51 protein-coding genes are annotated in these 54,038 nt (G+C 50.6%); 25 read left to right on the top strand and 26 right to left on the bottom strand.

Annotation, left to right across the window (positions count from 1 at the left end; genetic code table 11):
• Positions 1–52: 52 nt before the first annotated feature.
• From NP589_RS11635 to NP589_RS11620, 4 genes are read right to left on the bottom strand one after another with little or no spacing between them, the layout of a single operon-like run.
• On the bottom strand, positions 53–1,792 hold the full coding sequence (locus NP589_RS11635) for an Hsp70 family protein (RefSeq protein ID WP_256607142.1): 1,740 nt from the start codon (positions 1,790–1,792) through the stop codon (positions 53–55).
• Positions 1,793–1,808: 16 nt separating this feature from the next.
• Entirely contained in the window at positions 1,809–2,459 is a 651-nt protein-coding gene (locus NP589_RS11630) for a nucleotide exchange factor GrpE (RefSeq protein ID WP_256607141.1), read from the bottom strand.
• Entirely contained in the window at positions 2,456–2,788 is a 333-nt protein-coding gene (locus tag NP589_RS11625; protein WP_256607140.1) for a DnaJ domain-containing protein, read from the bottom strand. The genes NP589_RS11630 and NP589_RS11625 overlap by 4 nt, the downstream gene beginning before the upstream one ends.
• 6 nt (positions 2,789–2,794) lie before the next feature.
• Positions 2,795–5,287 (bottom strand): hypothetical protein, encoded by a 2,493-nt coding sequence (locus NP589_RS11620; RefSeq protein ID WP_256607139.1) that lies wholly within the window; start codon positions 5,285–5,287, stop codon positions 2,795–2,797.
• A 750-nt stretch (positions 5,288–6,037) separates the two neighbouring features.
• Between NP589_RS11620 and NP589_RS11615 the strand changes: the two genes are divergently transcribed.
• From NP589_RS11615 to NP589_RS11595, 5 genes are all read left to right on the top strand, one after another.
• Entirely contained in the window at positions 6,038–6,979 is a 942-nt protein-coding gene (locus NP589_RS11615; RefSeq protein WP_256607138.1) for a hypothetical protein, read from the top strand.
• A 426-nt stretch (positions 6,980–7,405) separates the two neighbouring features.
• Positions 7,406–8,254: an aldo/keto reductase family protein gene (locus tag NP589_RS11610; RefSeq protein ID WP_256607137.1), complete on the top strand. Its 849-nt coding sequence runs from the start codon at positions 7,406–7,408 to the stop codon at positions 8,252–8,254.
• 179 nt (positions 8,255–8,433) lie between these two features.
• On the top strand, positions 8,434–10,461 hold the full coding sequence (locus tag NP589_RS11605; RefSeq protein ID WP_256607136.1) for a TonB-dependent receptor plug domain-containing protein: 2,028 nt from the start codon (positions 8,434–8,436) through the stop codon (positions 10,459–10,461).
• Between the two features lie 17 nt (positions 10,462–10,478).
• On the top strand, positions 10,479–10,988 hold the full coding sequence (locus NP589_RS11600) for a YfiR family protein (protein ID WP_256607135.1): 510 nt from the start codon (positions 10,479–10,481) through the stop codon (positions 10,986–10,988).
• Positions 10,985–12,913, top strand: a complete 1,929-nt coding sequence (locus NP589_RS11595) for an ATP-binding protein (protein ID WP_256607134.1) — start codon at positions 10,985–10,987, stop codon at positions 12,911–12,913. Before NP589_RS11600 ends, NP589_RS11595 begins: the two co-directional genes overlap by 4 nt.
• Positions 12,914–12,929: 16 nt before the next feature.
• Here NP589_RS11595 and NP589_RS11590 read toward each other — a convergent pair whose 3' ends face one another.
• The 5 genes from NP589_RS11590 to NP589_RS11570 all read right to left on the bottom strand — a co-directional run bounded on the left by NP589_RS11590 (position 12,930) and on the right by NP589_RS11570 (position 16,279).
• A complete protein-coding gene (locus NP589_RS11590) occupies positions 12,930–13,406 on the bottom strand; it encodes a CreA family protein (protein ID WP_256607133.1) in 477 nt (158 codons plus the stop codon).
• 40 nt (positions 13,407–13,446) lie between these two features.
• A complete protein-coding gene (locus NP589_RS11585) occupies positions 13,447–13,923 on the bottom strand; it encodes an MEKHLA domain-containing protein (RefSeq protein ID WP_256607132.1) in 477 nt (158 codons plus the stop codon).
• A gap of 9 nt (positions 13,924–13,932) precedes the next feature.
• A complete protein-coding gene (locus NP589_RS11580) occupies positions 13,933–14,646 on the bottom strand; it encodes an RES family NAD+ phosphorylase (protein WP_256607131.1) in 714 nt (237 codons plus the stop codon).
• Entirely contained in the window at positions 14,631–15,035 is a 405-nt protein-coding gene (locus NP589_RS11575; RefSeq protein ID WP_256607130.1) for an MbcA/ParS/Xre antitoxin family protein, read from the bottom strand. Before NP589_RS11575 ends, NP589_RS11580 begins: the two co-directional genes overlap by 16 nt.
• Positions 15,036–15,118: 83 nt before the next feature.
• Positions 15,119–16,279 (bottom strand): aminotransferase-like domain-containing protein, encoded by a 1,161-nt coding sequence (locus NP589_RS11570; RefSeq protein ID WP_256607129.1) that lies wholly within the window; start codon positions 16,277–16,279, stop codon positions 15,119–15,121.
• A 71-nt stretch (positions 16,280–16,350) separates the two neighbouring features.
• Here NP589_RS11570 and NP589_RS11565 point away from each other — a divergent pair, with 71 nt between their 5' ends.
• Positions 16,351–16,833 (top strand): MarR family winged helix-turn-helix transcriptional regulator, encoded by a 483-nt coding sequence (locus NP589_RS11565; RefSeq protein ID WP_256607128.1) that lies wholly within the window; start codon positions 16,351–16,353, stop codon positions 16,831–16,833.
• Positions 16,834–16,841: 8 nt separating this feature from the next.
• The gene (locus NP589_RS11560) at positions 16,842–18,083 is read left to right on the top strand and encodes an RNA polymerase sigma factor (RefSeq protein WP_256607127.1); all 1,242 of its coding nucleotides are present in this window, start codon (positions 16,842–16,844) and stop codon (positions 18,081–18,083) included.
• A gap of 378 nt (positions 18,084–18,461) precedes the next feature.
• Here NP589_RS11560 and NP589_RS11555 read toward each other — a convergent pair whose 3' ends face one another.
• The 5 genes from NP589_RS11555 to NP589_RS11535 form a co-directional block, all read right to left on the bottom strand.
• Positions 18,462–19,154, bottom strand: a complete 693-nt coding sequence (locus NP589_RS11555; RefSeq protein ID WP_256607126.1) for a peptide arginase family protein — start codon at positions 19,152–19,154, stop codon at positions 18,462–18,464.
• Between the two features lie 378 nt (positions 19,155–19,532).
• Positions 19,533–20,279, bottom strand: coding sequence for a hypothetical protein (locus NP589_RS11550; RefSeq protein WP_256607125.1), 747 nt, complete (start codon positions 20,277–20,279; stop codon positions 19,533–19,535).
• Positions 20,280–20,650: 371 nt separating this feature from the next.
• Entirely contained in the window at positions 20,651–21,169 is a 519-nt protein-coding gene (locus NP589_RS11545; RefSeq protein WP_256607124.1) for a hypothetical protein, read from the bottom strand.
• Between the two features lie 398 nt (positions 21,170–21,567).
• Positions 21,568–22,332: a YkgJ family cysteine cluster protein gene (locus NP589_RS11540; protein ID WP_256607123.1), complete on the bottom strand. Its 765-nt coding sequence runs from the start codon at positions 22,330–22,332 to the stop codon at positions 21,568–21,570.
• A complete protein-coding gene (locus NP589_RS11535) occupies positions 22,329–22,823 on the bottom strand; it encodes a YchJ family protein (protein ID WP_256607122.1) in 495 nt (164 codons plus the stop codon). The genes NP589_RS11540 and NP589_RS11535 overlap by 4 nt, the downstream gene beginning before the upstream one ends.
• A gap of 313 nt (positions 22,824–23,136) precedes the next feature.
• Between NP589_RS11535 and NP589_RS11530 the strand changes: the two genes are divergently transcribed.
• The 5 genes from NP589_RS11530 to blaOXA all read left to right on the top strand — a co-directional run bounded on the left by NP589_RS11530 (position 23,137) and on the right by blaOXA (position 26,027).
• The gene (locus NP589_RS11530) at positions 23,137–23,628 is read left to right on the top strand and encodes a VOC family protein (RefSeq protein ID WP_256607121.1); all 492 of its coding nucleotides are present in this window, start codon (positions 23,137–23,139) and stop codon (positions 23,626–23,628) included.
• Positions 23,629–23,675: 47 nt separating this feature from the next.
• Positions 23,676–24,032: a YciI family protein gene (locus NP589_RS11525; protein WP_256607120.1), complete on the top strand. Its 357-nt coding sequence runs from the start codon at positions 23,676–23,678 to the stop codon at positions 24,030–24,032.
• Between the two features lie 25 nt (positions 24,033–24,057).
• On the top strand, positions 24,058–24,534 hold the full coding sequence (locus NP589_RS11520) for an SRPBCC family protein (protein ID WP_256607119.1): 477 nt from the start codon (positions 24,058–24,060) through the stop codon (positions 24,532–24,534).
• A gap of 237 nt (positions 24,535–24,771) precedes the next feature.
• Positions 24,772–25,221, top strand: a complete 450-nt coding sequence (locus NP589_RS11515; protein ID WP_256607118.1) for a VOC family protein — start codon at positions 24,772–24,774, stop codon at positions 25,219–25,221.
• Positions 25,222–25,244: 23 nt separating this feature from the next.
• Positions 25,245–26,027 (top strand): class D beta-lactamase, encoded by a 783-nt coding sequence (blaOXA, locus tag NP589_RS11510; protein ID WP_256607117.1) that lies wholly within the window; start codon positions 25,245–25,247, stop codon positions 26,025–26,027.
• 13 nt (positions 26,028–26,040) lie between these two features.
• Here blaOXA and wrbA read toward each other — a convergent pair whose 3' ends face one another.
• Positions 26,041–26,628 (bottom strand): NAD(P)H:quinone oxidoreductase, encoded by a 588-nt coding sequence (gene wrbA, locus NP589_RS11505; RefSeq protein ID WP_256607116.1) that lies wholly within the window; start codon positions 26,626–26,628, stop codon positions 26,041–26,043.
• Entirely contained in the window at positions 26,628–26,975 is a 348-nt protein-coding gene (gene arsC, locus NP589_RS11500; RefSeq protein WP_256607115.1) for an arsenate reductase (glutaredoxin), read from the bottom strand. The genes wrbA and arsC overlap by 1 nt, the downstream gene beginning before the upstream one ends.
• 72 nt (positions 26,976–27,047) lie before the next feature.
• Here arsC and hldE point away from each other — a divergent pair, with 72 nt between their 5' ends.
• The 7 genes from hldE to NP589_RS11465 all read left to right on the top strand — a co-directional run bounded on the left by hldE (position 27,048) and on the right by NP589_RS11465 (position 33,346).
• Positions 27,048–28,478 carry a bifunctional D-glycero-beta-D-manno-heptose-7-phosphate kinase/D-glycero-beta-D-manno-heptose 1-phosphate adenylyltransferase HldE gene (gene hldE, locus NP589_RS11495; RefSeq protein WP_256607114.1) on the top strand — a complete coding sequence of 477 codons (1,431 nt, stop codon included), beginning with the start codon at positions 27,048–27,050 and terminating at the stop codon, positions 28,476–28,478.
• Positions 28,479–28,620: 142 nt separating this feature from the next.
• Entirely contained in the window at positions 28,621–29,730 is a 1,110-nt protein-coding gene (locus NP589_RS11490) for an AAA family ATPase (protein WP_256607113.1), read from the top strand.
• Entirely contained in the window at positions 29,724–30,323 is a 600-nt protein-coding gene (locus tag NP589_RS11485) for a DUF4276 family protein (protein ID WP_256607112.1), read from the top strand. Before NP589_RS11490 ends, NP589_RS11485 begins: the two co-directional genes overlap by 7 nt.
• Positions 30,324–30,388: 65 nt before the next feature.
• The gene (ubiA, locus tag NP589_RS11480; protein ID WP_256607111.1) at positions 30,389–31,252 is read left to right on the top strand and encodes a 4-hydroxybenzoate octaprenyltransferase; all 864 of its coding nucleotides are present in this window, start codon (positions 30,389–30,391) and stop codon (positions 31,250–31,252) included.
• Between the two features lie 15 nt (positions 31,253–31,267).
• Positions 31,268–31,717 (top strand): nucleoside deaminase, encoded by a 450-nt coding sequence (locus NP589_RS11475; protein WP_256607110.1) that lies wholly within the window; start codon positions 31,268–31,270, stop codon positions 31,715–31,717.
• A gap of 489 nt (positions 31,718–32,206) precedes the next feature.
• Entirely contained in the window at positions 32,207–32,854 is a 648-nt protein-coding gene (locus NP589_RS11470) for a glutathione S-transferase family protein (protein ID WP_256607109.1), read from the top strand.
• 102 nt (positions 32,855–32,956) lie between these two features.
• The gene (locus tag NP589_RS11465; protein ID WP_256607108.1) at positions 32,957–33,346 is read left to right on the top strand and encodes a lipocalin family protein; all 390 of its coding nucleotides are present in this window, start codon (positions 32,957–32,959) and stop codon (positions 33,344–33,346) included.
• Positions 33,347–33,504: 158 nt separating this feature from the next.
• Here NP589_RS11465 and NP589_RS11460 read toward each other — a convergent pair whose 3' ends face one another.
• The 10 genes from NP589_RS11460 to gmk all read right to left on the bottom strand — a co-directional run bounded on the left by NP589_RS11460 (position 33,505) and on the right by gmk (position 45,148).
• Positions 33,505–36,621, bottom strand: coding sequence for an efflux RND transporter permease subunit (locus tag NP589_RS11460; RefSeq protein WP_256607107.1), 3,117 nt, complete (start codon positions 36,619–36,621; stop codon positions 33,505–33,507).
• On the bottom strand, positions 36,618–37,685 hold the full coding sequence (locus tag NP589_RS11455) for an efflux RND transporter periplasmic adaptor subunit (RefSeq protein WP_256607106.1): 1,068 nt from the start codon (positions 37,683–37,685) through the stop codon (positions 36,618–36,620). The genes NP589_RS11460 and NP589_RS11455 overlap by 4 nt, the downstream gene beginning before the upstream one ends.
• 39 nt (positions 37,686–37,724) lie before the next feature.
• Complete coding sequence (locus NP589_RS11450) at positions 37,725–38,651, bottom strand: hypothetical protein (RefSeq protein WP_256607105.1); 927 nt, start codon at positions 38,649–38,651, stop codon at positions 37,725–37,727.
• Positions 38,652–39,137: 486 nt separating this feature from the next.
• Positions 39,138–40,478: a DNA recombination protein RmuC gene (locus NP589_RS11445; RefSeq protein WP_256607104.1), complete on the bottom strand. Its 1,341-nt coding sequence runs from the start codon at positions 40,476–40,478 to the stop codon at positions 39,138–39,140.
• 30 nt (positions 40,479–40,508) lie between these two features.
• Positions 40,509–41,165 carry a hypothetical protein gene (locus NP589_RS11440; RefSeq protein ID WP_256607103.1) on the bottom strand — a complete coding sequence of 219 codons (657 nt, stop codon included), beginning with the start codon at positions 41,163–41,165 and terminating at the stop codon, positions 40,509–40,511.
• Between the two features lie 116 nt (positions 41,166–41,281).
• A complete protein-coding gene (locus tag NP589_RS11435; protein ID WP_256607102.1) occupies positions 41,282–41,551 on the bottom strand; it encodes a Txe/YoeB family addiction module toxin in 270 nt (89 codons plus the stop codon).
• The gene (locus tag NP589_RS11430) at positions 41,532–41,804 is read right to left on the bottom strand and encodes a type II toxin-antitoxin system Phd/YefM family antitoxin (protein WP_256607101.1); all 273 of its coding nucleotides are present in this window, start codon (positions 41,802–41,804) and stop codon (positions 41,532–41,534) included. The genes NP589_RS11435 and NP589_RS11430 overlap by 20 nt, the downstream gene beginning before the upstream one ends.
• Positions 41,805–42,666: 862 nt before the next feature.
• The gene (gene hemL, locus NP589_RS11425; RefSeq protein ID WP_256607100.1) at positions 42,667–43,947 is read right to left on the bottom strand and encodes a glutamate-1-semialdehyde 2,1-aminomutase; all 1,281 of its coding nucleotides are present in this window, start codon (positions 43,945–43,947) and stop codon (positions 42,667–42,669) included.
• A gap of 130 nt (positions 43,948–44,077) precedes the next feature.
• Entirely contained in the window at positions 44,078–44,515 is a 438-nt protein-coding gene (locus NP589_RS11420; protein WP_256607099.1) for a hypothetical protein, read from the bottom strand.
• Between the two features lie 18 nt (positions 44,516–44,533).
• Positions 44,534–45,148, bottom strand: a complete 615-nt coding sequence (gmk, locus tag NP589_RS11415; protein WP_256607098.1) for a guanylate kinase — start codon at positions 45,146–45,148, stop codon at positions 44,534–44,536.
• Between the two features lie 121 nt (positions 45,149–45,269).
• Here gmk and dnaA point away from each other — a divergent pair, with 121 nt between their 5' ends.
• From dnaA to NP589_RS11385, 6 genes are all read left to right on the top strand, one after another.
• Positions 45,270–46,586, top strand: coding sequence for a chromosomal replication initiator protein DnaA (gene dnaA / locus NP589_RS11410; RefSeq protein WP_256607097.1), 1,317 nt, complete (start codon positions 45,270–45,272; stop codon positions 46,584–46,586).
• 189 nt (positions 46,587–46,775) lie between these two features.
• The gene (gene dnaN / locus NP589_RS11405) at positions 46,776–47,879 is read left to right on the top strand and encodes a DNA polymerase III subunit beta (RefSeq protein WP_256607096.1); all 1,104 of its coding nucleotides are present in this window, start codon (positions 46,776–46,778) and stop codon (positions 47,877–47,879) included.
• Between the two features lie 14 nt (positions 47,880–47,893).
• Positions 47,894–48,967, top strand: a complete 1,074-nt coding sequence (gene recF / locus NP589_RS11400) for a DNA replication/repair protein RecF (protein WP_256607095.1) — start codon at positions 47,894–47,896, stop codon at positions 48,965–48,967.
• Between the two features lie 120 nt (positions 48,968–49,087).
• Positions 49,088–51,493, top strand: a complete 2,406-nt coding sequence (gene gyrB, locus NP589_RS11395; protein ID WP_256607094.1) for a DNA topoisomerase (ATP-hydrolyzing) subunit B — start codon at positions 49,088–49,090, stop codon at positions 51,491–51,493.
• Between the two features lie 27 nt (positions 51,494–51,520).
• Positions 51,521–52,336 carry a DNA adenine methylase gene (locus NP589_RS11390; RefSeq protein ID WP_256607093.1) on the top strand — a complete coding sequence of 272 codons (816 nt, stop codon included), beginning with the start codon at positions 51,521–51,523 and terminating at the stop codon, positions 52,334–52,336.
• The coding region (locus NP589_RS11385) for a helicase HerA domain-containing protein (RefSeq protein ID WP_256607092.1) at positions 52,336–54,038 on the top strand (1,703 nt) is incomplete at its 3' end. The genes NP589_RS11390 and NP589_RS11385, both read left to right, overlap by 1 nt.

The raw sequence follows: 54,038 nt of genomic DNA, 5'->3' as shown, positions 1-54,038 counted from the left end.
GGGCAGAGCGTGGCTGCGCCGAGCCGGGCATTGCAGGCCGGGCAGCGCTGCATTACGACTCCAGGTAGTAGATGATGTCGTTCAGGCGTTCGACCGGCTCGCGCAGCCCGGTCTCATCACCGTTTTCCAGACAATTGGCGATGGTTTCGATTAAATCGACCATGTCTTCCTTGTCTTCGGCGGAAACGGTTTCGAACAGCGCTTCGGCTTTCTTGATTGCATTGCGCGCGGCGGCGACAGCGGGACTTTCCGGTCCTGAACCCGCCTCGCCAACGGCAGTTTCGCCGAACAAGCCGTCGATACGCTGTTTGGCGTCACTTAGTTCGCCGCTATCGAAACGAGAAATCGCGTTATTAATGGTGATGGCTTTTTCCTTGCCGGAGGCTTTCTCCCGCGCCGAAACGTGCAAGATGCCGTTCAAATCCAGGTCCAGCGTCAAGGTGATGACATTGCCGGCCGGCACGTCCAATAAACCCTCGACCAAAAATTCGCCGATTTCGACGTTGTTCAGCGCATCCGGGTCCTCACCTTGAAAAATCCGCACGTTCACTTCGCGTTGATTGTCGTGAAAGGTCTCGAAAGCTTCGGCCTTGCGCACCGGCAACACGCTGTTTTTATGAATGATGGGTATGTACTGATAGGGATAGGGCATACCGTCCAGATAGCCTACCGCGCAGGTGCCGAAGGTATACGGCGTCACGTCGACCAAGACCGTGCCTATATCTTCACCGTTGATCATTGCCGCCTGCATGGCTGCGCCCATCGCCACGCACAGATCTGGATCGACTTCGCCATGCGGTTCGAAACCGAATTCGTCGAACAGCCGCTCGCGGATGCACGGCGTGCGCGTCGAGCCGCCGACCAGAATGATTTCGTCGATGTCGGACGCGGTCAGTTTGGCACCCTTCAGCGCGATGTGGGTGGCGTCCATCGTCGCATTGATATGGTCCGCGATCAGGTCTTCGTAGTCCGAACGCGCCAATTCCAGCGTCAAATGCAGCGGTGTGCCTTGGCGTTCCAGCAAATATTCTTCCTCTATCATCGCGTAGGGCTCGTCGGACAAGCGTAGTTTCGCCTGCTCCGCCGCCCGGGTGATGCGCGCCATCGCCTTGCCGTGCGGCTCGACTTCGATGCCGAATTTTTCGCGAATATGCGCCAGAATGCGATCAACGATCAACTGGTCGAAATCGTCGCCGCCCAGATGATTGTCGCCATGGCTGGCCAGCACTTCGACGACGCCGCTCTGCACGTTGACCACCGACACGTCGAAGGTACCGCCGCCCAAGTCGTAGACCAGCATGCGCTTGGCGTCGAGCTGGCCGGCACCGTAAACCAGGGCTGCGGCGGTCGGCTCGTTGATCATCCGCACCACCTCCAGCCCGGCGATTTCGCCAGCTTCGCGGGTGGCCTGGCGTTGGGCGTCGGAAAAATAGGCCGGCACGGTAATCACCGCCTTGACAATAGGCCGGCCTGTGTAGGCTTCGGCAATCGCCTTCAAACGCTTCAGGATGATCGCGGAAATTTCCTGCGGCGAGTAGGACTGACCGGCCATCGCCACCTGCGCGTCCTGCCCCATCAAGCGTTTGATCGACTTGACGGTGCGCTCCGGATAAATCAGGTATTGATTGCGCGCGGTTTCGCCGACTAGGATGTCGCCGTTATCGTCGATGCCGACGAACGACGGCAAAATCTTCTTGCCGGCGTCGGCGATCACGGTGACTTTGCCGTTTTCGACGATGGCCACTTCCGAATTCGTGGTCCCAAGATCTATGCCGATGATGATGTCGCTCATGAGTTTTTCTGTATGGTTAGAGTTTATTGACCTTGACTTCCGCCAAGCGCAGTACCTGATCGTCGATTAAAAAGCCCTTGCGCAATTCTTCTAGCACGACAGCGTTTTCCAGCGTGGGATCGTTGCCGATGGCGATGGTCGTCATCGTCCGGGCATCGAAGGGCTGGCCGACACAATCAATGGCAAACACCCGCCGGCGTTGCAGCATGTGTTCCAGGCGTTTCAAGGTGATTTCCTGACCTTCGCCAACGCTGGCGATGAAGCGCACGTCCTGAGGTTTGGAATGCCTGAACAAACCGTCGACCGGCCGATAGTTTTGCAAGGCCCGATAGCCTGCGCTGAGCCGGTCGTAAATATCGATCCATTCCAGCAACATCGTGCGTTCGACCTCCCGCTGTTGTTGTTGCAGACGTTCGCCGGCTTTCGCCAGTTCCTCCGCCAGAGCTTGATTGTCGGCTTTCAAGGTTTCGACGGCATCGCTTAAGCTGTCCAGCGTGGCCTTGAATTGCCGCGACTCGGCCTTGACTTCGGTTTTCAGACCGGCTAAATCGCTGAATAAGGCACTCAAATCCGGTTGCTCAAACGCGGTCAAATGAGCAAAATCGGTTTCCTGTAGATAGTGCTGCAAGGCTGCCAGCAATTCGTCTTGCGGGGTTTCTGTGTTCATGTTGGTTTAGTGAATTTGGCGAGCGATTTTTCGATGGCAACCGTGCTCAACAGTTTTAGGAAGTCGTCCGCAGCCATCGGGCCGCCGGCGCCTTGTTGATTAAAAGCTTGCGCCAGCAACGCGTCGAATTCGACACGCGGCACATGAAACAAAGCGTGGCGCAGGCGGCAGTCTTCGTCCTTGATCGCAGCGTAAGCATCTTGAATTTGCCGAAAGCGCACGGAATCGCGGTCAGGCGGATTGTCCTTGACCCCTTGCAAATAGGCTTGTTTGATGTCGGCGTCGGCGGCCTGTTCGGATACACCCAGAATACGGTACGGTGAAATCATCGGTACTCAATTGAAAGGCAGTGAATATTGCGGGGAGTTATGCTCGAAACGCGCGAGGATGTCGTCGAAACGAACGCCGATCTCGATCTTAAGTTCCTCCGCGCCGGCGAGTATAGCCACCGACCAGAGGAAATCCTGGTTCATAAACAAAATCGCCAGTCGTTGCTGGCCAAGCTGCTCGCCGTATTGACGCATAATTTGGGCAGCGAAATAATCGGGTCCGCGCTTGCGCATGATCTCCTCGATTTTCTTTTCAATGCGCTTGAACACCGCGTCCGGAATGGGCCCGAACAAATCTTCGATTGGATCATCGCTAATGGCTGACTGCTCGAATTCATCCGCTTCATCCGCAAATGGCAAATACTCGGGGGCGCCGCTGGCCCGCTCGAGCAGGCGCGCGATCAACCCGGCGGTCTTATTGTCGTTATCCGCCCGCGCATCTTCCAAGGCAATTTTCAAGCGGTATAAGCTCATGAAGTCCAAGTGGCTGGCATCGCCTTGGCATTCGGCCAGCGTCCGGTAATACATCCAGGCCGGCGTATGCCGGCGAGTCTGAGCCGCTTTGGCGCAGTGCTTCAATAACTCGTAATGACCGATATTCTCCAAAGCCTGGCACCAGGATAACAATAATGCTTCGTGCTCCAGCAGCCATTCCACCGACTTTTTCAGCGGCACTTTGACCTTATCCAAGGCTTTGAACAACAAGCTTCTATCGTCCAATTGCTCGTCGTAATAATCGAGAGACGCGATCAGCCGCTGCAATTGCGGGGCCGACAGCAGAAAGTCCTTAAACGCCGGCAGCGCGCGGCTAAGCCCCTGTGTCGGCAGCTCCAACAAACCGGCTTCGATCTGCGCCTGAAAATGCATATTGATTGGATCGTCATGCAGCGTGGCCAGGGTATCGACGATGCGTTGCAGGCCCTGAGATTTGTCCTCCGCCTGCCACAGATAAAAACCGCGCAACAGATCGGCCTGGCGGCGCAGACTTTTATCGACGGTCAATTGTTCGGCCGCTTGAATTTCCTTTTCCACCAAATGAAACTTTTCGGCTTTCACCAAGCGGCGGGCATGAGCCATGTGATTGGCGAACAACAAGTGCTTGGCCAAGGTATTGACCGGATCGATCTTCAACAAGGCTTTGGCATAAGCCGCGGCTTTTTTAAAGGCTTTTCTGGCGGCGGCCGATTTGGCCGCGCGCACCAGCAAATCGGTATCGGCGGGGAAACGTTGCAGGCCGAGTTCCAACCAGTGTGCATACTGAACGGAGTTCGGCCGCTGTTCCTGATAAATCGTTAATAGCTTCAGATAGCTTTGCAGATCACTCGGATCGTATTCCAGGCTATCGGCCAGCATCGCTGCCACTTCCGCAGAATGGGCCTTGTCGGCCATATGTCTGAGGATAAACGCGATTTTTCGATCGTTCGCCGGCCGGTCTTTTTTCAGAATATCGATGCAGCGTTCCCAGAAAAACCGGGCGTCGTAGCCGTTTTCCGCTTGCTCGTGCAACAAGGCTTGCAAGCGGTTTTCCTCAAACGGGTCCTTACTAGCGAAGTGTTTGAAGTAGTCTTTTTCTCCGCCCGGATACTCGGCCAGCGCTCCCAGGCAATAGGCTTGCGCGGCATCGCCGCCGAACACATCGCGATATTGCAGCGCCAGATTGAAGCGAGTCTTTTCGTCCGGCTCGCCAGGCTTGATCAGCGTTTCCAGCAACTGGCTCTGGCGGGCGTTGAGACCTTTGGCTAGCGCAACGATCCGGCGTTGATTATGCTCCAGGCGCGACAAGCTGGCGACGAAGTCCGCGCCGGATTGCCGATACGCCAAACAGGCCTTAGCCAGCGGTTGATAGGGCGATTCGTCGGGGATTTTGGCTAACAGAGCCGGCGCTTGCTCGCTGTCCGCACCATCCAGCAGTTGCGCTTTCAGCAAGGTGCGCAAATCGCGAAACGCCGAACGGAACGGCAGTTGTTTCACAGCCTGTTCACACCGCTCGGGCTCGCCGTTACGATACGCCGCGAGCGCCGCGACTACCCATTCCCAATGTTTGAGCAGTGCGGAATCCTGGGGTAAATGCGGCAACAGGTCGGAGGCCCCCGATACCAATAGCGCCCCCAGATAAGCCGCCAGCGCCGGAAACTCTTCGTCCAGCTGCCGCGCGTTTAAGCCATCCAGCACCGCATGGGCTTTGCGCTCGTTTTTGCCGGCCAACAGCCACAGCACGTAAACATCTTGCGCTTGCAGCGGCGGTTGCGCGTTAGCCGCGTAATTTTCCCAAAGTACGCAGGCTTCCTTCAGCATGCCCTTGCCGGCCATCGCCCAGGCTCTTTGCAGATAGCAATCGGCCAAGCACCGTTTGGTTTCGGCGTCGGCTGATTGTTTTAATAATTCCTTGAATAAATCGCTCGCCTCCTTATAGCGCCCGGCGGCATAGTGTGCCCGCGCCTTATCCGACAACGTCGATTCCGATAACCCTGCTGAAATTTTCTGGATGATTTTTTTCATGGCTGTGCAGGCAATAGCCCATGCTTCAAAAAGCCATTATAAAACAGTACCAGCATATACGGTCTGTTATGCTTTCGTGCCTAATTTTCGATCCGAGTTCCTAAATGGTTACTCATGAACCAAGAATGGTCAGCGGTTTTTGGATGTTAAAGGGGATGCCTTGCAAGTCGGCTGTTGGTAAAGCTTACTTCTGTCGGGACCGAATGGGCAAAATCGACCCCTTCCTGACGGTCGTGTTTCTCAAAACCGGCCAGTCAGCCAATACAGATCCTGCAACCTGGGGAGCTACAAAGCCGACGTTGGCGACCCTTACCAATCGGCCAGAAAGCGGACGACTGCATTCCGACCATCAGTAACAGTAGCTGAATGCTTATCTGCCTTTCAGTTAGCTATTGATGCTTGATGACAAGACTTGATCCTGCCTTTTCTTGTTCCACAACGTTGCGCGGCTTTAGTCTGTTGGGTGCATACGCTTATTGTGCCACACGCGGGCTAAATCTATTACCTCTAACCGGTTGGCAGAAATGCATTGCCCACCATAGTGAGTGGCAGCTTTCTAAATATTTGACCCAGTTCAAATATGGGTGGAAAATTTGGCTTTAGATATTCGTACCTTCAGTATTCATTTGGCTATGGCGAGATACTTAGGCTGTTTAATTGGATAATTCTATAGACGAGTTAGTTTGATATCAGTGCTAGGCGATATTCATTTTACCTTTATTTAGGCACCATTTTGGGAGAAGCCTTTCTATGCAAACTAACAAATTACAAAAACCGCAAAAGCAATTCTTTTTAGATCAAAATATTAGTAGATTTAACAAATTCATACCCTTAGCTGCAATTTCTTTGTTGGCATTTGCCAGCCACGCATCGGCGAGCGTTGTTTACAGTGCAAATAGCAACACTCAAGTTCGCAAAGTACAAAACGGTACTTTTATCATAGCTGAACAACATGAAGACCCTAAATCCACTAATGATGGTTCCGCCGTCACTACGTCATCGTCTAGTTCACAAGGACGTTCGAGTGCTAACATTACGAACGGCACAATCAAAGTCTTCGCTGAAGCTGCTAACGCTGGCCCGCAAAATCAACCCGCTTCTGCCAATGGCAATGCGAGCATCAAAGACAACATAACAATTCATTCGTTGCAACTTATCGATGGTAGCCAAGGCATAGCTAGAGGGCATATCTACATAGATCTTCCACTCAGTGGTACTACGGCTGCCGCTACCAGTCATGTAGGCAATGCCGATGCTTCGGCGAACGCGGCGTTGAGTTTACTGGGGCCAAACGGATCAGTAACTTTGTTTAATTACACTGAGCAAAGCTCTCTTTTTGCCAACTTTACAGATGTCTACACCAATACGAGTCTTGCAGGCGCCAAAGGACATTACACTGTGGACATACCTATAATCTTGGGCCAAGCCTTCACCCTTGAGATGAGAGCGGTTGCTAGTGTAACTGCTCGTGCCGTAAACAGCTCCGGCGTGGCTGATCTGGCAAACTCATTTTACTGGGGCGGCCTTGAGTCCATCACAGTTGGTAACCTAAACATCACCGATTTCAATGCGCTCGGTAGTAGCAGAGTAGACTGGAAAGCGAGTTACGCTCCAGTCCCATTACCAACCAGCGCCTTGTTTTTATTAACTGGATTAGTTGGGTTGACCCGAATAGTGATCAGAAAACCCTAGTAGATCCGATTAGCAATATCTCAATCGGAGGCTCGTTGGCGTCGAAAAGTGCAATTGAGTAAGCTAATCGCACCTAAACTTTGAATGACACGACAAGCAGAAGCTTCAAACGACTGCAAACTGAATATTCCAGTTTGCAGTCGCCATCAACTGAAATTTTTTAACGTCACAAAATCCCCGCAGTGACTCTCTGATATCAATTTGTTCGCTGAATATAGGACAGTCAAGCAGGTCTCAGGGTGTGTTTACTATTGAAATTGGAAAGTCGCCCCGACCGGCCGGTATTGGCCGAACTCAACCGACAAAATCAAGCACCCAACCCAAATCCCCACAATAACGTCCCTCGGCAATCCCGGATTTTAGTAGCCCCTACAATTGACGCTCAGGCGGAGATCACCGAAGATCAAGGCTTTTTCGGGAGCCGTGATGAGCACTAAAGACTTTATTCTCTCCGCAGCCGGGGTGCGCATGCCTGGCATTATTTACGGGACGGCCTGGAAGCAGGAGCGGACAGCCGCATTGGTGGAACAGGCAATAACACTGGGGTTTCGCGGCATCGACACGGCTTGCCAGCCCAAACATTATCAAGAGGCAGGGGTTGGCGAAGGTGTGCTGGCGGCTTGCAGTGCATTGGGCTTGCAGCGCTCCGATCTATATTTGCAAACCAAATTCACGCCTTTAAACGGCCACGATCCACTGCGTATCCCTTACGACCCCAAGGCCAGCTTGCCCGAGCAAGTCGCGCAGTCCTTCCAGCTGTCGTTAAAAAATCTGCATACCGATTATCTGGATGGCTTGGTGTTGCATTCGCCGCTGGCGGATCGCGAACAATTAATGGAGGTTTGGCAAGCGTTGGAAGTTATCCAGCAAAGTGGCGCTGCCAAGCAACTGGGCATCAGCAATTGCTACGATCCGGCCTTGTTCGAGTTTTTGTACGAAAACGCGACAGTGAAACCCGCCGTATTGCAGAACCGGTTTTATGCCGATACCGGCTACGATAAACAGCTGCGGGCGTTTTGCCGGCAGCAGCAGGTCGTCTATCAAAGCTTTTGGACGCTGACGGCCAACCCCAAAATCTTGGCGGACTCCGCTGTGAAAGCGTTGGCGGAAAAATACCAGCGCGGCTCGGCGCAGATATTCTTCCGCTATTTAACTCAGATTGGCATCGTGCCTTTAACCGGCACCACATCCGCCGAACATATCCGCGAGGACTTGGCTATTTTCGAGTTTGAGTTGAGTAGCGCGGAATGCGCGTTGGTGGCAGCATTACTTTAAAGTCAAGCCGATCATGGTCCGACAGCCCTGAGAATCAATGGCCAATTTCCCGCTCCGGGCAAGCTAGGGAAATAGCAATGCCTCTCTATTCATCCAGCCCATCATCAACTGATTTGCCCGGTTAATGGTCTAGGCTTTTATAATAGCGACAATCTTGCCTCTCCAAGCCTCTAAATGTCATGCTGATTAACCGTTATCTGCGTAAATTCGCCTACTTATGCAGCGGGCTTTGCCTGGTGCATACGAACGCGCTTGCTCAAGGCAACCCGGCGGACATCGAAGCAACCAACGAATTGCTGCCCCTCAGCTGGGAAGAGCTAACCGAGCTGGAAGTATCCAGCCTGGCGCGGCAGGAACAAACGGTCAAGGACAGCCCGGCCGCCGCATTCGTGATCACCTCGGAAGACATCCGCCGCTCCGGGGCCACCAGCTTGCCGGAAGTTTTACGCATGGTGCCCGGCATGAACGTCGCTAAAATCAATTCCTGGAATTGGGCAGTGAGCGCGCGCGGTTTTAACGATCTGTATGCCAACAAGCTGCAAGTGATGATAGACGGCCGCAGCATCTACGATCCATTAATCAGCGGCGTCTATTGGGGCCAGCAAAACCCGTCGCTGCCGGATATTGAGCGCATTGAAGTGCTGCGCGGCCCCAGCGGCAGCTTGTGGGGCGCCAATGCCGTGAACGGCACCATCAACATCATCACCCGTTCGGCTCGTGATACTCAAGGCGGTTTGCTCAATGCCGGCGGCGGCACCGAGGAACGCGGTTTCGGCGGGATTCGTTACGGCCAAAAGTTGTCGGAATCCACCTTTCTGCGCGGCACGATCAGTACGATGGTGCGCGACGCCAGCATCGACTTGGCCGGCCGACAAGACACCCACGACACCGGCGATACCGAAACCGCCAATTTTCGCTTGGATAGTCAACTCAACGCCCAGGACAAACTGATGGTGGAAGCCAACGTCTCCCGCTACCGGCTGGGCGGCTACTACATCGGCAAAACCTCGACGACCGCGCCGCTGTGGCAAAACGACGATTTCGGCAGGGACGGCGTGACCGGCAGCTTGCAGGGCAACTGGTCACATCGTACCGACAGCGGCCACGATTGGCGGCTGAATATGGCGTTTACCCAAACCGAATGGCAACTGGCGGTGAATCGGATGAGCCGCTCGCATTACGATCTGGATTTTCAGCACACCTTGCCGGCCATTGATAACCATAAGCTGATGTGGGGTTTGAATTACCAAAACATAGATGATAGTTTCGACAACACTTTGACGCTGGGTTTCGAGCCGAATCAATTCACTCAGCATAATGTCGGCGTGTTTCTGCAGGATCAAATCGATTTGTCCAACGATCTGACCCTGACGCTGGGCAACCGGGTCGAACATTTCACCTTTACCGGCTGGGAAACCGAACCGAATGCCCGGCTGCTGTGGACGCCAAACAAACAGCACAGCGTGTGGGCTGCTGTCTCGCGGGCCGTGGTGTTGCCGAATCGGGCCCAACACAGCATTCGTTTGTTCAAACAAATCCCCGATACCAACCGTTTTTTCGAAGCTAAAGCCAACCCGGATATGCTGACCGAAAATCTGCTGGCCTACGAATTGGGTTGGCGCTGGCAAATATCCAATAGCCTGGATCTCGATAGCGCCTTGTTTTACAACATCTACGACCGGATGCAAGGCACCAAGTTTACCGGCGTCACCTATAACGACCCGACATACGGCACCATCAAACAGGCCACCGTGGCCAATTACCGGCAAGTGGACAGTTACGGCCTGGAATTGGCCGTTAATTACCGGGTAAACCACGATTGGCGGCTGCAAGCCTCTTACAGCGCCAACCAGTTCTCGGTCAATTACGATAAAAACCAGCCCTGGTTTCGCGATCCGCTCACCGAAGAACATTTCAATCCGCAACACAATGTCTCGCTACGCTCTTTGTATAACCTGACCAGCGAAATCGAACTGGACGCCTGGGCTCGGTATGTCGATGAAGTGTATATTGATAGACGCAGCATTCCGGCCTATATCTCGCTGGACTTGCGGCTGGGCTGGCACCCGCACAAAAATCTGGAGTTATCGATAAGCGGGCAAAATCTGCTGGATGATCAACATCCTGAATTCAGCGACGTGCTTTACATACCGGTCGCCAGCCAGATTCAACGCGGCTATCTGGCGCAAATATCCTGGCATTTTTAAGACGGTTGATTGCGCCAATGCGTCTGCACACCCTTTTGCTACTCAGCGTCTGCGTTTGGTTCGCCGGTTTTGCGCGCGCGGAGGAAAATAGCCAAAGCCGCGAGTTTCAATTAAAGACTGCCTATCTGTTTCATTTCGCCGAGTTGGCACAATGGCCCAGTCCGGCGCCGGTGACGATTTGTTTGCAAGGTCGCAGTCTGTTACGCGCCTATCTGCCGGTTTTGGAAGGCCAGCAAATCAACGGTAATGCGGTTCATGTCAATCTGGCCGACGCCCCCGATGTCGCCCAATGCAGCATCTTATTTCTAAGCGACCTGGCCGGATTAACGCCGGTATTGGCCGAGCAAGCCCGACAACACCATGTATTGTTGGTTGGCGATGTGGAAAATTTCGCTAACCACGGGGGTATGGTGCAATTTACGCTACGCGACAACAGGTTAAAACTGGTGGTAAATTTAGCCGCGGTGAAATCAGCCGATTTAAAGCTGAGTTCGAAATTACTGCGGATGGCCGAAATAATAGAATGACAGCGTCAACAGATCCTCGCATTTCCATCAGCCGCAAGCTGGGTAAAATCCTGCGAGTGATGGTGATGTTAAGCCTGATGGTGGCGACGGTATCGTTGTCGATTCGGGAATATTCGGCTTTGCAGCAGACCATCGGCCAGAAACTGACCTTGACCGCCAATATGATCGGCCAAAACAGCAGTTTTGCCTTGTTGTTCGACGATAATCAAACCGCCCAGGAAGTACTGGATGCGCTGGCCCACGATCCGGACATCATCACAGGGCAAATCCAAACCCCCAGCGGCGTCACACTAGTCCGTTATGAAAAACCCGCCACCAATTGGCACGGCTGGTGGCCGGCCTGGCTGTCGAAAACCCGGCAGATCACGCAGCCGATTTTGCATAAAAATAAACAGATTGTCGGCCACATTACCCTAGTTGCAGATCTGAAACGCTCCTATCACTCCTTGCTGTTCAATACCCTGATTAACACCGGCATTATCTTGATAGCCCTGAGCGTGGTGGCCTTGTATGTGCAGCGTTTGCAGCGTTCGTTTTTAGGACCCTTGCTGAAATTGGCTAATACCGCACGGCAAATCGAGAAAGACCACGACTACAGCCGGCGTTCCGATTATTCCGGTAACGACGAAATCAGCGATTTGGCCGAAGCCTTTAATAATATGTTGGCGCAAATCCAGGCGCACGAGACCGATTTGGAAAGCCAGGTTCTCAGCCGGACCCAGGAGCTTGAGTTGGCCAAGCAGGACGCGGAATCGGCCAATCAGGCCAAGGGCCAGTTCCTGGCCAATATGAGCCATGAAATCCGTACGCCGATGAACGCGATTGTAGGCTTGGTGGAATTGTGCCTGAACAGCGAACTGAGCTTTAAACAACGCGAATATCTAAAACGGGTGGAGTCGTCCGCGCACTCCTTGATGACGCTGATAGGCGACATTCTGGATTTTTCCAAAATGGAAGCCGGCAAAATGCAGATGGAGACCATACCCTTCCTGCTGGAAGAAATGCTGGAGCACGTGTTTTCGACGATGTTGCAACTGAGCGCGAACAAGGGCATTCAATTGATCAGGCCGCCGGCCGGGCCGGCGTACCACGCGGTAATCGGCGACCCGCAACGGCTGCGGCAGGTTTTGATCAATCTGATCGGTAACGCCATCAAGTTTACCGAGCACGGCGAGATAACAGTCAGCTTCAGCGAAATCAGCCGCGACGCTCACTCGGTGCGCTTGCAATTCGCGATCAGCGACACCGGCATCGGCATCACTGCCGAACAGCAAACCAAGTTGTTCCAGGCTTTTAGCCAGGGTGACAGCAGCGTAACCCGCAACTACGGCGGCACCGGCTTGGGCTTGATTATCTCCAAACAGTTGATAGAGCAGATGGGCGGCAGTATAGAAGTCAGCAGCAAGCCAGGCATTGGCTCCACCTTTACCTTTAATGTGCTGCTGGGAGCCACTGATTTGAATACCATCCGCAATTTCCAAATCCGCCGTCACCGCACCAGCATAGACATCGGTAAATTGGCGCGGCTGCATGGGCGGCGGGTTTTGCTGGTGGAAGACAACGAAATCAATCGCATCGTCGCCATCGAGCTACTGGAACAAGCGCAATTACAAGTGGATATTGCCGAAAACGGCGAACTGGCCTTGGACAAGCTGCGGCATAACGACTACGACTGTGTGCTGATGGATGTGCAAATGCCGGTGATGGACGGCTATCAAGCTACCCGGCTGTTACGGCAAATCCCGGCTTGCCGCGACATGCCGGTCATTGCGATGACCGCCAACGTGATGAACGGCGACCATCAACACTGCCTGGCCGCCGGCATGAACGACTTCATCAGTAAACCGATTCTGCCGGCCACGCTTTACGAGGCCTTATTGAAATGGATTAAACCCGTTGCCGGTCAGCCTTCGGACATCGGATAGCGTTAATTCCAAAGTCCTATTTTCCCCACGGCATCACCGGCACCGTAGACACACTATTGGCCGGCGCGCCTTCGATCACTCTGCGGCTAATTGCCAGATAAACCAGGGTGTTGTGCTTGGCATCCCACAAACGGGTAATGTTGGTGGACTTGAAAAACAGCGAGGTGCTTTCCGAAAACACGGTTTCTTCCGTGCCCAATTTGGCCGGCAATGTGATCGGGCCGATTTGCCGGCAAGCCAAGGAAAACTCGGACGGATCTTCCGACAGGCCCAAGCCGCCGGAAATACCGCCGGATCTGGCCTGACTGATATGACAGATCACATTCGGAATTTTCGGATCTTCGAACACATCGACGCAGACCTTGTGATTGGCGCCGATCAGTTTCCAGGCGGTGGTCACGCAACCTACTTCATCAGCCTGCGCCGCGCCGGCCAGCATTAGCAATAGGCCGCAGCATAAGCGGCCGCCACGTTTTAAGGATATTTTCAGCATAAATTTCTCGCAGACAGTGAGTTGATGGAAGCGGACGGGCTCAGGGTAACAAGCGCCAGTCGCTAAAACAAGCCGCCTGGCCGACATAGCGTTGCGCGCTATCGTAAACATTCCACACCACTGCCCGTTCGATCAAAAAACGCTTGCCGGATTTGGCGATACGCACTCCACTGTAATTGTCGATATAACCCTGGCTGGCGACTTGATGCAGCAAGCGTTCGCGCTCTTCGCGGTTAACCGGTTCCGCCGAAAAACGCGACGGCATGCCGATAAACTCCGGCCACGATAGCTTGAATAAATTCTGCGCGGTTTGGTTGGCGTAATTAAATAAGGGATCGGCGTCGGTGTTATGCGACAGCAAGGCGAAATCGGCCTGATAGACTTGCCGGCCTAGCGACAAGCTTGCGGACTTTTCCAGCAAAGACTTGCCCAGTAACTGTCGATAGCTGTGCAACAACAATTGGATATGGGTTTCGTAAAAATCGTTTTCGCTACTGGGTACTGGCAAATCGAGCATGGCTATCCGTTACACACCGGGATGGTAAAGTTCTTTTTTATAGACCGCGCTGATTTGCCGACCGTCCCACACGTAACAATAATGGGCGCCTTGTTTGACCGGGGCCAGCAGGCGCGGTTTAAAGACCGCCACGCATTCACCGCCCGCCGCCCGCACGCTGGAATAGACGATACCGTCGGCGCCGTCCGCGCGTAACTGCCTAGCAAACTTCTGCGCGGCGGCGTAATTGCCGGTGTCGGCATCGTAAATATCGGGCATTTCAGCTTGCAGATCGCGAATATCGTGCAAATCGGCATTCAAATCGGAGGCGTAACTGCGCATGTCAATTTCAAGCGGTGCTTGTTGGGTCGCGGCCATAAACCGGTTGCGATGAAAGCAGGTCTCGGCTATCGCGGTATCGATGTCTTTAGCCGCGTAATACACGCCGTAACTGCCGTCGCAAAACCGGCTACCCTCCGGATTCAAATGAGTAAACGCCGCCATGATCGGCGTAGTCCCAGGTCCGGAAATACGGTCCGCCGCCGCAACCAAACTAATTTCGCCGGCTTCGTCGCGCAAACGGTCGTTAGTCAGCGCTTCGATGGCAAACACCACGTCCAGGTCAGCCGGGTCTGCGACTCTATCAAACAAGCCGGTAGGCGGAAATCGGCTGGGAATCAGTCGCCAGCTTGGCCGCCAGTCTATCCGGCTGATCTTGGGCACCACTATTAGGCCCAACCGCATTGCGCATCCAGATACTGGCGCACCACATATAAATCCGCCACCCGTCCGGACAGCATACGTTGCAAAGCGGTTTGCCCGGAAAACAGCGCGGCCTGATTGGGCTGGTGCAACCAACCATCCGCCGCTTCGGGTTTAGGCAGCAAAATCTGCAAGGCCTTATAAATGCCGAAGATATACGACAGCCTTTCCAATTTATCGGCATTCAGACTGGCCGTTTCCGGGTTTTTCTTCCATTTGAAATAGGTGCTGCGCGAATCCAGCCCCAATAGCACCATGGCCTGTTCGACATTCAAACGCCACGTATCGGCGATATTAAAAAAAGTACGTAACGCGGCGCCGGCCACCATCGCGCTGTCGGCGGGTAATTGCGCATGAGCTGTTGACAACATAAGCCCTCCAAAACAACTTATCTAAACTTTATTTTAAAATAAGTCTATTTATGGACTTTGTCAACAACTGGGCGGAAGCTATATCAAACGAACTCCCGAACCAGCTCAGCCAATATCCGCAGACCACGCTCGGCCTGTTCTGCGTCGGCGTGACTGAAATTCAGGCGCAGCTGACCACTGGCCTCAACGTCCATCGGCAAAAACGGTTCGCCGGGCATAAACGCCACGCCTGCTTTTATGGCTTTGGGCAACAGCTGGCGGGTATCGACTTGATGGTTCAGCGTCAGCCAGAAAAACAAGCCGCCGGGCGGGGTTTGCCAACTGGCCAGATCGGAAAAATGCCGGTGCAACGCGGCTTCAAATGCATCGCGGCGCTGACGATAATGTTCGGCCAACTCCACCAACTGCTGGGTTCGGCCCGAATCATTCAGTTGTTGCAGCACCAACCATTGACTAATGCGATTGCTGTGTAAATCGGCCGCCTGTTTCAGCCGGGTCAAAAACGGTATTAATTCCGGCGACGCCACCAGATAACCCAGACGTAAGCCCGGCGCCAAGCTTTTCGAAAACGAGCCTTGATAAATCCATGGCGCGTGTTGCAACTGCGCACACACCGGCCTGCGCTCGCAGTCGTCGTATACCAGATCGCGGTAAGGGTCATCTTCAAACAAAGGAATATTCGCCGCATCGCAAGCAGCGGCCAAGACAGCGCGTTCCGTTACATCCAGGCAACGACCGCTGGGATTCTGAAACGTCGGTATCGCATAAGCAAACGCCGGCTTTTCCCGCTTAAAAGTATCCGGATCGGGAGCCCCGGCATCATAAGCGACAAAGCGCGCGCCGAAAAACCGAAACACCTGCAGAGCCGCCAGATAAGTCGGCGCTTCCACGGCCACCGACGTGCCGGGATCGATGAACAATTTAGCGACCAAATCGATGCCTTGCTGTGATCCTGACAGGATCAACACTTGTTCGGCTGAACATTGCAGCCCCAAGCTTTGCATGTCTTCGGCGATCCGCTCGCGCAATTCCGCTTCGCCCTCACTGGCGCCGTATTGCAGCATATGCTGCGGCATGGCTTGCAGGTTGAATTGCGGAAAGCTTTCCAGCGACGGCAAGCCGCCCGCAAAGGAAATCATGCCAGGGCGGTCTACCACGGCCAGTATTTCGCGGATCGGCGAAGGATGCAGATCTTGGGTACGAGTGGAAAAGCGGATAGGGTGTTGCAGTAAAAATGAGTTCATGGCAGGCGCTGATAAATGTCAATAAAGTTGACCTATAGCCATGCTAACGGCCACCTGCCTATAATGTCAACATGGTTGACCAAATATCCGCTATCGATAATCCCCCGCTTGATGAAACATTGACGCCGAGCATGCGCGAAGACGCGTTGCGATTGGCTATCGAACAGTTTTACTTCGGCTATCGCGCCTTTACCGTACAGCCGGATCGCATCCTGGCCGAGCGCGGACTGGGGAGAGTGCATCACCGAATTTTGTATTTCGTCGGCCGCAATCCGCGGATTTCCGTGAATGCGCTGCTGGGCATGCTCAGCGTCAGCAAGCAAGCCCTGAACGCGCCGTTGCGGCAGTTAATGGACATGCAGCTGGTCATGATAGACACCGCCACGCACGACAAACGGGTGCGCGAACTCAGCTTGACGCCAGCTGGAGCGGAATTGGAAGCGCAACTGACCGGTACGCAAATGCAGCAGCTGCAAACGGTATTCGCGCAAGTCGGCACCAACGCCGAGGCCGGCTGGCATCAAGTGATGCGTAGCTTGAGCGCACAAGGCTGAAAGCCGATATGGACGAAACGACAGTGCGCGAGAAAATCGACGCCATCTACCAAAGCGAATCCCGCCACGTGCTGGCAACCTTGATTCGGCTGCTCGGCGATTTCGATGTTGCCGAGGAGGCGTTGCACGATGCGTTTCGGGCCGCTCTCGAACAATGGCCGCGCGACGGCGTACCGGCCAATCCGCACGCCTGGTTGGTGTCGGCCGGCCGCTTCAAGGCCATCGACAACCTGCGCCGGCAAGCCCGCTTCGACGTGCTGGAGGATACCGATACCCTGGCCGATCCGACCAGCGAAACCGACGACACGGATGACGAAGGCCTGGAAGACGACCGCCTGCGACTTATATTTACCTGCTGCCATCCGGCCTTATCCCCGGATGCGCAAGTCGCATTGACGCTACGCGAAGTCTGCGGCCTGGCCACCGAAGAAATCGCCCGCGCCTTTTTGACGCCGACACCGACGCTGGCGCAACGCATCGTCCGCGCTAAAACCAAGATCCGCGAGGCCCGCATACCTTATCAGGTACCGTCGCCGGCCGAACTACCGCAGCGCCTGGATTCGGTGCTACGGGTAGTTTATCTGGTGTTCAACGAAGGCTATTCCGCCTCATCCGGCGCTACGCTAACCCGGCACGATTTGTCGGAAGAAGCGATACGCTTGGCACGTTTGTTGGTCGAGTTACTGCCTGAGCCGGAAGCGCAAGGCTTATTGGCCTTAATGCTGTTGCACGAATCGCGCCGCGCCGCCAGAACCGGACCCGACGGCGAACTGATTTTGCTGGACGACCAAGACCGCACGTTGTGGGATAAGGAACGCATCGCGGAAGGTTCGGCATTGGTGCAGCGGGCCTTGGTGTCGCAGCGCTATGGCCCTTATGCCGTGCAAGCCGCCATCGCCGCGGTGCACGCCAACGCCAGCCATGCCGCCGCCACGGACTGGCCGCAAATCGTCGCACTCTACGACGTGTTATTGCGCATCGATGCCTCGCCGGTGATCGAGTTAAACCGGGCCGTGGCGGTAGCAATGCGGGATGGACCAGCCGCCGGACTGGTTTTGATCGACGCAATTTTACAGAACGGCGACCTTACCGATTACCATCTGGCGCACGCGGCGAGAGCAGACTTGTACCGACGTCTGGGCAGAACCGACGAAGCGATCACAGCATATGAGCAAGCCCTGGCTTTGACACGTCAGGAACCGGAGCGGCGCTTTTTGGCGCGCAGATTGCGCGAAATCCGTGTCGGGTGACAACACTAGAAAACATGGGCGATTGCTTTTAAAGAGCTATGTCATTATTTGAGTTGCGCACCAGACGCGCTTTTTGACACAACAAATGAAAAGTTTTGCGCCCCTCCATTCTGGTGGAGCAAGTTCGGCCAAAACCCACCCGACGTAAAAAAAAAGGTGCCACCCGCCACGGCATTGCGCCGATACGCCACCATCCCCATTCCTTGCGTCCATTGAAGTTGAGCCGTTGTAGCCTCAATGCAGCGTTAGCGGAATCGAGAGCGTCGGCCTGCCGGCCATCAAACCCACATAGGCAATTAAAAGGAGCTGGCCTTCGAAACCTCGATTCCATCGAGGCTACTTGCTTGCTTGAATAATAACTTAGTTACAAAAAATTGTTTATGCCTCTGTTTTCCGCCATTTTTTAATTAATGGAATGACCAATTTGGCTAAATATCGAGTATCTTCCTCCGTTCCAGAAAAACCAAACGATAATGAGACAGTAACAACGCGAGCATTTTTTATTGTCTCCTTAAGGCCATTAAGAAATGCAATTATCATATTTTCAGACCATAACTCGCCCATATACAATATCGTCGAGTTATTAAATAAATCTAGACACAAGTCAAATATTACAGGATATTTTGATTGATGGTTGAATAACGAATCAAACGTGTTATATATATGCTGATGTGTATTCATTTTTAAAAGAAGACCGGCATCAATTCCAATATCACTAAAATCATTTTGTTTGCAATAAAAATGTATCTCAGCGATATATCCTCTAGCTATAGCTGGTGAAATAAAAGAATCATAACGAATCAGTTTTTCTTCATGTATAAATTGTTTAATTCTTTCAATATTTGCTGAAATCAGATCTTGTTCTTCATCGTCAGAATCATAAAAGTCATACCCTCCATCCCAGTGATAATCAACATGAATTAGTGAAAATTTTGACGAGTTAAAATTATTATGTGTTTCTTCCCAAACGAGTAAAGCCCATTTATGGTTGTCCATAAGCCAAACCCCATTACCCAGGTCAATCAGAAAATCATCATCACGACTTAACTGATCAAATGAAATACTTAACATGATTTTTAAAATTTAATGAATAAATTATTGAATCCGCCCTGGTTATTATAAATTTTAGGACCAGCTCTACAATAGTGCCAAGCTTCTCTGGAACCCGAAAATTTGGTTCTAACTGGTGAGCCCATAATTCTTGATGCATCTTTTTTACACATTCCTGGTTTAAAGAAACTTCTGATTAATGCAGTTTTTCAAGAAAAATCGATGCGCAAGCCATTGATTTAATTGGCGCTGAAATTCAAGACAAAGAATTAACCAGAGACTCCCTAACGCGTTAAATATAGAATTTCAACAAGCTGTTAAGGAATGATATTCTCTCAACAGCTTGTAAAGTATGGATATCTGCATGCTATTATTAAAAATAAATCTTGTTACAAAACATTATCTTCTGAAATACATATCTGTTGGTTCTAAGTTTCTATCAGGAACAGAGCACATACTTGAAATTGCTGACACAAGCATGAAAAATATGAAAACATATACTACGATTAATGTGCGGCTATTCCGCTTCATAGCTTTATAATCTTCTATATCTTTTAATCGTTTTCTCTCAACAGCAACTTGGATCATCACTGATTCTTTATCATTGGCGTTATTCAACTCATCTTCATATCCAACCTGAATATTATTAAAGCAAGTTTGACATAAAATTTCATTCTTCCATCCTTTTTTGGCGTTTGTGAAATCAAATATTACAGGTTTAAATGGTGGCATTTTAGGTAATTCTTGATCAGGCTTAGTTCGTTTCCTTAACTCCATACACATGTTATACCTAATCAAATCTTCTTGATAATTAGTTTTCTGAGCATCAAAATCTAACTCAGGGTATTTCAGTGGAATAAGATCATATATAACTCCACAAAATGCACAGACAACCGTTTTTATATTCCTCTCATCACCATATTTATCACCCAAAATATTCCACTCAGTTTTTTCCGTTGAATATAATTGCCCATGTTTCTTTTTAAACTCTTGTCTATATAACTCTCTACTATCAAAACAAGACTGACATAGCAAGGCTTTACATAGGTGTTTTTCTGATGTCTGAAATACTTTATTACAATGCCTGCAATCAATTACTTCTATTGCATATCTTCTAATATCTACCGATAACGGGGAAACTGACATGATTTTTAACCTTATTATATTAGGACCGGGCTGGGTAGAGCATCGCGAAACCCAGCAAATGCTTTGAAATAATCGAATTTTTACGTTCAAACATCTCTTTGGATTAGAAATTTATCAGCCTCCAAGCTGGGTTTCATTATCATTCAACCCAGCCTACTACTGCAAACCTAACGTCGGATTACTATCGTTTTGCGGACATTAGAAAAACTAGAGCGAAAGTCGCTTGTGGGTCGGACCAGTCCGCTAAGCATTTTCTCAATTAGCCAACTGGTGTGACCTCATCGATTATGAGATTTAACTGACAATTGCAAAAATCCGGTTTCTGCCAATAAAAAGCCGGGTCTATACCTGCGCATAAACCCGGCTTAGCTTTATTGTTTTTTGGCGATGGCAAAAATCAATGAAGCGCCGCCTTGGTCGGCAGGGTTATCGGTGCCTTCACGGCGGGTAAACATGAATTCTTCGTCGTGATTTACCAACACGAAAAAAGTCAGAAAGGTTTTGCCGCCGAGGGTCGCGTCGAGTTGTCCTGTACCGTCTTCGAAGACCTCGTAGGTGCAATCAGCCGTGTCCTGGATCACGCCGGCAGCCAATCCGGCTTTATTGGCCAAACTGTGTATCGAGCAGTTTCCCTTGCCGTCGAAACTGTAGACGCCAACACGTTCGGCGACCGCACCGGTGGTGGTTTTGGAAGTAGCGTCGTAATTCGCACCGAAATATCCGGTAGCGGCGAAGCCGTAGGTTCCCTTCAAGCGGCGATTAGGGTTGGCATCGCGACCGTCATTGCCATGCGCCCAAGCGCTGGCCGACGCGGTCAGCAACAGCTGCGCCCCTAGTAACAGTGATAGCAATAACCGGGTGCGAGCGAAAACTTTGTTGGTGTTTTTCATAAAAAATGCCTTCTGATAAACATTGAGGGACAAAACGCGTGTAACCATCCGGCGATTTCTACAGGCTACTAGAGCGTAAGATGTTTACACTGCGCGTCATGAGTTAGGAGACGGAATGGATCCATGCTTATTCAAGCCTGATTGAACCGCTAACCGAACCTGTTAGGGTTAATGCAGCATTAGTGCCAGGCCCATATCCCTTCTCAATTGCGCGGTTTATAGTGTCCACTCAGCAGGATTTAGGGGATTTAACACAGTAACTGTTTGAAATACCTCAGTTTTATTTCAATCAGGCTCGGCAGAGCATCGCGAAGCCCGGCAAGCAGCTGAAAACTTGCCCCGCTGGAAAGAACTGGGCTTCGCGCTGAGTTTGTGTCCTCAGACAATCTGCGGATTAACTATCTCGATTGCCAGGCTAAATACTGCATTTCTTTGGCCCCGGCCTGGTAATGGCGCTGGTATTCCACCAGGCTGGGTGCGGAGGCGGTTTTCTCTATGTACCTTTGCAACACCGGCACTTGCTGCCGGGCAATCTGTTGGGCGTTGGGGTGGCGAATCGCGGTCAAGAATGACGACAGGCTGGTCACCACTTGTCCGCCTTTGGGTTTGAGCGACACTTTGGCGAGGTTATCAACCAACTGCGGTGTGTACTTCAACATATAGTCTGCATAGCGCCGAATCTGTGGGATTTGTTCCTCCAATGCCTGCCGTTCTGCGTCGAAATCTTCGCGAAACAGAATTTTCTTGTCGGCAAACACCAGCGGCGCCGACTCGGAGGTATCGCAGGCCCAACCGGGTTGCGGTTTTAATAGCTCGGCCTGAAATTGCTCGTCCCGATACGGGTAAAACGGCATAGTTCGGCAGCGTGAGGGTTTATCGGCGTGAATCCCGCACAGATTATCGGCCGCCAGCGCTGGGCACGGAAACGAGGGCGGAATATAGGCGGTGGGTACTATCAATACCGCCAATTCTTTCCGATTGGCCAGTTTTATTGTGGCTCCCAGCTGGGACACCGTCGCAAAATCTTTACTGCCTTGCCGTAATGGTGTCCAGACCATGGCCAGCGGAAAGCGGTCCGCATGCTTAAACGCATCGTTTACCGTCAGCGGCAACTGTCCGTAACAGCATTTGCCGCACGCGGTGCAGTGAAAACGTTGCGTCATTCCTGCTCTAGTTCGGTCGTGGTGCCACAGCATTTTTTGGCTTTTTTACCCGACCCGCACGGACAGGGATCGTTGCGCCCCACTTTACTGACTACTCGCTGCGTCACCTTGGGATTGAGATCGCCGCTGACATACAGCCACTCGCCGTTTTCGCGGCGGAAACTGGCTAACTCGGTTTGTACTCTGTCCTGTTTGTCGCGGCGAAATTTTATCGTGAATTCTACTTGCGCCGTATCGCCGGTTTCCGTGACGTTGCGAATCTCCAGGCTGCGCCACTCGCATTCTTCCGCCATCCGCTCGGCTTCCGCTCGATTAAAGTCGTCTTTAATCTCCGGCGCATGGGTGCGCTCAACATGATCCAGCTTTCGTTGCACGAAAGCCGTGTAGCGTGAGCGCATCAAGGCTTCGGCGGTGGGCGCCAGCGCACCGTCGATAATCGGGCCGCAGCATTCGGCATAATCCAGTTTGGAGCCGCAAGGGCATAGGGTCATCGGTCATCTCCGGTCAGATTGTGAAAAATTGAAGTCGGTCTTTCCATGGTAAGCGACAGCCGGCTTCGGCTCAACGGCAAGTGGCGAGAAACTGTAACTATTAAGCTGGTAGTAGCAATGCCCTTCCCCGTGCAGGGTAGAGGTGAGGGGCATACTTTTAGCGATTTGCCTGACTTAGGGATCTGGGTAATTGCAATACGGCCCGGTCTGGCGGACAAAAAAACTTTGACGCGATGTCGATTTGAACAGTCGCCGTTCGACTAAGGATGCAAGCCATAATTATCAGCACTCACCCTAAAAGGAGGAATACCCCATGACCACTCAAGTCAAACCCATCCCAGACGGCTACCACACGCTTACCCCTTATCTGGTGGTGCAAGACGCAGCGCGGGCGTTGGAATTTTATAAAAACGCCTTCGCGGCCAGCGAACTGTCCCGTCTAAATACGCCGGACGGCAACATAGCTCACGCCGAATTTAAAATCGGCGATTCAATATTTATGCTCGCTGACGAAAACCCTCACTGTACCGATCATTCGCCGAAAACCCTGGGCGGCACGCCAGTCAAGCTGTTCTTGTATGTCGCGGATGTCGATGCGGTGCTTACCGCCGCGATAAAAGCCGGAGCCACGCAAACCATGCCGCCTACTAATCAATTTTGGGGCGACCGGATGGGTGCGCTGAGCGATCCGTTCGGTCATCAATGGCTGATAGCCAAGCATATCGAAGACGTCGATCCCAGCGAAATGCCCAGCCGTATGGCGGCATTTTTCGCGGCGCAGGCGGCGAGCGGTAAATCGGAATAACACCGGCTACTGGGCTTTCTATCAATATTGTTAAAAAGGAGACCGGCATGAAATATATGTTACTGATTTATCTTGAAGAGCACAGCCTGGACGAAACCGAGCGGCAAGCCTGTTATGTCGAGTCCACCCAACTCGCGCACCAACTCAAAGCCGACGGCCAATATCTGGCTGCCAGTCCGTTGCAACCCACGGCCTTGGCTACCAGCGTGCGGGTGCGCGACGGCAAGCGCTTCGTCACCGACGGCCCGTTTGCGGAAACCCGCGAACAACTGGGCGGCTACTATCTGGTCGACGTCCAGGATCTGGACGCTGCCATCGCTATCGCCGAACAGATACCGATGGCGCGTAAGGGCACCGTCGAAGTGCGGCCGCTGATCGAGATTCCGGGCCTGCCCAAAGACTGAGCCAACTAAACCTATGGAGAAAGTCATGAACCAAACCGAAGAAACCCTGGAATCCCGAGAATTAGCGTTGACGCGTTTGATCGATGCGCCACCCGAAAAACTCTACAGAGCCTGGACCGAACCGGCATTACTCAAGCAGTGGTTTTGTCCGAAACCCTGGACCGTGGCTTCTGCTGAACTCGATGTCCGAGCCGGCGGCACCAGCATAATCGTGATGCGCAGCCCGGAAGGCCAGGAGTTTCCGAACCAAGGTATATATCTTGAAGTTGTGCAAAACCAACGCCTGGTGTTCACCGACGCCTACACCAGCGCCTGGGAACCCTCCGCTAAACCCTTCATGACCGGCATCGTCACGTTTGCGCCTGAAGACGGAAAGACTCGTTACAGCGCTCGCGTGTTGCATTGGAGCGCAGCGGACCGCAAATCCCACGAAGAGATGGGATTTCACGAAGGCTGGGGCAAAGCCACCGACCAACTGGCCGAGCTGGTAGCCAGCTTGTAAGCCGGGAAAACCGGTCATTACTTTCCCTGATCAGTAAGAATCTTCAACTAGCACCCAAAAGATCGTCATTCCGGCAGGGATTGCCGGACCCGCTGGAGCGCGGAGCGAATCCAGGCTCCATGGATGATTCGAAGCTTACCATCCATGGCACTGGATACCCGCTTCCATGCGGGTATGACGCTCAGCTAATGATTCCTGCTAATTAGGTTATTTTTTATACTCTACCGAGTAAACGCCATGCCAAAAATCACCCCATTTTTATGGTTCGACGACCAAGCCGAACCAGCGATGAATTTTTACGTCTCTATTTTCAAGAACTCTAAAGTCTTAAGCGTTAACCGTTACGGCGATGCCGGGCCGGGACCAAAAGACAGTGTGATGACCGCCAATTTCGAGCTGGACGGGCAAGTGTTTACAGCGCTCAACGGTGGGCCGATGTACCAGCTATCTCCGGCTATTTCATTTGTCGTACACTGCGAAACCCAGGCGGAAGTGGATCATTATTGGGAAAAACTGTCCGAGGGCGGTAAGGAAAATCAATGCGCCTGGCTGGAGGATAAATTTGGCGTTACTTGGCAGATCGTGCCGAATATCCTGATCGAATTATTGAGTGATCCAGATCCGTTAAAAGCCGGACGGGTGATGCAGGCCATGCTGCAAATGACGAAAATAGACATAGACATTTAAAACGAGCCTACGAGCAATCCTGAATGAAACATCTATTTGCCGCTCTGCTATTACTACTTGCCGGCCGGGTTAACGCTATCGAATGGCTGGACAGTCCGGAGCTTGGCAAACTATTCAGCGACGCCAACGTACACGGTACTTTCGTGGCCTATGATGTCGATGCGGACAGGCTGATCGGCCACGACCTGCTCCGCGCGGAAACCCGCTTCATCCCGGCCTCGACGTTCAAGATAGTCAATAGTTTGATCGGCTTGTCGGTAGGCGCGGTCGACAGCGTGGACGAGCCGTTACCATACGGCGGTCAGCCGCAAATGATCAAAGACTGGGAACGGGATATGGGCTTGCGCGAGGCGATCAAGCTGTCCAACGTGCCGATTTATCAAGCATTGGCACGACGTATCGGCCACGCGCGGATGCGCGAAGGGGTCATCAGCCTCGGTTACGGTAACACCGAAATCGGCGATAAGGTCGATAGGTTTTGGCTGGACGGTCCGCTTAAAATCAGCGCGGTGGAACAGACTGCATTTTTGGTCCGCTTGGCGCGGGATCAATTACCGCTCTCTGGCGATGTTCAGGCCAAAGTCCGGGACATCGTCATGCTTGAGCAGAGCGGCGAACGGGTTTTACACGGCAAAACCGGCTGGTTAAACGCTCCCAACCCCGGTCTCGGCTGGTGGGTGGGCTGGGTCACGAATGGACAACATGTGTATAGTTTTGCGTTGAATATCGACATTACCCAGGCTGCCGATGCGCCCAAGCGCGTGGCGTTGGGCAAGGCCTGCCTTAAGGCCTTGGGGATATTCTAAGCTCAACTTATTATCAGGCTCGCAATGCCAAAGCCGCTTTAGCCAAACGCTCGCCCAACACCCAACACAGGCGTTTCTCATGCTCGGTAAGCTCGGCATCGGTGTCGGCAACGTGGCTAGGCCCGTAAGGCGTGCCGCCGCTAACCGTTTCGCGCAGCGCAATCTCGTTGCACGGCAGGCTCATCAACAACATGCCGTGATGCATCAAAGGCAGCATCATCGATAACAGCGTGGTTTCCTGGCCACCGTGCATGCTTCCGGTGGAGGTAAATACGCCGGCAGGCTTGCCGGACAAAGCGCCGGAGAACCACAGCGCGGTCGTACCGTCCAGAAAATGCTTCAGCGAAGCCGCCATATTGCCGAAATGCGTCGGGCTGCCCAAGGCCAAGCCATCGCAGGTTTCCAGGTCTTGCAAGCTTGCATAAGGCGCGCCGGCATCCGGAATGCTGTCGGCGATTTTCTCGCACACTGCCGACACTTCCGGCACCGTGCGCAACACCGCTTCCGCACCGGCCACCGACTCCACGCCCCGGCCGATCTGCTGCGCCATCCGCGTAGTGCTGCCGTCGCGGCTGTAATACAGGATCAGGATTTTCGCCATTAGAGTATCGCCAACACGTTTTCCGGCGGCCGGCCGATGGCGGCTTTACCGTCTTTTAAGACGATGGGCCGTTCGATCAATTTGGGGATTCTGATCATCGCTTCGATCAAGTCCGCATCGCTCAGGGACTTATCCTCCAGGCCGTTATCTTTGTATTCCGGCTCTTTGGTACGCATCAACTCGCGCGGCTTGATGTTTAGCTTGGTCAGAATGTCCTGCAATTCAGCGGCGGTGGGCGGGGATTTAAGATATTCCACAACCTCCGGGGTCACGCCTTGCGCTTCCAATAGTTTCAAGGTGTCGCGGGATTTGCCGCAACGCGGGTTATGGTAGATTTTGACGCTCATGGTTTGCACCTTAATCATGACGGGTTGCGGCTATAATAGCACCCTTCGAATCACGGATAAGCCCCCAAAGCCATGCAATTACCCAACTATTCAACCGCTCGCGTACTGGTGATCGGCGACCTGATGCTGGACCGCTACTGGCACGGCGCCACCTCGCGAATTTCCCCGGAAGCGCCGGTGCCGGTGGTGCATGTCAAACATGACGAACAACGCGCCGGGGGTGCCGGCAACGTGGCTTTAAACATCGCCGCGCTGGGGGCGAAAGTATCTTTGCTGGGTTTTACCGGTGAAGACGAAGCGGCGACCGCCCTGAAACAATTACTGCAACAAGCCAAGGTTTTGTGCCTGTTTCAGTCGGTGCCGGGTTACCCGACCATTACCAAATTGCGGGTGATGAGCCGCCATCAGCAGTTGATCAGGCTGGATTTTGAAGACGGCTTCCAGCAAGTCGATAGCGATGCGCTATTACACTTATATCATGCCGAGATGATGCAATCGCAAGTGATCGTACTGTCCGATTACGGCAAAGGCACCTTGAGTCAGGTGCAGCAATTTATCGGTTTGGCCAAACAACTCAACAAGCCGGTGTTAGTCGATCCGAAAGGCAGCGATTTTTCGATTTACCGCCAAGCCACGTTAATCACGCCCAACCTCAGCGAGTTTGAAGCGGTGGTTGGCCGCTGCGCCGATCAGCAGCAAATCGTCGAACGCGGCATGAATTTACTGAACGAACTGGAGCTGCAAGCTTTACTGGTCACCCGCGGCGAAAACGGCATGACTTTGCTCAGCAAAGCCGAAGAACCTTTGCATCTACCGACTCACGCCCGCGAAGTATTCGATGTCACCGGCGCCGGCGACACCGTGATTTCCGTGCTGGCCGCGAGCCTGGCCGCAAAAAAATCGTTAGCCGAAGCCACGCAACTCGCCAACATCGGCGCCGGCATCGTGGTCGGCAAAATGGGCACCGCCACCGTCAATACCGACGAATTGCATGCCGCCTTGCAAGGCCCCCGCGCCCACCACAAAGGTGTGTGCAGCCTGCCGGAATTGCTGGCAGAGCGCGCCGCCGCCAAGCAAAACGGCGAGAAAATCGTCGCCACCAACGGCTGCTTCGACATCCTTCACCCCGGCCATGTCCGCTATCTGCAACAAGCCAAAACCCTGGGCGACCGCTTAGTGGTATTGGTCAACAGCGACGCCTCGGTGCAGCGCCTGAAAGGCCCGGAGCGCCCGGTCAACAAGTTGGATCATCGCATGGAAATGCTGGCGGCGCTGGAATGCGTGGACTGGGTGGTGGAGTTTGAACAAGACACCCCCAAAGAAGTCATCGACCAGTTATTACCCGACATCCTGGTCAAAGGCGGCGACTACACCGACATCACCAGCATCGCCGGCCACGAAAGCGTGCTAGCCAACGGTGGCGAGGTGAAGATTTTGTCGTTTATCGAAGGGCATTCGACTACGGCGATTATTCAGACGATTAAGGATAAAACGCAAAATTAATATCTATTTCGACGAAAAATATCAGGAACGATACCATACTTGCTTTGCTAATCTTAGGTTTAAGTTTGAATATTATATCTAAAAGCTAGTATGGCTAAGGATAATGCTATCTGGGCTTCGCATAAGAACCCTAAGAGAAATTATGTCAGAACAAAATAATACTCATATTCATCAAATTAAGCTTAAGGGATTTAAATCCATAAAGTCACTTGACTTAAAGATGAGTCCTATAAATATACTTATTGGTGCAAATGGTGCCGGAAAGACAAATTTTATCTCTCTATTTACCTTTTTGAGAAGTTTATCAGAAGGCAAACTTCAGACCTATACCGAGAAACAAGGTTATGCAAATACATTTTTTCACTTTGGATCAAAACTAACTCAAAAAATTATCATTGATATTGACATTGGCAATAACGGTTATCATGTAGAGTTTATACATAGTGAAAATAATGATGCTTTAGTATTTGATACTGAGTATTGTACAGTTTCAACATCAAAATATCAGTGGGCAATTAGAGGGAAATTGGGGGAAAGCGGCTTACTTCCCGGTTCGGAGTCTGACAGCGACTATGTCAGAAAATATACTCGCGAATTCATGCAAAAATGTCGGGTTTATCATTTCCATGATACAAGCCCAACAGCGGGATTTAAGCAGGCTCAAAAACTGAGTTCAAGCGCATTTCTTAATTCTGATGCTAGTAATTTAGCGCCATTTCTTCGCTTTCTCAGAGACCGCCATCCATCCTCTTATCAAGACATAATTTCGGCTATCCAAACAGTAACACCCTTTTTTCACGACTTTTACCTTGAACCAAGAGGAGAAAAGGGCGATGAGTCTTTGTTATTAAGATGGACCCATCGTGATCATGATGCGCCTTTTTCTGCCAATCAGCTTTCAGATGGTACGGCCCGATTTATCTGCATGGCCGCATTATTTCTTCAACCCGAAGCCTATCGACCTAGCGCTATTATTTTGGATGAGCCCGAGCTAGGGTTGCATCCTGCTGCTTTAAACGTGTTGTCAGAAATGATCAAGACAGCATCTAAACAAAACCAAGTTATTTGTTCAACTCAATCTGTTGCTTTTGCTAATCAATTTGAACCAGACGACTTTATTATTGTTGATCAAATGAAAGGTGTTTCCACGTTTAAAAGGCCAGATAAAAAGTTTCTCGAAAACTGGCTTGAAGACTATGGTATGGGTGACATATGGACTAAAAATCTGATAGGAGGTCGTCCAGAATGGTAAGGATTGGAATTTCTGTAGAGGGCACTACCGAAGAACGGTTTGTTAAAAGCTTACTAGCCCCCTATCTATTAAAAAAAGGTATTTATGTTACTCCTGTGCCTTTACACGGAAACGTAAGTATTGACCGTATCAAAAAAGAGCTAGAAAAACTTGGTCACAGCTTTAACTATATTAGTACTTTCTACGACTTTTACGGCTTCAAGAGTAAAGACAGAGATGAAACGAAAACAACCTTGGAATCAAAAATTCAGCATTCCGTCAAAAAAGAGTTACGAGAAAAACTTATACCCTACGTTCAAATGTATGAGTTTGAAGGCTTATTATTTTCTTCCCCTGAAGCCATAGCGACTGTTCTGCAAGATGAAACACTTTCCGTGTGGGCAACTAATATTCTGGTGGAATTTAACAATAATCCTGAAGCAGTAAATGATTCCGTCGAAACCGCACCATCAAAGCGATTCAAGAAATCTACAAATTACAGAAAGACAACTCATGGGCCAAACATTTCGAAACAAATTGGTTTAGTTAGAATTCGGCAAATGTGTTCAGGGTTTGACGACTGGCTCACCAAGTTGGAAAAACTTGCCAATTAAGGATTAACTCTCAACACCTCAATGACACAAATCAAACCGCCCTGTCAGCCCACAGATTATAACTAATGAATAAACTCACCGACCGCCTCCACCAATACTGGCTCCTGGCCCGTTTCGACAAACCCATCGGTATTTTCATCCTGCTGTGGCCGACATTGTGGGCCTTGTGGATCGCCGGGAACGGCAAACCGGATTTACTGGTGTTGATCGTGTTCACGCTGGGCGTGGTGTTGATGCGCGCGGCCGGTTGCGTGATCAACGATTATGCCGACAAGGATTTCGATCCTCATGTCGACAGGACCAAACTGCGGCCGATCGCAGCGGGCAAGGTAACGCCGAAGGAAGCGCTGATAGTTTTTGCGGTGCTATGCCTGACTGCGTTCGGTTTGGTGTTGTTGATGAACTGGTACACCATAGCCTTATCATTTATTGGCGCGTTTCTGGCGGCCAGTTATCCGTTTATGAAGCGTTTTACTCATCTGCCGCAGGCTTATCTGGGTGCGGCGTTTGGGTTTGCGGTGCCGATGGCGTTTGCCGCGCAAACCAACGAAATTCCGCCAATCGGCTGGATTTTATATCTGGCGGTGTTGCTGTGGGCGCTGGTGTACGACACCATGTATGCAATGGTCGATATCGACGATGACCTGAAAATCGGCGTTAAATCGACCGCGATTCTGTTCGGCAAGCGGGTGCGGGAAATTACCGCCGGCCTGCAAGTTATTATCATGAGTTTGTTGATTGCTGTTGGAGCGATGCAGCAATTGAGCTGGCCGTATTACGCCGGTTTGGCGGTAGCCGCCGGCTTGGCGATTTACCAGCAAAAACTGATTTTTCATTTCGACAAACCCAGTTGTTTTAAAGCCTTTTTGAATAATAACTGGTTCGGTCTGGCGGTGTTTGTCGGGATCGTGCTGGCTTACCGGCTGTAAGTTTGGGGGTTTGCAATGAACTATACCGAGATGCTGGCCGTGGCGTTTGCCGAAGCCCAAGCCGGGTTCGAGGAAGGCGGAGTACCGGTCGGCGCTGCCTTGTTTGCTGCCGACGGCAAATTGCTGGGCCGGGGCCGAAATCGCCGCGTGCAAGACAATGATCCGTCCGTGCACGGCGAGACTGATGCTTTTCGCAAAGCCGGCCGGCAAACCAGTTACCGCGACAAAATCCTGGTAACGACCTTGGCGCCTTGCTGGTATTGCTCGGGATTGATTAGGCAGTTCAATATCGGCACGGTGGTGGTCGGTGAATCTGTCAACTTTGCGGGGCATCTGGATTGGCTAAGGGAGGCTGGCGTTAAGATCGTGGAATTAAACGACTCGGCTTGTATCGATTTAATGAGCCGTTTTATTGCTCAATCCCCAAGGATTTGGTTTGAAGACATCGGTGAGGATTGTTGTTAAGGACATTCTGAACGAGTTAATTCCACTCATACCCTCAGGGCACAAGTGGTTCGACAAGCTGAGGGCGCGACGAACCTAACATACCCGCCATGAGCCTGTCGAAGGCGTTAATCAGAGCTTCCTTAAACGAAGGCTTTCGCGCAGGCTCCACCCATCCGAAATAACCGCCAAACATCCCCAAATAAACGTCTATTGCAAAATGGCATTGCTCTAAGCGGTGAATTATTATAAAACGGCGGGAATGATGCGCTTGGACCTTAGCGCAACATTTAATGTTATTCCCGCGAAGGCGGGAGTCCGGGCTTTTGATTGTCCTGGGCTCCCGAGTTTGCAGGAACGACGATACCCATTTTTTAAAATCCCCCTTTCGCAGGTTGTGTGAGTAAGCAAAAGGCTCTGATCAATCACTACTTGCATTGAATGGGGAGGGGCAGCTAACCCGATTTTGAAAAAATTCTCGATCCTAAATCTGTACAGGAGTTTCCGTTCATGAGTCTGTCCTTAGTCATCGGTAACAAAAACTATTCATCCTGGTCACTGCGGCCTTGGCTGTTTTTGAAATATCACGACATCGATTTCGCGGAAATCAGAATTCCGCTATATCGCGAAGATTCGAAAGACAAACTATTACAATACTCGCCGACCGGTAAAGTACCGGTTTTGTTGGATGGCGAGCTTAAGGTCTGGGATTCCCTGGCAATCTTGGAATATCTGGCGGAACGCTTTCCGCAAACCCAAGGCTGGCCGGAGGATTTCGCCGAACGCGCAGCGGCCCGTTCGTTAGCCGCCGAAATGCATTCCGGATTTACTGCGCTACGCACCTATTGTGGTATGAATTGCAAGCGAACACCCTCAGCCAAACCTTTACCGGAAGCAGTGCATCCGGACATCGAACGCATCGGTGAAATTTGGCAACACTACCGGCAACTCCACCGCCACGACGGCCCGTGGTTATTTGGCCGATTTACGATAGTCGATGCGATGTTCGCCCCCGTCGCCTTACGTTTTCACAGCTATCAACTGGAAACCAATAAACAGGCGCAAGCCTATGTGGACTCGGTGCTGACCTGCCCGGCCGTAAACGCCTGGATGGAAGCTGGCAAGTTGGAAAGCGAGGTAATCACCGCGTTTGAATAAGCGGTGTTATGACCTTGCTGATTTACCACAATAATTTAAAGATACTTTGCTACTACCTGAGCGTAGAATGATTCTCTTGTTATTTACAAACGGGAGAGCGCTATGAAAAAAATCAAATTAACCGCTGTTTTACTCGGCTTATCAGTATTTTCCGGTCTGAGTTTTGCGGATGTTCCGTTGCAATCCAATGAAGAAGTACAAGGCAGTTGGAAATTGGAATATACCAAAAAATCGGTTACCGCCACGGAAACCATCAAGCGTGAAGACACCTGGACCTTTAAGGACGGTAAAGTCACCATCACCCACATCCCTCGCGAAGGTACTTTTTACGACCAATCGCCAGTCGCTTATGAAATAGAAGGCGGTAAATTGAAAATCGCCATGTTGGGTAGACCGGATAAATTCGACATCTTTGCATTGCAGGAAAAAACCGATAAATCCATGACCTTAAAAGGCAAATTCGGCGACGTTTATCACTTTAATAAAAACTGAAAATCACCATCCGTAATTTCTTAGCCTAAAAATACAAATAAAATTTGGCTAGCCGCTAATAATTTGTTCCCGCAAAGCTTTTCCCCTGTTCACGCCGGGGCGCGGGAACCCTGAAATAACGAATCCCCGCATAAGCGCTGCGATTTTATTCCTAAAAATTAAACCGTAATTCTGAACCAAGCTGCATACAAAGCCGGCAAAAACAGCAAGGTCAATGCAGTCGCAACAGTCAAGCCTCCCATAATCGCTACCGCCATCGGCCCGAAAAACGCGCTGTGAGTGAGTGGAATCATGGCCAGTATTGCCGCCGCCGCCGTTAATACGATAGGCCTAAACCGGCGCACCGTGGAATCAACAATGGCATCAAAATCCGAACGCCCGGCCAACTTATCCTGATCGATTTGGTCGACCAGAATCACCGAGTTGCGCATGATCATTCCGGAAAGTGCAATGGTACCCAACATCGCCACAAAGCCGAACGGTTGTTGAAAAATCAATAAAAACAAAGTCACGCCGATTAAACCGAGCGGCGCTGTTAATAACACCAAGGCCATTCGCGAAAAACTTTGTAACTGGATCATCAGCACAGTCAATACCGTCAGAAAAAACAGAGGCATGCCGGCCGCGACCGAATCGCCGCCCTTAGCCGATTCTTCCACCGCGCCGCCGGTTTCGAGGCGATAACCTGGGGGCAACTGCCGCTTTATGTCGGCCAATTGTTCTTCTATCTGCGCCGACACCATCGGCGCCTGCATGTTGCCGTACAAATTTGCTCGCACGGTGACGGTAGGCACGCGGTTTCGCCGCCAAATCAACCCTTCCTCAAAGCCGTAATCCAATTCAGCGACTTGCGACAGGGGCACACTGCGTCCGCCGGGGATCGGTATCATCAAATTTTGCAGACGCGATAAATGCTTGCGTTCAATTTCGGCGCCACGCACCAATAAGTCGATACGTTCGATGCCTTCGCGAAATTCGGTGACATACAAGCCTTGCAGAGCGCCGTTGATAATATTGGCAATGTCGTTGGAAGAAACTCCCAGCAATCTGGCCTTGGATTGTTCAACATTGACGCGCACAACTTTCACCGGCTCTTCCCAATCCAACTGCACGTTGGACGGATAAGGATTGGCGCGCATCACATCCGCCACCTGATGGGCGATAGTGCGCAGTGTCAGCAAATCCGGCCCGGAGACTCTGAATTGCACTGGAAAACCTACCGGCGGGCCGTTCTCCAAACGTAATACGCTGCCGCGCATATCCGGAAAATCCTGTTCGAATAGGTGTATTAGTTTATCGCGCAGCTGTTCGCGCTCCGCGGGACCGTCGGTCAATATCACAAACTGCGCAAAGCTGCGTTGCGGCAGTTGCTGATCCAAAGGCAAATAAAAGCGCGGGCTGCCGTTGCCGACATAAGCGACGTAATTATCTATGCCGCTTTGCTTATCCAGCCATGACTCCAATTTTTTCACGTCGGCTTCTGTAGCGGCATACGACACACCTTCCGCCAAGCGCAAATCGACGATTAACTCCGGCCGGGTGGAATCCGGAAAAAACTGTTGCTGGACAAACTTAAAACCGAAGATGGCGGCAAAAAACATCGCTATGGTCAAAAAAATTACCAGCCAACGGTGAATAACGCAGGCGGCAACTAATTTTCGAAAGCGCAGATAAAAGGGGGTTTGATAAAGATCGTGGGAGTGGTTTTTGGGTTGTTCGGGCTGTGGTTTTTTCCGCAACTTGGCCCAAAACCGCGCCAAGCTTGACTCTTGCTCTTGGCCCTTACTCAAGTCCGGCAACAAGCGGTAGCCCAAATACGGTACAAACACCACCGCCGCGAACCAGGATACTAACAAGGCTATGACAACGACTTGAAAGATAGAGCGGGTGTATTCGCCGGTGGAAGACGCGGCGGTGGCAATCGGCAAGAAACCGGCAGCCGTTACTAATGTGCCGCTCAACATGGGCATCGCAGTCGATGTATAGGCAAAGGCGGCGGCTCGCGTGCGGTCCCAGCCTTGTTCCATCTTGGAAGCCATCATTTCCACGGCGATAATGGCATCGTCGACCAGCAAGCCCAAGGCCAAGATCAGTGCACCCAGGGAAATTTTATGCAGGCCAACGCCAAACAGATGCATCAGCCAAAAAGTAACCGCCAGCACCACCGGGATAGTGATGGCTACCACAATGCCGGTCCGCAAGCCCAAAGACAGCAGGCTAACGCCTAGCACTATGACGACCGCTTCGGTCAGCGATTTGGCGAACTCGTTGACCGAGCGCTGTACCGCTTTCGGCTGGGAAGACACGGTATGCAATTCCAATCCCACCGGCAATTGGGCTTGGGTATTTATTACGGCCTGATCCAGATCGCGGCCCAACTTGATGATATCGCCGCCAGCACGCATCGCTACCCCGATTAGCAGCGCGTCATGACCTTTATAGCGCACCCTGTCTTTGGGAGGATCTTCAAAGCCGCGACTTACTTTGGCGACATCGCCCAGTCGAAATTCGTTGTTATTGGCGCGAAAACGTACATCCCGCAGTTCTTCCAATCTATCGTAACGACCGGTTACCGCAATCCGAATGTGCTCGTCTGCAGAATCGAAACTACCGCTGCCTGTCACCAGGTTCTGCGCTTGCAAGGTGCGGAGCAAGGTGGCAATGTCGATGCCGATGGTCGCTAATTTGGCATTAGACAATTCGACGTAAATGCGTTGTTTCTGTTCGCCGAAAAAATCGACCTTGGCGACATCGTTTACTCTGAGCAGCTCGGCGCGCAAGGTTTCCGAGTGACGCTTCAGTTCCGCATAGTCGTAGCCCTCGCCGGTTAAGGCATACAAGTTTCCGTATACATCCCCAAACTCATCGTTAAACGTGGGGCCTTCGACGCCGGCCGGCAGGGTATAAGCAATATCCCCGACTTTTTTGCGAACTTGATAAAAAATGTCCGGGACTTCCGCAGCCGGCGTGGAATCCTTGGCAGACAGAAAAATTAACGATTCGCCCGGCCTGGAATAGCTGCGTAAATTGTCCAGCCAGGGCACTTCCTGGAGTTTTTTCTCCAGCTTATCAGTAACTTGTTGCTCCACTTCCTGGGCGCTGGCGCCGGGCCAGCCGGTACGGATAACCATCACTTTGAAAGTGAAGGGCGGATCTTCCGACTGACCCAGCCTGGTATACGAAAGCATCCCAACCAAGGTCAACATCAACATGGCATATAAAACCAATGCCGGGTGCCGTAAGGACCATTCGGAGAGATTGAAGCCGGATTTCATGGTTGGCCCCGCAGCGGCGTTGCCCGGACTATCTGGCCGGGTACCAAAGTCTGCACACCGGCCACCACCACTTGTTCGCCTTTTTGTATGCCGCTAGCGATCAACACGCCGTCTTCACGAAACGCGCCGGCTTGTACCGGTCTCGGCTGAACCTCGCCGCTGGCCGGATTAACCACCCAGACTACGGATTGACCGTCGCGCTGGGTAACCGCTGTAGTGGGTAACAAAAAGTCATTGGTTTCTTGATGATAAAAACGAACGCCCGCAGTCATGCCCAAACGCACCGAAGCATCCGCTTCCAGCAAGACCACGCGAACTTGAAAGGTTCGTGTGAGATTGTCCGCGGCCGGCGCGACTTCCCGCACTTTACCTTTGTATACGGTGTTGGGATTGGCCCAGAGTCTTATTTCCGCCGGCACATCAACAGCGATGCCCAGCATGCGCGATTCGGGCACGGCAATTTCGACTTCCTTATTCTCCGGCACCGCTATACGAACGATAGGCTCGCCGGCGGCGACCACCTGGCCCGGTTCGGCATGAATTTGGGTCACCACCCCATCCCGCTCCGCCAATAAATGCGTGTAGCGCGACTGGTTACCGGTTACCGCTGCTTGCGCGCGGGTCTGTTTCACTCTGGCCGCCGCGGCTTTGAATTGTGCTTCGTGAATATCCAAAGCCTGGTTGGAAATGAATTTGCTGGCATGCAGTTGGCGTTGTCTGTCCAGCTCCGCCTGAGCCAACGCCAAATCGGCTTCCGCCGCGCGCACTTCCGCTTGCGCCGCTTGAGTCGAAAGACCGGTATCCATGCTATCCAGCTTCGCTAACAGCTGGCCCTTGGTAACGACCGCGCCGGTATCGACATTACGTTCGATAATTTTGCCGTTAATGCGAAAACCTTGCGCACTTTCATAGCGGGAGCGGATTTCACCCACCAAAATGATCGGAGCCGCCGTTGTCTGTTCGCCTACTGTCACCACTAAAGCCGGTCTGGGCGCTGATGGCGTGGGCGCTGGTTTTTCGCAAGCCACCAGCAACAGCGGCAACATCAACAACAAATATTTCATCTTATCCCCTTTAAAAGACCCAACTGCATCCAGCGTTATTTATGCCATTGCCTTGCGGATCGACTCCAGCGGCACTAGCGAAATCAATGCTCTAAACACTAAGGCATTATTATTGTTGACGAGGCCGTAACATTCGTAATCCAAGGGTGTAGCGTTCAAATCGCCAAAATCGTGCGCGGCACAATCCGCTGCGGGTTTGATCAAAATATGCACCGCATCGTTACTTCTCAGCTGCGCCAAACAGCGTCTGTCGATAGAAATTTTGTGCGAAGTATAGACCATGGGATTGCGCTCAAAATCGTGCAGCCATTTCAAAGCTTTTTCCAACAAAGCACTGGACAGCAACGCGCACGGAAACATCTCCGGGAATATCACCTTATCCTGCAATTCGTCGAAATACTGGGTTTGATCGCGTAGCGATGCGCAGAGAAAATTCTTGGCGTTGCTGGTCATCATGAACTTACGCTTCAGAAAAAAACCATTATTCAAAAAACAACGGTCAGGCTGGATCTTTAATTCGCCGACCCGAGACAAATCCGGCTGCTCTAAAAACAGCGGTTCGGCGGTTTCTTTTTTATAGCCGGTCAAAGCCAATTTGCCGTCGGCCTTGACGATAATCCGATTACTCAAGCTTGGCGATGGTTCGTTCTTAAGTATCGATTCCTTAATATCCACTTCAATCGCCTGGTTAGGCTTAATGGCATTGGCAAAGGTAAATTGGTAATTGCTGAAGTTCAAGCCCTGTTCGGCGATCAATTTTTCTTCGTCATGTTGCCGGCGATAGTCGGCAATCTTGCCTTCTATCAGAGACTCTAATTGAAACCCCAAAGTAATCGGGCCATTAAACGGATTGCCGTTAATGTTCTGCCACTTCCGGCTATCGTGGAACAGATTGAAATCGTCAGTGGAATTGCGGGCGATGTCGATATGCAACTGACTAAAAACATCGGCATTGATTGGATTCATAGAGGCGGCCTCCGCTGGGCTTTGAATATGGCGTTTCAACTCGCCGCATGCTACCACCTATCAACGGCTTCACAAACTGGCAAAGGTTGCATACGGCTTAAGCTTGCCGAGCGTCAACATCCAAAGCTTGCAGGGGGGGCACCTACCGCCTAGTCTTCAGCATATTGCGAAATAGTGAGAAAAGCCGTTTTTACACATCATTTCCTACCGTGTTTCCAGGCCGTTGTTGAAAACCTGTTGGCTGATCACTCAACAAGTTGTGGATAAGTTGCCGTTAAAAAGTGTTGTTTTAGTTATCCCCAGACTATAAACAACTAGAAAGTCCAACTTATAACAGTATTAATTGTTAGTAAACTATTGAACTAAATAACTTAAGTTCGCTTTTCCACAGATTTTTCAGAACTAGTAGTAATAATAATCTTTAGATCTTTATAAAGTTATTACTATTATTGCGATAAGATTCTGGGGTTTAAGCCTCCAAAAACATCAATCTTCCGTAGGCAGTTGTTCAGTCAGGCTTTTAGGCAGCTTCTTTTTGACTTTCACGCCCAATTCTTCTAATGCGCTGGCCTGACGCAGTAAGTTGCCGCCACCGCTACTCAGTTTATTGACGATACCGTCGTAGGTCTTTTGTACCGTGCTGAGTTGGTTACCCAATTTTTCTATGTCTTCGACAAAACCTCTGATCTTGTCGTACAAGCTGCCGGCCTTATCCGCGATCAAGCGCGCGTTTTCGTTTTGTTGTTCGTAGCGCCAGATGTTTTGCACGGTGCGCAAAGTTGCCAGCAAGGTAGTCGGAGTAACGACGACGATTTTGTGCTCGAACGCATCGTTGAATAACTTCTCGTCAGCTTGGAATGCGGCCATGAAAGCGGCTTCGATAGGCATAAACAGCAACACAAAATCCAGTGACCTTAGACCTTTTAAACTGGAGTAGTCTTTATTGCTCAAGCCTTTGATGTGGTTTCTCACTGCATCGGTATGTTGCTTCAAGGCTTCGATACGCTGGTTGTCGTCATCCGCCGAGCAATAACGCTCGTAAGCCACTAACGAAACTTTGGAATCGATGATCACATCCTTATTTTCCGGCAAGCGAACGATCACGTCGGGTTTGAATAGGCGATTGTCTTCGTCACGGAATGAGCCTTGGGTTTCGTATTCGATGCCTTTGCGTAAGCCTGATTGTTCCAAGACTCTTTCCAAGATCATCTCACCCCAATTACCTTGGGTTTTATGATCGCCTTTCAAGGCTCGAGTCAGGTTCAGAGCTTCCTGATTCATTTTGGCGGTGTCTCGGCGGAGCGAAACGATTTCCTCGCGCAATGAAATGCGGTCCTTGGTTTCGTTGTCGTAAACGCTTTCAACCCGGTTTTTGAATTCGCCCAGTTGCTGCTTTAATGGCGCGACCAGATTTTCGATGCTGGTTTTGTTATGTTCGGTGAACTGCTTGCCACGTTCTTCGAATATTTTGTGGGCCAAATTCTCGAACTGGGTTTTTAACTGATTTTCCGCGTCTTGCAGTAGACGGATTTTCTCTTCGTTGTGTTTATGCTGCTCCTCCTGGCGGGTGTTAAGTTCGGCATTCTCGGTTTTCAATGCCAGCAACTGTTGCTGCAAACTTTGCAGCTCAGTTTCCTTTTGAGTCAACAATAGCGTGCGCTCCTCGGCTACCGCCAATTTGACTGCTTGTTGTTGGAGTTGCTGTTGCTGTTGCTCTAACTGACTTTGCAACTCGCGATGCCGCTTACCGCTCAGCCAGGCGCAAACGGCATAGCCAAGTAACGCCGCTAGCGTTAGTGATGCCAGCGCCATCCAAATCTCTTCCATCAGAATCTCTTAATGACTAAAACGTGCGGGTTAACGTGGTTTGATGGACAAATCGCCGATGGTAAAACCAATATCAAAGCCCTTGCCTTTGCCCAGCATGACCAAGGAAATTTCGCCCCGGGTTAATACTTGTCTATCCACCGAGTTTTTAAACCCAAAGTGATTGCCCAGCGAAACATAATTGCCGAATATTTCGCTGATATATTTGACGTCGGTGAAATAGGCTTCTCCCTCTATCACCGAATAACCGATCGTAAAGCCGATGCTTTTTGACGACAGCGCCACCTTGGCTTTTTGGCCGTTGCGGCAGCTTATTTCCCCGGTACCATCGTATTGTTTATACGCCAGCGAAAATCCCTCCAACTTGTACGTCATGCTGCAAGTACCCAGTTTCTTTTCACCGAATTGCTCGTTAAAGTCAATCTCGGCTTGGTTAGGCTGACTGGTATCGGCGGCTTCCGGTACGGCGGGTGTTGGAGTTTCCGATGGCTTTGGAGATGGCGCGTCGGTTAGCGGATGGGTGACAAAATCGGCATGGCTTAAACCTGAAAACGCGGTAGATAGACAAACCGCACCAATCAGCTTCAACCCAAAAATCGGATGTTTGGCTAACTTGAAATGTCGGTACCCGTGTTTTTGTTTTTGGGCTGCTAAGCGCGATCCGTTGTTGTTGAACTGCTTATTCATCTGTTTCGTCCAATTCAGTTAAAGACTGCTGTTTTCCGGTTAAATTGGGAACGATTGTAGGCTTGTGGATAGTGAGTGGGAACCAGGGAATTGAAAATTGCGCCAGCTGAATGCCGTCAGTGTTGATCGTAATGTCCGCCGATCGCGAAAATATAGATGTAGCTGTCGTCGAACTTATAAATCAGCCGGTCTTTATGAGAAATCCGCCTTGACCACAGTCCGGAGAGATTGTGACGCAACGGTTCCGGCTTGCCCAAACCGGCTGCGGGGTCGCCGCGCAGCATTTCCTTAAGCAGTTTGCACAGCGCTTTGTGCAAAACTTTGTCTTTGTCTCTCAGCGCTTCGTAAACCGCCCAGGTATTGCCCTCAAAGACCAGCGATCTCATTAAATTGCTCATCGCTTGGCAGGTAGCCTTGGTTTTGAGTGTGTGTTGCGCCGGAAGCAGCGATTTGCGCCATCAGGCTGGCATTTTGCAACACATAAAGCGTTTCCTGCTCCCTCTCCCAATCGTCGGCGCTGATCACGACAAACGCCTCGCCGGCTCGGCGTGTCACTTTTAACGGCTCGTGATTATCGACCACTTGCTCGACGTAGCTTTTTAAATTGTCCCGGAATTGGTTGACGCTGACGGTTTCCACGGTGACTTTCTCCTGTACGGAAATACCGTACGATTATAAGACGAAAACAGGGATATAACTATAGGGAATGGACTATTGGGGCGGTCATTATGAAAAAGCCATGTTGTCAGGGAACGCTATCGAGAACCCTGACCTACCGGGCTTTACAATTGAGATGTGGCATTCAAGCCAGCAGTATCTACGCAGGCTTTAAGTGAGCAAATGGGTCTCCATAGCTCCAAAAAGCTCCCCCCTTGTATGTGTCCGGTAGCTTCGGTCCAAATAAGGCACTGCGCATTGGCAGATCGACAGATACATACTCATTGTTTACCGCATGGTGATAGAGTTGCAAAGCCAAAAATTGGGCACCAACTGCATTCAACACCGCTTCGAGCGAAGCGCTTGACAGGTTCGCGTAGCGCTCATGCTTTAGCTTATTGTAGCTCTTGCTCCACCAATTGGGCCTTTCGTCCGTTGTCCAGTCCCTCCAAGGTTCCAAAGTTAGCTCATAACGGGCAATGGTTACCTGACACTGCGTAAGCAGCGGATATTTAGTGAGTAGGATCGAATAGTACGCAGTGATCTTTTCTGCTCTTGCAGAAGGATCTAAGTGTGTGCAAAGTTCCTGGAAAATGGAGTCAACCTCTGAGGCTGCAAGTAAAATTAGCTTTGCAAATTCGTTCGAGTAACATGCGAAGTTAGCCTGTGAGAACTCCACGTATCGTGCACAAGCCACAAGCTCGGCCTCGACTGCTAGGAAGTAATTCCAATGCTTGGGTATCGTTGGCATTGAGACACACAATAAGTAATTAAAAAGTCTCCGTAACTCATCATATCTCCAGAAGACCGGACAGATAAGTTGGTGCTATTAGCTAGCACCAATCTACAATCCCTTAAACACTTCAGCTGCCGCTTCCACCGTCTGGCGCAAATCCTCATCCGAATGCGCGGCCGAAACAAATCCCGCCTCGAACGCTGAAGGCGCCAGATAAAAGCCTTTCTCCAACATCGCATGAAAAAAGCGTTTGAAACGCTCGACATCGCAAGCCATGACTTGGGAAAACCGGCTCACCGATTTTTCATTACTAAAGAACAAACCAAACATACCGCCCACCTGGTTGGTGGTGAAAGCGATGCCGGCCTGATCCGCGGCAGCTTGCATGCCTTGCAGCAGAGTTGCGGTTTTGGCGGTCAAGGCGTCGTAGAAGCCTTGCTGATTGATCAGTTCCAGGGTTTTTAAGCCGGCGGCCATCGCCACCGGGCAACCCGATAAGGTGCCGGCTTGATAGACCGGACCTAGCGGCGCCAGATATTCCATGATCTTGCGGCTGCCACCGAATGCACCGACCGGAAGGCCGCCGCCGATGATTTTACCCAGCGTGGTCAAATCCGGTTTGATGCCGTAAAGACCTTGCGCGCCTTGCAAGCCAACGCGAAAGCCGGTCATCACTTCGTCGAAAATCAACACGCTGCCGTATTGGTCGCAGACCTTGCGTAGGGTTTGCAAGAAACCCGGTTCCGGCGGGATGCAGTTCATGTTGCCGGCCACCGGTTCGACGATGATGCAGGCGATCTGGTCGCCCAGTTCGACGAAGGTGCTGCGCACGGCATCGCTGTCGTTGTAAGTGAGGGTAAGGGTGTCGGCGGCGACCGAGGCTGGCACGCCTGGGGAGCTGGGTACGCCGAAGGTCAAGGCACCAGATCCGGCTTTGACCAGCAGGGAATCGGAATGGCCGTGGTAACAACCTTCGAATTTAACAATCTTATCTCTGCCGGTGTAACCGCGCGCCAAGCGCAGGGCACTCATGGTGGCTTCGGTGCCGGAGCTGACCATGCGTACCATTTCTATCGACGGCAATAATTCGCAAACCGTTTGCGCCATCAAGGTTTCGATTTCAGTGGGCGCACCAAAACTCAGACCTTTTTCAGCGCTGAGTTTGACCGCGTCGATCACGGCAGGATGGGCATGCCCTAAAATCATCGGCCCCCAGGAACCGACATAATCGACGTAACGCTTGCCTTCACTGTCGTAGACATAAGAGCCGGACGCGCGATCGAAATACACCGGCGTACCGCCGACACCGCTGAAGGAGCGCACCGGCGAATTGACGCCGCCGGGAATATATTGTTTGGCTTGAGAAAATAGTTCGGAAGATTGAGTCATGGGGATGAAGGATAGAGAAATCGTGTAGGTTGGGTTTACCCTAAAAGGGCATAAAAGGCGTTAGCCGTAACCCAACACGTCGGCCTTGAATGTTGAGTTGTGCTTTATCGAGCTAACCCAACCTACATTGTTATTGCGGTTTGCCAAACAAATGCGGCCCTTTCGGTTGCGGTTTGTTTTGCAAACAGAAATAAGCCGCAGCGTCGAACTTGATCTGCAAGGTATGAGTGTCTTCGTGATCTTCCAGATATTTCTCAGCATCGATTTCCGACAGATCTTTCATGATGTGTTCGGCGATGCAGTCGCAACTTTCTTGAAAACGTTTTTCGTCGACGTCTTTGTTATTCGAATTTTTTAGTTCCCGCGCTACGCATTTGGCGGAAAATTCTTTTTCGAACTGGCGTTTCTCAGGTTCGGTAGCTTCGCCGCTATCAACTCTGTGTACCGCTTTTTTGGCAGTGCCGGCACTGGCTTTGGGGGTTTCTGCTTCATCGCTGGAGCAGCCGGCAATGGTCAACGCCGAAACAATCAACGTCGCAAAGAGATAAGAAGTTTTTCTAGTTTTCATAAGTGTTGTTAGTTTTATTTAGTTAAGTAAATTTTGCAGCAATGGCGCCAAGGTGTTTTGTTGTTGGCTTTGGGTTAAGCGGTTTGCGGTAATAATGCTTTTTAGTTGGTGCAAAGCCAGACTGAAATCGTCGTTAACGATTAAATAATCGTACTCCGGATAGTGACTCATTTCCGTCACCGCATCGCGCATGCGCCGGGCAATCACCTCCGGATTATCCTGACCGCGATTTTGCAAACGCTGGCTCAAAACCTCGATAGACGGCGGCAGGATGAAGATCGACAGGCTTTCCGGCAACATCCTTCTTACCTGCTGGGCGCCTTGCCAATCAATTTCCAAGATCACATCCAAGCCTTTGGCCAGATTATCTTCCACAGTCTGCTGCGCGGTACCGTAGAAATTATCGAAGACTTGCGCATGTTCCAAAAAGGCTTGCCGTTCGATCATGGCTTTAAACGCTTCGACCGCGACGAAAAAATAATCGACGCCATGCTGTTCGCCGCTGCGCATTGCCCGCGTGGTGTGCGATACCGACACGGCCAGATCGTCCATCTCGGCAATCAGTTGCTTTACCAGACTGGTTTTGCCCGCCCCGGACGGTGCGGAAATAATATAAAGTTTGCCCGAAATCATGTGTGTTTATGAGGGTAATCCATGCGGCCGTCATTCTTTTCTGATAACGTCCATAGAGTCAAGCCCTAAGCGGTCACTGTGGTATCATGCAAGGCCTTTCTAAGCCCCTTCTTGAATGCCGATGAGTGTGATTTGGAACAACTGCCTGGCCAAGCTTGAACATGAAATTCCCAGTACCGATTTCAGCACCTGGATCAGGCCGCTGCAAGCAGTGGAAACCGACAGCCAGTTAAAATTACTCGCCCCCAACCGGTTTATTATCGACCATATCAAACAGCATTTTTTCGCGATAATCGAAGATGCGGTCAACGAGTTTTCCAATGCGACATTGGCGGTGCAATTTGAAATCGGCAGTAAAAAATCGCCGGCCATCAAAGCGCCAATCCTCAGTAAGAGTCCGACACAAAAGAAGAACCAACCCAATTTTTTAAATAAAGCTTTCACCTTTGAGAGCTTTGTGGAAGGTAAATCCAATCAATTAGCCAGAGCCGCTTCGGTAACGGTTTCCGACAATATTGGCAAGGTTTACAACCCGCTGTTCATCTACGGCAGTTCCGGTCTGGGTAAAACCCACTTGATGCATGCCATCGGCAACGCGGTGTTGTTGAAAAAACCTGATGCGAATATCGTCTATCTGCATTCCGAGAAATTCGTACAGGACATGGTCAAGGCGCTGCAGCAAAACAGCATCAACCAATTTAAAGAGTACTACCGCAGCATCGATATTCTATTGATGGACGATATCCAGTTTCTGGCCGGTAAGGAACGTTCGCAGGAAGAGTTTTTCCACACCTTTAACAACCTGTTGGATAACAAGCATCAGGTGGTTTTGACCTGCGATAAATATCCCAAAGAAATCGATGGTTTGGAAGACCGCTTGAAATCGCGCTTCGGTTGGGGCTTGCCGGTGGCGATAGAACCGCCTGATCTGGAAACCCGTGCCGCTATCTTGATTAAAAAGGCCATGCAGGTCGGTGTGGATCTGGATCAAGACATCGCCTTTTTCATCGCCAAACGCATACCTTCAAACGTTAGAGATCTGGAAGGTGCGTTGCGGCGGGTGGTGGCCAATTCACAATTTACCGGCCGCGACATCACCCTGGAATTTACCAAGGAAGCCCTGCACGATTTGATTAGCTTGCAAGACAAATTGATCAGTATCGACAACATTCAAAAGACCGTGGCCGAGTATTTCAAGATCCGGGTAGCGGATTTGTCTTCAAAAAACCGCAAACAATCCATCACCCGGCCCAGACAGGTGGCCATGTGTCTGGCCAGAGAATTGACCTCCCACAGCTATCCGGAAATTGGTGATGCTTTTGGCGGGCGCGACCACACCACGGTCATTAATGCCTGTAAACGAGTGGCGGAGTTGAAAGACGACGATGTGAAGATAGCGGAAGATTACAAAAACCTGTTGAGAACCTTATCGCATTAATTGCGTGTAAGTTGTGGATAAAGTGTGCCGAAAATACGTCATTGAGGTTATCCACAAACCCCATACAAGCTAAAACGGTATCCGGCAACAATGTTTTATACATGCTAAGATTTTGATTTAAATTAGATAAACCTGGTTTTCCACAGCTTTTTGTTTACATAGTAGTAACAATATATAAAAGATATTTATATGAAATTTATTATTAGCAGAGATCAAATTTTGCCGCCGTTGCAGCAAATCGTCAGCGTTATCGAGAAACGGCAAACCATGCCGATTCTGTCCAACGTGCTGTTGCAAGCCAGCGACGAGCAATTGGTTATGACCGGTACAGATACGGAGATTCAGATTGTTGCTAAGTTAAATATCGAATCAATATCGCATTCCGGGGAAATCACGGTTCCTGCCAGAAAGTTTCTGGATATTTGTCGCTTATTACCGAATGGCGCGGAAATTCACTTCGAGTTACAAGACGATAAAGTCAAAGTCGTCTCCGGCCGCAGCCGATTTTCTTTGAGTACTCTGCCGGCCGAGCATTACCCTGAATTTAATGAGTCCGATTTTGAGCATGGTTTTTTGCTGAATGCCGGCAAATTCAAGAAAGCACTGGATAAAACCGTGTTTTGCATGGCGAATCAGGACGTACGCTATTACTTGAATGGTTTGTTGCTGAATGTCAGTAATTCCAAACTAAAACTGGTGGCTTCCGACGGTCATCGTTTGTCGATTTATGAAGACGATATCGGCCAAGCGACCGGTTATGAATCCCGCATCATCATGCCCAGAAAAGCGGTACAGGAACTGAGTCGCTTGCTGGATGATGCCGATGCCGAATTGAACATCCAGTTTTCCAGCAATAACATCAGAATTTTTTACAAGGATGTGGTGTTCTCTTCCAAACTCATAGATGCCAAATTTCCGGATTTCAGTAAAGTGTTCAATCAAAGCTTTATGAGTCCGTTACTGATTCAAAAACAGGTCTTGAGAGATGCGTTAACTAGGGTGGCGATTCTGTCCAACGAAAAGTACAAGGGCGTGACTTTCGATATTTCCGGAGATTTGCTGAAACTCAGTACGCATAATCCCGAACATGACGAGGCCGAGGAAGAATTGATCATCGATTATCAAGGCGAGCCCTTGAGTATTTCCTTTAACTCGCAGTACATGTTGGATGCTGTATCCAATCTCGATTCCGAAATGGCGGTGTTGACCATAGCCGGCAACGCCAGCAGTTGTTTCATCGAAGAGCCCGAACAGCCTTTGTTTAAATTTATTGTCATGCCGATGCGGATGTAGGTCGTTTAGCGATTATGACCCTGTTAAAGCTGGATGTGCTGGCTGTCAGAAACATCCATTCCGCAAGTATCTCGCCGTCGCCCGCCATTAATTTGATCACCGGCGCCAATGCCAGCGGTAAGAGTTCGCTGCTGGAAGCTATTTTTATTTTGGGTAGATCCCGCTCGTTTAGGACGACTCATACCAAGCAGGCCATTTCGTTCGATCAATCGCAATTGACCGTTTCCGCGCAAAATCGGCAACACTCCGGCTCGATCAGTACGCTGGGGATACAGATTGATAATAAGCAATGCCATATTCGCATCGACCAGGAAGATAGACAAAAAGCGGATTTGGCGTACGCGTTGCCGGTGCAATTGATTCATCCCAAGAGTTATCGTTTGCTGGACTCCGGGCCGCAAATCCGGAGAGAGTTTTTGGACTGGGGGATTTTTAATCAGCACAAAAACTTTCTACCCTGTTGGCGTAAGTTCAATAAAGCATTGCAGCAACGCAATGCCCTGTTAAAAACCCGGCAACTGAAACAGATACCCGCTTGGGATAAGGAGTTTTTGGAATACGGGCAGGTAATAAACGATTTTCGTGTTGCCTACGTGGCCAGCTTGCAACCGGTGTTTTTGGATATGGCGCGACAGTTCTTGAATAAAGACGATGTGGAATTAAGGTTCTTGGCAGGTTGGGATGACAGGCAAGCCTTGGACACTATTTTGAAAAGCGATTTGGATCGAGATATGCGTTACGGCTTTACCAATAGTGGACCGCACCGAGCGGACTTTCAAACCTATCAGGATAAAAGGTTGGCTAAAGACTATCTGTCACGCGGGCAACAAAAGCTTTTAGTTCTGGCGTTGATGTTGGCGCAAGTGACTTTATTGAACCAGGAAAGCCCCTATTCCTGCTGCATTCTAATTGACGATCTAGCATCTGAATTGGATGCAGAAAACCGGGCAAAATTGATAAAATACCTCGTTGGATTGAGTTGCCAGGTTTTTATCAGCAGTACTGACGTAGCTGATTTTGGTGACTTAAGTGCAATAGAAAACTATAAATGGTTTCACGTGGAACACGGCGACGTAAAACAGCTTTAAGGTTTCACGTGAAACAAATAATAAAAAACAACAAATCCCATCACACACGATTGACTTGGCATTTGTGTAACGCAAAAGCCGGGCATCGTTGCGGTAAAACACAACACAATGGATATACCCATGAGTGAACAATACGATAGTTCGAATATCACAGTACTTAAAGGATTGGATGCGGTCAGAAAACGTCCCGGGATGTATATAGGCGACACAGATGACGGTTCCGGTTTGCATCACATGGTATTCGAAGTAGTCGATAACTCCATCGACGAAGCGTTAGCCGGATACTGCAAAGGCGTCGATGTCGTGATTCACGAAAATGGCTCCATATCCGTTTACGACGACGGACGCGGCATTCCGGTCGATATTCACAAGGAAGAAGGTCGCTCCGCTGCCGAAGTGATTATGACTATCCTGCATGCCGGCGGAAAGTTCGATGACAACGCTTACAAAGTCTCCGGGGGCTTGCACGGCGTAGGTGTTTCCGTGGTAAATGCCTTGTCTGAAGAGCTAACGCTGAAGATTCGCAAGAACGGCAAGCTTCACATGCAAAAATATATCCTGGGCGAACCGGTAGCGCCCTTAGCTGTGATTGGCGATTGCGAAGGCAGCGGTACCTACATAAACTTCAAACCCAGCCCCACCATCTTCACCAATATCGAATTTCACTACGACATCCTCGCCAAGCGTTTGCGCGAACTGTCGTTTTTAAATTCCGGCGTACGAATCTCCCTGCGCGATGAACGGACCGGTAAAGAAGATGTTTTCGAATTCGAAGGTGGCATCAGCGCTTTCGTACAACATCTCAACAAAAACAAAACCCCGTTGTTTGAAAAAGTCTTTCACTTTATCGCCGAGAAAGAAGGCGTGGTGGTGGAAGTGGCGATGCAGTGGAACGACTCCTACCAAGAGAATGTTTTTTGCTACACCAACAATATCCCGCAACGCGACGGCGGCACGCATTTGGCTGGTTTCAGAGGCGCTTTGACTCGGACCATCAATCAATACATCGAAACCAATGGCCTGGCTAAAAAAGAGAAAGTTGCCACCACCGGTGACGATGCTCGCGAAGGCTTAACCGCTGTGTTATCGGTAAAAGTCCCGGATCCTAAGTTCTCCTCGCAAACCAAAGACAAATTGGTTTCATCGGAAGTTAAACCGCTGGTCGAATCGACCATGAACGAAAAACTCCAGGAATTCTTGTTGGAACAACCGCAAGTCGCCAAAGCCATCGTCAACAAAATAATCGACGCCGCCAGAGCCCGCGAGGCCGCTAGAAAAGCCCGCGAAATGACTCGCCGCAAAACCACGCTGGACATCGCCGGTTTGCCCGGCAAGCTGGCCGATTGCCAGGAAAAAGATCCAGCCTTATCCGAACTGTTCATAGTGGAAGGGGACTCGGCGGGTGGTTCCGCAAAACAGGGCCGTGATCGCCGCACCCAAGCCATCCTGCCGTTGAAAGGTAAAATCCTTAACGTGGAACGCGCCCGCTTCGACCGTATGATTTCATCGGAAGAAGTCGGCACCCTGATTACCGCGTTGGGCTGCGGCATCGGTAAAGACGAATACAACATCGACAAACTCCGTTATCACCGCATCATCATCATGACCGACGCGGACGTCGACGGCTCGCACATTCGCACCCTGTTGCTGACCTTCTTCTATCGGCAATTGCCGGAACTGGTCGAGCGCGGCCACATCTACATCGCGCAGCCGCCGTTATACAAAGTAAAAAAAGGCAAACAAGAACACTACGTCAAAGACGACAACGCCTTAAACCAATACCTGATTCAATTGGCCTTGGATAAAGCGCAATTACAAACCGATGCTGACACCCCGGTAATCCAAGGCCAAGGCCTGGAAAAACTGGCGACAGAATTTGCCGACGTGATGAGCATCATCAACCGCCTGTCCAGACGCTACGACGATCTGTACTTAGAGCAAATGACCTATATGCAGGTGCTAAGCGACGAAATCAAATCCGATCAGCAAAAGCTGCAAGCCTGGTTGGATTTGCTGCAAAAGAATCTGAACGAAGGCGGTCATAAAGTCATTTTCAACACCCAGCTAAAATATCGCGACAGCGAAGACTTTGATATAGAAGTCAGCAAACGCCTGCACGGTATTACCAAAAGCTTTGTCCTGCATGCACCGTTCTTCGCCGGCAACGATTATCAAAAAATCGCCCGCTACGTGGAAAAAACCCTCAGCATGTTCGGCGAAACCTCCGTCATGCGCATGGGTGAACGCGAACAGCAAGTGGATACCTTCAAACAAGCGTTTGAATGGATGATGAAAGAAGTTAAAAAAGGCCAGCACATCCAGCGCTACAAAGGTTTGGGCGAAATGAACCCAGAACAACTCTGGGAAACCACCTTGGATGCCAACAGCCGCCGCATGCTGCAAGTAACCATCAACGACGTAGTCGCCGCCGACGAAATCTTCACCACCCTAATGGGCGATGTTGTCGAACCACGCCGGGATTTCATCGTGAAGAACGCCTTGGATGTGGCGAACCTAGATGTTTAATCTAAAAATTTCAGGGATATTTACTGCATGACCCCTTTTTTAAAATGGGCTGGTGGTAAACGTTGGTTTATTCAAAGACATGCAAACTTTCTACCCCAAAAATTTAATTATTACGTCGAGCCGTTTCTTGGAAGCGGCTCTATGTTTTTTCACTTAAAGCCTACAAAAGCTTTATTAGGAGATATTAACCCAGATGTAATCACCGCATTTGAGGGTGTCAGATCAGATTGGAAGGGTATCGTTGCTAATCTGGAAATACACCAAAAATTTCACTCGGACCAATATTATTATCAGGTCAGAGACGAAGTTCCTGTTGATCAAATTGAACAAGCTGCTCGTATCATTTACCTAAACCGTACTTGTTTCAACGGGATCTATCGAGTCAACTTTAAAGGAATTTTTAATGTTCCTAAAGGATCGAAGCGAAATGTTTTACTTGGAACAGACGATTTTGAATCCATCGCTCAAATTTTAAGAAACTCACAAATTCTCAAAGATGACTTTCAGGTGCTCATTGATGAAGCCCAAAGAGGAGATTTAATCTTTGCCGACCCACCTTACACGGTCCGGCATAACTTAAATGGTTTTGTGAAATATAATGAAAAACTCTTTTCATGGCATGATCAGGAGAGACTTGCTGATGCGCTTATTCGCGCGAAATCCAGAGGAGTAAAAATTGTGATGACCAATGCCAATCACATTTCCGTCAGAGAACTCTATCAGGACGCCGGATTTTCTCTGACACCAGTGTCAAGGGTTTCGACCATTTCGGCTTCAGCCAGCAACCGAAAGCAATTTGAAGAACTTGTGATTTTATCCCACCCCAATGAACAAGGAAGCTAATGACCTCACTTGCATCGCTAGTAAATCATTCTACAACTCAAGGCAACCCAATCGAAGCTCTAAGAATATTTCTTGATAGAGAAGAAAATATGGAGAAGGCAAAGCAAATCAACAGTATGCGTTTTGTTGGCTATGTCTTAGACTTAGGTTACGACAGTGCTAAAATCATAACTAGCGATCCATACAAACTTGCCGTTGGAGGAATTCCACGCGGTTCCTTCTTGATTATGACCCCAATCAGTGCTGGAAACGTGCCTCCTCACTTCACGCTTCTGCGTGTAACGGGAGTATCCCCTACCCCCTTGAGTAACCAAGTTCAACAAACCTATTTCGAGCTCCACAAAAAATCAATGCCAGAGCTCGACCGCTGGACGCAAAGCGAACTTCAATGGGGTGCCCTCGATTGTGATGTGTTGGGTATGTTTTATGCGGATCCGACCAATATGCAGCGCCTAGCGTTTTCAGGTGATGTGAATAATGTAGTCAGCGCTCATAGATACAAGGTATTTGCACCGGATGAAGCACTCCTCAAAGTCATCGTCAACGGCACAGTAAAGGTAGAGCAACAATTTCAGATCGGTAAACTACGCACCATGGAATGTGGACTTTCCAGCAGTGGTGGTATTAGTAACATTCCTGTCAACATTTCGATTCTGGACTTCCGTGGTTGTCGAACTGCGATGTTTGGTAAAACCCGGCTGGGTAAATCTAACGTTGTGAAACTAATTGCTCAAGGTATCTTGGAATCAACGAAATCCGACAACAGCATTGGGCAGTTGATTTTCGACATTAACGGTGAGTATGCCAATGACAATCCTCAAGATGGGAATAAATCAATTCGTTCAGCTTACGAATCCCGATGCGAAGTCTATGCATTAACCAAGAGACCAGCGACCCCGTCGAAGCCGCTCCGTCTTAATTTCTATGAGAAGCCTGAATCTTGCATCGAAATCATTGCCTCGATGCTGGAGCAGGACAATAAGATGTCGAACTATGTACGCAGTTTTGCGAACGTGAAGCTGCCATCGATTGAGTCCATCGCGACAATGGGGCCAGACGAAAAGACTCGGCCAATTAGAAAGATTCAAATGTATTGGGCAATCCTAAAGAAAGCAGGATTTCAAGCAGATGAGTCACGTTTGCGTACCAAAGGTCTGACATCGAGAAACGCGAAAAACTTTGACCCACATTTCAATAGTTCACTCCGAACTGCCGCATATAAGGCAGTTCGAAATTCCGCACCACCCGGTGAAACACAAAGTCTCGATGCATTGGTAAGTGAGCTTGAGGTGATTGCTCAATTCAGGCGAGAAAACGCGAATGACCCTTCTCTTCAGTCATCAAGCGGGAAAGCAATGTTCGATGCTGATGATGCTGCGTTGCTTGAGTTTCTAAGCCCGGCAAGCGGTTCGGGGCCTACGATTTTGCGCGGATATATGGCATATCACGCGTCTGATGCGGGTGATTTTATTGCGGACATCCTTACGTTATTGGATGCAGGAAAGACCGTAATTCTTGACCTTGGTAATGCAACAGACCAGATACGGCGTTACTTTGCCGATATGCTATCTAAAGCAGTCTTTGGTCATCAAGAACGGAAGTTCGTTGGAAATAACCTTGCTGGCCATTTTGTTCAGCTGTATTTTGAAGAAGCCCACAACCTTTTCCCTCCCCAATCAAAAGATTTGACTGGTGTGTATGC

This window comes from Methylomonas rosea, from assembly GCF_024505055.1.
GTDB lineage: Bacteria > Pseudomonadota > Gammaproteobacteria > Methylococcales > Methylomonadaceae > Methylomonas > Methylomonas rosea.
Note: the sequence above shows the minus strand (reverse complement) of the source record. Positions and strands in the feature narration are given on the sequence as shown.

Excerpts from the sequence above, each read along its gene's own strand:
- NP589_RS11635 (WP_256607142.1), bottom strand. The coding sequence starts at position 1,792 with ATGAGCGACATCATCATCGGCATAGATCTTGGGACCACGAATTCGGAA.
- NP589_RS11630 (WP_256607141.1), bottom strand. The coding sequence starts at position 2,459 with ATGAACACAGAAACCCCGCAAGACGAATTGCTGGCAGCCTTGCAGCAC.
- NP589_RS11625 (WP_256607140.1), bottom strand. The coding sequence starts at position 2,788 with ATGATTTCACCGTACCGTATTCTGGGTGTATCCGAACAGGCCGCCGAC.
- NP589_RS11620 (WP_256607139.1), bottom strand. The coding sequence starts at position 5,287 with ATGAAAAAAATCATCCAGAAAATTTCAGCAGGGTTATCGGAATCGACG.
- NP589_RS11615 (WP_256607138.1), top strand. The coding sequence starts at position 6,038 with ATGCAAACTAACAAATTACAAAAACCGCAAAAGCAATTCTTTTTAGAT.
- NP589_RS11610 (WP_256607137.1), top strand. The coding sequence starts at position 7,406 with ATGAGCACTAAAGACTTTATTCTCTCCGCAGCCGGGGTGCGCATGCCT.
- NP589_RS11605 (WP_256607136.1), top strand. The coding sequence starts at position 8,434 with ATGCTGATTAACCGTTATCTGCGTAAATTCGCCTACTTATGCAGCGGG.
- NP589_RS11600 (WP_256607135.1), top strand. The coding sequence starts at position 10,479 with ATGCGTCTGCACACCCTTTTGCTACTCAGCGTCTGCGTTTGGTTCGCC.
- NP589_RS11595 (WP_256607134.1), top strand. The coding sequence starts at position 10,985 with ATGACAGCGTCAACAGATCCTCGCATTTCCATCAGCCGCAAGCTGGGT.
- NP589_RS11590 (WP_256607133.1), bottom strand. The coding sequence starts at position 13,406 with ATGCTGAAAATATCCTTAAAACGTGGCGGCCGCTTATGCTGCGGCCTA.
- NP589_RS11585 (WP_256607132.1), bottom strand. The coding sequence starts at position 13,923 with ATGCTCGATTTGCCAGTACCCAGTAGCGAAAACGATTTTTACGAAACC.
- NP589_RS11580 (WP_256607131.1), bottom strand. The coding sequence starts at position 14,646 with ATGCGGTTGGGCCTAATAGTGGTGCCCAAGATCAGCCGGATAGACTGG.
- NP589_RS11575 (WP_256607130.1), bottom strand. The coding sequence starts at position 15,035 with ATGTTGTCAACAGCTCATGCGCAATTACCCGCCGACAGCGCGATGGTG.
- NP589_RS11570 (WP_256607129.1), bottom strand. The coding sequence starts at position 16,279 with ATGAACTCATTTTTACTGCAACACCCTATCCGCTTTTCCACTCGTACC.
- NP589_RS11565 (WP_256607128.1), top strand. The coding sequence starts at position 16,351 with ATGGTTGACCAAATATCCGCTATCGATAATCCCCCGCTTGATGAAACA.
- NP589_RS11560 (WP_256607127.1), top strand. The coding sequence starts at position 16,842 with ATGGACGAAACGACAGTGCGCGAGAAAATCGACGCCATCTACCAAAGC.
- NP589_RS11555 (WP_256607126.1), bottom strand. The coding sequence starts at position 19,154 with ATGTTAAGTATTTCATTTGATCAGTTAAGTCGTGATGATGATTTTCTG.
- NP589_RS11550 (WP_256607125.1), bottom strand. The coding sequence starts at position 20,279 with ATGTCAGTTTCCCCGTTATCGGTAGATATTAGAAGATATGCAATAGAA.
- NP589_RS11545 (WP_256607124.1), bottom strand. The coding sequence starts at position 21,169 with ATGAAAAACACCAACAAAGTTTTCGCTCGCACCCGGTTATTGCTATCA.
- NP589_RS11540 (WP_256607123.1), bottom strand. The coding sequence starts at position 22,332 with ATGACGCAACGTTTTCACTGCACCGCGTGCGGCAAATGCTGTTACGGA.
- NP589_RS11535 (WP_256607122.1), bottom strand. The coding sequence starts at position 22,823 with ATGACCCTATGCCCTTGCGGCTCCAAACTGGATTATGCCGAATGCTGC.
- NP589_RS11530 (WP_256607121.1), top strand. The coding sequence starts at position 23,137 with ATGACCACTCAAGTCAAACCCATCCCAGACGGCTACCACACGCTTACC.
- NP589_RS11525 (WP_256607120.1), top strand. The coding sequence starts at position 23,676 with ATGAAATATATGTTACTGATTTATCTTGAAGAGCACAGCCTGGACGAA.
- NP589_RS11520 (WP_256607119.1), top strand. The coding sequence starts at position 24,058 with ATGAACCAAACCGAAGAAACCCTGGAATCCCGAGAATTAGCGTTGACG.
- NP589_RS11515 (WP_256607118.1), top strand. The coding sequence starts at position 24,772 with ATGCCAAAAATCACCCCATTTTTATGGTTCGACGACCAAGCCGAACCA.
- blaOXA (WP_256607117.1), top strand. The coding sequence starts at position 25,245 with ATGAAACATCTATTTGCCGCTCTGCTATTACTACTTGCCGGCCGGGTT.
- wrbA (WP_256607116.1), bottom strand. The coding sequence starts at position 26,628 with ATGGCGAAAATCCTGATCCTGTATTACAGCCGCGACGGCAGCACTACG.
- arsC (WP_256607115.1), bottom strand. The coding sequence starts at position 26,975 with ATGAGCGTCAAAATCTACCATAACCCGCGTTGCGGCAAATCCCGCGAC.
- hldE (WP_256607114.1), top strand. The coding sequence starts at position 27,048 with ATGCAATTACCCAACTATTCAACCGCTCGCGTACTGGTGATCGGCGAC.
- NP589_RS11490 (WP_256607113.1), top strand. The coding sequence starts at position 28,621 with ATGTCAGAACAAAATAATACTCATATTCATCAAATTAAGCTTAAGGGA.
- NP589_RS11485 (WP_256607112.1), top strand. The coding sequence starts at position 29,724 with ATGGTAAGGATTGGAATTTCTGTAGAGGGCACTACCGAAGAACGGTTT.
- ubiA (WP_256607111.1), top strand. The coding sequence starts at position 30,389 with ATGAATAAACTCACCGACCGCCTCCACCAATACTGGCTCCTGGCCCGT.
- NP589_RS11475 (WP_256607110.1), top strand. The coding sequence starts at position 31,268 with ATGAACTATACCGAGATGCTGGCCGTGGCGTTTGCCGAAGCCCAAGCC.
- NP589_RS11470 (WP_256607109.1), top strand. The coding sequence starts at position 32,207 with ATGAGTCTGTCCTTAGTCATCGGTAACAAAAACTATTCATCCTGGTCA.
- NP589_RS11465 (WP_256607108.1), top strand. The coding sequence starts at position 32,957 with ATGAAAAAAATCAAATTAACCGCTGTTTTACTCGGCTTATCAGTATTT.
- NP589_RS11460 (WP_256607107.1), bottom strand. The coding sequence starts at position 36,621 with ATGAAATCCGGCTTCAATCTCTCCGAATGGTCCTTACGGCACCCGGCA.
- NP589_RS11455 (WP_256607106.1), bottom strand. The coding sequence starts at position 37,685 with ATGAAATATTTGTTGTTGATGTTGCCGCTGTTGCTGGTGGCTTGCGAA.
- NP589_RS11450 (WP_256607105.1), bottom strand. The coding sequence starts at position 38,651 with ATGAATCCAATCAATGCCGATGTTTTTAGTCAGTTGCATATCGACATC.
- NP589_RS11445 (WP_256607104.1), bottom strand. The coding sequence starts at position 40,478 with ATGGAAGAGATTTGGATGGCGCTGGCATCACTAACGCTAGCGGCGTTA.
- NP589_RS11440 (WP_256607103.1), bottom strand. The coding sequence starts at position 41,165 with ATGAATAAGCAGTTCAACAACAACGGATCGCGCTTAGCAGCCCAAAAA.
- NP589_RS11435 (WP_256607102.1), bottom strand. The coding sequence starts at position 41,551 with ATGAGATCGCTGGTCTTTGAGGGCAATACCTGGGCGGTTTACGAAGCG.
- hemL (WP_256607100.1), bottom strand. The coding sequence starts at position 43,947 with ATGACTCAATCTTCCGAACTATTTTCTCAAGCCAAACAATATATTCCC.
- NP589_RS11420 (WP_256607099.1), bottom strand. The coding sequence starts at position 44,515 with ATGAAAACTAGAAAAACTTCTTATCTCTTTGCGACGTTGATTGTTTCG.
- gmk (WP_256607098.1), bottom strand. The coding sequence starts at position 45,148 with ATGATTTCGGGCAAACTTTATATTATTTCCGCACCGTCCGGGGCGGGC.
- dnaA (WP_256607097.1), top strand. The coding sequence starts at position 45,270 with ATGAGTGTGATTTGGAACAACTGCCTGGCCAAGCTTGAACATGAAATT.
- dnaN (WP_256607096.1), top strand. The coding sequence starts at position 46,776 with ATGAAATTTATTATTAGCAGAGATCAAATTTTGCCGCCGTTGCAGCAA.
- recF (WP_256607095.1), top strand. The coding sequence starts at position 47,894 with ATGACCCTGTTAAAGCTGGATGTGCTGGCTGTCAGAAACATCCATTCC.
- gyrB (WP_256607094.1), top strand. The coding sequence starts at position 49,088 with ATGAGTGAACAATACGATAGTTCGAATATCACAGTACTTAAAGGATTG.
- NP589_RS11390 (WP_256607093.1), top strand. The coding sequence starts at position 51,521 with ATGACCCCTTTTTTAAAATGGGCTGGTGGTAAACGTTGGTTTATTCAA.